Genomic DNA, 56,702 nt, shown 5'->3' with positions numbered 1-56,702 from the left:
CACGCCCGAGGAGCTCGCGCGTGAACTCGACATGACGCCGGAGAAGGTCGTCGAGGTCCAGAAGTACGGCCGCGAGCCGATCTCGCTGCACACCCCGCTCGGCGAGGACGGCGACAGCGAGTTCGGTGACCTCATCGAGGACACCGAGGCCGTCGTCCCGGCGGACGCAGTGGGCTTCACGATGCTGCAGAAGCAGCTCGAGAGCCTGCTCGACTCGCTGTCCGAGCGCGAGGCGGGCGTCATCCGCATGCGCTTCGGGCTCGGCGACGGCATGCCGAAGACCCTCGACCAGATCGGCGACACGTTCGGCGTCACCCGCGAGCGCATCCGCCAGATCGAGTCGAAGACGATGGCGAAGCTGCGCCACCCGTCGCGGTCGCAGTCCCTGCGCGACTACCTCGAGTAGGCCCCGCGTGCGTTTCGTCGTCCCGATCCTCATCGGGCGGATCCTCCGCGCCCTCGCTCGTGCGCGCGGCGGGGGATCCGCCTACCCCGGCTACATCCTCCTCAAGCTCGTTCCCGACTTCCTCCGGCACGTGTCGCGGCAGTTCCCGAACGGCATCGTGTTCGTCCTGGGTTCGAACGGCAAGTCGACGACGACCCACATGATCTCCGAGATCATGCGGGCGCACGGGCTCCGCGTGTTCACGAACCCGTCCGGGGCGAACCTGCCGCAGGGCATCGCGTCGGCGCTCCTCTCGGAGGTCGGGCTGACGGGACGCCTCAAGGCGGACATCGGCATCCTCGAGGTCGACGAGGCCTTCGCCGTGGAGCTGTCCGGCATCCTCTCGCCGTCGACGGTCACGATGCTCAACGTGCAGGTGGACCAGCTGTACCGGTTCTTCGAGACGGAGCGCGTCGCGACGATGATGCTCGACACCGCGGCGACGTCGTCGCGGAACGTCATCACGAACCACGACGACCAGTTCCTCGACGCCTACGAGGGCCGGGCCGGCCAGCGGGTCCTGCGCTTCGGCGCCGCGCCCGAGGTCGTCGCTGCGGCTCCGAACGGGCTGCAGAACGCGGACGACTTCGCCCGGGACGCGTCGGGCACGACCGCCGCGGACGCCGAGGTCGTCGAGTCCACGGGGGACGCAGCGGTGGTCCGCTTCGGTGGGGCCGACATCCCGGTGCGGCTGCCGGCCCGGGGGCTGCACTACGCGGTGGACGCCGCTGCTGCCACCGCGACCGCTTCGGCCGCCCTCGGCGAGCAGTTCCGCGCGGAAGCGGTGACCCGGGCCTTCACCGCGATGAAGCCGGCCTACGGGCGTGGTGAGCGCATCCCGATCGCGGGAGAGCACGCCGAGTTCACCATGTTCAAGAACGCCGCGAGCCTGCAGCTCAACCTCGACGCCCTGTCGACGCCGCCCGAGCAGGTGCTCATGGCGATCGACGAGGGCACGCCGGACATCTCCTGGATCTACGACATCGACTTCTCGCATCTCGACCACGTGGACGTCGTGTCGGGTGACAAGGCGTGGCAGATCGCCCTCGCCCTCGAGTTCGCCGGGGTGCGGATCGGCCGTGTGGAGCCCGATGTCGAGGCCGCGATCCGACTGATGTCCGGACTCGGGGCGACGACGTCCGGCACGAAGCACTTCATCGTCAACTACGAGATCATGATGCTGGCCCGCAAGGCCCTCGGTCATCCCGACCTGGAGAGGACGGCATGACGGCCGATCGCCTCACGATCCTGCACCTCTACCCGCGGCAGATGGGCGTCTCGGGCGACCGGGGGAACGTGACCGCCCTCGTCGCCCGCGCGGACGCCGCCGGGATCCCGACCGAGGTCGTGCGCCACGACGTCGGGGACAGCCTCCCGACGGACGCCGACGTCGTCGTGGTCGGCAACGGCCCGCTCAGCGCGATGCGCTCGCTCGGCGGGGACCCCGCCCGACTCGCACCGTTCCTCCAGGACGCCGTCGCCGCCGGCGTGCCGCTCGTGGCGGTCGGTGGCGGCTACGACCTGGCGACCCGCGAGGTCGTCCCCACCGAGGGGACGCCGGTGACCGGCCTCGGGGTGTTCGACGCCCGCGCCGTGCGCGGCGCCGAGCGCCGGGTCAACTACTTCCTGCTCGACGTGCGTGGGACCCTGCCCGGCGGAGACCAACGCGTGGCGGGGTTCGAGGACCACGCGACCCGCATCGAGAACACCGATCCCACGGCGGTGTTCGCGGACGTCGTGTCGGGCGGCGGCAACCAGGACGGCACCGGCACCGAGGGCTCGGCGACCGCCGCGGCGTTCGGCACCCACACCCAGGGGCCGCTCCTGCCACTGAACCCGCACCTGACCGATGCGGTGTTGGCCGCCGCCACCGGTCGTCTGGGTCGCGAATACGCGCCGGATCCGACGCGCACCGCCGCCGTGGACCGCTACGCTCGCGAGGCCCGCGCGGTGATCACGCGCTACGTCGACAAGGCGTTCAAACGCATCGCCTGACGCGGTCGCGAGCGGCACACCGGCAGGGTACGCGAGAGGCCGGATCCCCGATGGGGATCCGGCCTCTGTTCGTCGGACCGACCGCGGCGATCGCCGTGGCGGGGCCGGGCGCTACTTGCTCTCGTAGAGGCGGCTGGTCTCGTCGTGCCACTCGAGGGCGGTCGCGGCGAGCTTGTCCTTGAACTCGGCACCGTGGTGGGCGCAGAAGAGGAGCTCGCCGCTCGCCATCGTGGCTCGGATGTAGGCCTGCGCGCCGCAGCTGTCGCAGCGGTCGGCCGCCGTGAGCTGGTTGCTGCCGAGGTCGTCGATGGAGAGGTCCTGCACGGTCTGGGACATGGTGTGCTCCTCGTTGATCGGAGGCGGTGCCGGGGTTGGTGCGTCCATTTCAGCACGCGCTCCCTGGGATCCCCGCATTGTGGTCGCGCTGTTTCGCTGACCGCGGATTCCGTCGACGGTCACCTGCGCGTCGCGGACACCGCCGGGAGGCCCGGTCGGCCGAGCGTCGTGCGCTCACGTCCGGGGTGGTGCGCCAGGAGCGTCACCGGTCGCGGGTAGCCTCGGCAGGTGAGTTCCGACTACAACGCCCGCCATCTCTCCGTGCTCGAAGGGCTCGAGGCGGTCCGCAAGCGTCCCGGGATGTACATCGGTTCGACGGACTCACGAGGGCTCATGCACTGCCTGTGGGAGATCATCGACAACTCCGTCGACGAGGCCCTCGCGGGCCACGGCGACGAGATCACCGTGCGGCTCCACGCGGACGGCAGCGTCGAGGTCGGGGACGTCGCGCGTGGCGTGCCCGTCGACGTCGAGCCGAAGACGGGGCTGACGGGCGTCGAGGTCGTGTTCACCAAGCTCCACGCGGGCGGCAAGTTCGGGTCCGGCTCGTACGCCGCGTCCGGCGGTCTGCACGGGGTCGGGGCATCCGTCGTGAACGCGCTGTCGGAACGCCTCGACGTCGAGGTCGACCGCGGCGGCAAGACGTACGCCATGTCGTTCCACCGCGGTGAGCCCGGCGTGTTCGACGACGCTGCGGGCATCGGCCCGGACGCACCGTTCACCCCGTTCACCTCGGGCAGCGAGCTCCGAGTGATCGGCAAGGTGAAGCGCGGCGTCACCGGCACGCGCGTCCGGTACTGGGCGGACCGGCAGATCTTCACCGCCGACGCGGTGTTCCAGCTCGGTGACCTGACGAACCGGGCGCGGCAGACCGCGTTCCTCGTGCCGGGTCTCGGCATCACCATCACCGACGAACGCCCGCACGCGATCGCCGCGGCGTCCCGGCTCGCCGAGGGGCAGGGCGCCGAGCGACTCGAGGGACCGGTCGTCGAGCGGTTCCGGTTCGACGGTGGCATCAGCGAGTTCGCCGAACACCTGGCTCCGGACACGGCCGTGACGGACACGTGGCGCGTCACGGGGACGGGTACCTTCACCGAGACCGTGCCGGTGCTCAACGACGCAGGGGCGATGGTCGCGACCGAGGTCGAGCGCACCTGCGAGGTCGACGTCGCGCTGCGCTGGGGGAGCGGCTACGAGACCGTGACCCGGAGCTTCGTCAACATCATCGCGACGCCGAAGGGCGGGACGCACCAGACGGGCTTCGAGAACGGTCTGATGAAGGCGATCCGCGCGCAGGTGGACGCGAACGCCCGCAGGCTCAAGGTGGGGCAGGACAAGCTCGACAAGGACGACGTGCTCGCCGGACTCACCGCGGTGCTGACGGTGCGGCTGCCCGAGCCACAGTTCGAGGGGCAGACGAAGGAGATCCTCGGCACGCCGGCGGTCCGGCAGATCGTCGCGAACGTCGTGGCCGCCCGGATGACCGAGATCCTGACGTCGACGCAGCGGACCGAGAAGGCACAGTCGCAGGCGCTGCTCGAGAAGGTCGTCTCGGAGATGAAGTCCCGGATCTCCGCTCGCGCGCACAAGGAGACCCAGCGCCGCAAGAACGCGCTCGAGAGCTCGTCCCTGCCCACGAAGCTCGCCGACTGCCGGTCGAACGACGTCGCCGCGAGCGAACTGTTCATCGTCGAGGGCGACTCCGCGCTCGGCACCGCCAAGCTCGCCCGGAACAGCGAGTACCAGGCGCTGCTTCCGATCCGCGGCAAGATCCTCAACGTGCAGAAGGCCTCGGTGAGCGACATGCTCTCGAACGCCGAGTGCGCGTCGATCATCCAGGTGGTCGGAGCCGGATCCGGACGCTCGTTCGAGCTCGACCAGGCCCGCTACGGCAAGGTCATCGTCATGAGCGACGCCGATGTCGACGGTGCGCACATCCGCACGCTGCTGCTGACGCTGTTCTTCCGGTACATGCGCCCGATGATCGAGGCCGGCCGGGTGTTCGCCGCCGTCCCGCCGTTGCACCGCGTCGTGGTGGTGAACCGGGGCAAGCCGAACGACACGCTGTACACGTACTCCGAGCAGGAGCTGCAGGGCGTGCTCCGGAAGCTCGAGAAGTCGGGCAAGAAGTACCAGGAGCCGATCCAGCGGTACAAGGGCCTCGGCGAGATGGACGCCGACCAGCTCGCCGAGACCACGATGGACCGGGCGCACCGGACCCTCCGGCGCGTCAACGTGTCGGACGCCGAGAACGCCGCCCGGGTGTTCGAGCTGCTCATGGGCAACGACGTGGCGCCACGCAAGGAGTTCATCCTGGCCGGCCAGGGGCTCGACCGGGACCGCATCGACGCCTGACGGGCGGCCCAGGCCCAGGCCCAGGCCGCTGCGCGGCGTCGCGTCCCGGCCGCTCCGCGGGGTCGCCCTCCGGCCCCGCTCCGCGGGGTCGCCTTCCGGCCCCGCTACGCGGGGTCGGACTCCGCCCCGATGGGGACGGCGGGGCTCGCACCGATCGTGGTCACGACGGCCTCGAGCGGTGACCCGGACCCGTCGCGCTTGGACAACCAGTCGGGCAGTGTCCGGGCCGCGCCGTCCGGACCGAGCGCGTGCGGTGGAGCGACACCGGCCCACGCGACGGCGAGGCCGTCCTCGCCCTTGAGGAACGCGTGCGCCCGGACCCCCATGGTGCCGCGCCCCTTGGCAGGGAACTCGGACAGAGCGGAGACCTTGGCGCGGCCGGGGTCCGTGCCGGCGAGCGTCGCGGACGACGTGGACACGGTCGCGACGACGACGTCGGCCGCTGGGTCGACGGTCGTGAAGGCGATGACCGTGGCACCCGCGGCGAGCTGGACGCCGACGACGCCGCCCGCGGGGAGCCCCTGCGGGCGGACCACGGCGGCGGGGAACCGCAGGAGCTGCGCGTTCGAGGTCACGAACACGACGTCGTCCTGTTCGGGTCCCTGTGTGGCGCCGATCACGGCGTCGCCGTCCTTGAGGGCGATCGCCACGACGTCGGGCTTGTCCGGCCACGCGTTCGGCACGACGCGCTTGACGACGCCCTGCCGTGTGCCGATCGCGAGCGCGTTCGGTGACTCGGGGTCGAGGAGCGCGACGACGGTCTCACCCGACGGCAGGCCCAGGTAGTCGCGGACACGCACGCCGGCGTCCAGGCGGACCGAGGCCGGCGGGACGGCGGGGACGTCGACGGGCGAGAACCGCACGACGCGGCCACGGTCCGTGAGTGCGCCGACGGAGGACCGCACCGTGGTGGCGACGGTGGACCGCACGGCGTCGTGCTTCGATCGCGCCGGGGTGCGCGCGACGCGGTCGGAGCCCTCCGTCTGGTCGACGCGCACGAGCCGTCCGGTGGTGGACAGGAGCACGCGGCACGGCGCGTCCACGATCTCGAGCTCGACGGCGGCCTTGCGTCCGCCGCGCACGGGCGCGTCGGCTTCGGTGAGCAGGGTGCGGCGCGGGGTCGCGAAGCGGTCCGCGACCTCGGTGAGTTCCGTGGCCACCTGGGTCCGGAGCCGGGCGTCGGAGCCGAGCAGTTCCTCCAGGGCGGCGATGTCGGTGAGCAGCTCGTCGCGTTCCCGCTCGAGCTCCAGGCGCGAGAACTTGGTGAGGCGCCGCAGGCGCAGCTCGAGGATGTACTCGGCCTGCACCTCGGACAGGTCGAAGACCTCTTGGAGCCGCGTGCGTGCGGCCTCGGAGTCGTCCGACGTCCGGATGACCTCGATGACCTCGTCGATGTCGAGGATCGCGATGAGCAGGCCCTCGATGAGGTGGAGGCGCTCGCGACGCCGCGCGAGGCGGTAGCGGGACCGGCGGGTCACGACGTCGAGGCGGTGTGCGACGTAGACCTCGAGGAGCTCCTTGAGCCCGAGCGTCTGCGGGGTGCCGTCGACGAGGGCGACGTTGTTGATGCCGAAGCCGTCCTCGAGCGGGGTGTGCTTGTACAGCTGCTCGAGCACGGCGGACGGGTTGAACCCGGTCTTGATCCCGATGACGAGCCGGAGTCCGTGGTTCCGGTCGGTCAGGTCGGTGACGTCCGAGATCCCCGAGAGCTTCTTGGACTGGACGCCGTCCTTGATCTTCTCGATCACCCGTTCGGGACCGACGAGGTACGGCAGCTCGGTGACGACGAGCCCGGTCTTGCGCGGGGTGATGCTCTCGACGCTCACCTTGGCGCGCGTGCGGAAGGAGCCGCGGCCGGTGGCGTAGGCGTCCCGGACCCCGGCGAGGCCGACGATCGTGCCGCCCGACGGCAGGTCGGGGCCGGGCACGAACTCCATGAGCTCGTCGAGGGTCGCGTCGGGGTGACGGAGCAGGTGCTTCGCGGCCTTGACGACCTCGCCGAGGTTGTGCGGCGCCATGTTCGTGGCCATGCCGACCGCGATCCCGGACGCGCCGTTCACGAGCAGGTTCGGGAACGCCGCGGGCAGCACCTCGGGCTGCATGAGCTGGTTGTCGTAGTTCGGGACGAAGTCGACGACGTCCTCACCGAGGCCGTCGGTCATCGCCATCGACGGCTCGGCGAGTCGTGCCTCGGTGTAGCGGGCGGCGGCGGGTCCGTCGTCGAGCGAGCCGAAGTTGCCGTGGCCGTCGACGAGCGGGACGCGCATCGTGAAGTCCTGTGCCATCCGCACGAGGGCGTCGTAGATCGCGCCGTCGCCGTGCGGGTGCAGCTTGCCCATGACCTCGCCGGTCACGCGCGCGCACTTGACGTGTCCGCGGTCCGGGCGGAGGCCCATCTCCGACATCTGGTACAGGATCCGGCGTTGGACGGGCTTCAGGCCGTCACGGGCGTCGGGCAGCGCGCGGGAGTAGATGACCGAGTACGCGTACTCGAGGAACGAGCCCTGCATCTCCTCGGAGACGTCGACGTCCTCGATGCGCTCACCGTCGGGGAGGCCGACTGCGTCCGTGCGTGCCATGGGCCCTCTCTGTCGCGGCGCTGTCTGGTTGACTGGGCCGGATGACTCCGATGGTACCGACGGCGACGCAGGACACCGCGAACCTCGCCGACGTGGTGCCGGCCTGCCTGACCGCACTCGGCCACCCTGGACCGGCGCTCGCGGGGCTCGGTCGGGAGGCCCGGATCCGGCTCCGTCCCGCCCGGTCCGCGATCGTCGTGCTCGTCGACGGACTCGGTGCGAACGCCGTGCGGGCGCGCGCCGGTCACGCGCGGTTCCTCGCCGCCGAGAAGCGCCGCCTGCGGAGCGGGTTCCCCACGACGACCGCCGCCGCGCTGACGACGCTCAGCACGGGTGCGACGCCCGGGACGCACGGCGTCGTCGGGTACAGCGGGTTCGACCCGGGCTCGGGCCGCGTGGTCAACCTGCTCAGCGGCTGGGACACCGGGGTCCCCGCGGGGTGGTTGCTCGTCCCGACGCTGTTCGAGCGGGCCGTGGCCGACGGGCTCGTGGTGCGGTCGGTCGGGCCGGCGCGATACCGGACGTCGGGGTTCACCGCGAACGTCCTGGCGGGCGCGGACTACGTCGACGCCGACACCATCCCCGCCCGGGTGGACGCCGCGCTCGAGGCGGTCGCCGACGGGCCGGCCACGCTCGTCTACCTGTACGTGCCGGAGCTCGACTCGATCGCCCACAAGCGCGGCTGGCAGTCGGACCGGTGGACGAGTGCGCTCGAGGCCCTCGACGCCGAACTGGCCCGGCTCGCGGCGGCGCTCCCGGCCGATGTCGGCCTCGTCGTCACCGCGGACCACGGCGTGCTCGACGTCCCCGACGAGGCGAACGTCGCCATCGCTCCCGACCTGCTCGAACCGGTCGTCGGGTTCGCGGGGGATCCGCGCTGCCGACAGCTCACCCTGGCGCCGGGGACCGACGTCGACGCCACCGTGCGCGCGTGGCGGGAGCGCGTCGGCAAGCGCGCGTGGGTGGCGAGCCGCGACGAGGCGATCGCCGCCGGGTGGTTCGGGGCGGTCACCGACCCGGTCCGGGCGCGACTCGGCGACGTCGTGGTCGCCGCTCGCGGTCAGTGGGCGTTCAACGACGACCGCGAGGCCGGCGAACACCCCCGGCGGATGCTCGGCCAGCACGGATCGATGTCGGACGACGAGACCTACGTCCCGCTGCTCCTCGCGGGGGCGTTCGCCACCTGAGGTCGGGGTGCCGGATCAGGCCAGGTCGTCGTCCGGCCGCGTGCCGAACACGATCTCGTCCCAGCTCGGCATCGCCCGTCGGCTCCGCTTCTTCCGGTCCGGTCGGCCTCCGTCGGGCTGCTCCGCGGTGGAGCCCGACTCGTCCGCCCGGGGCGCGGACGACGGGCGGCCGCCGTCGCCCACCGGGTCGTCGACCCCGTCGGCGTCGCCGACCTCGCCGGGAGCGAGGGTGTCGAGCGGGATGTCCACGACGGTCACCGACCGGCGCTGCCGGTCGTCCCCGCGGCGGTCGTCCGAGTGGTCGCCGAACGTGGCGGCCTCGCGCTCACCGCGCCGGCGCCGCAGCGCCTCGAGCAGGTCGGCGGTCTCGTTCCCCGGGCCCCGTTCCTCGACGGCCGGCGCGCCGATGCGCGGCAGCGGTGCGCGGAGTGGCGGACGGTCGGCGGCCTCCCGGTCCGGTGCCGGACGCTGGTCGGTCTCGACCCGGAACGCGCCGGAGTCGAACCGGGTGGACGCGCTGTCCTCGGGCTCCGGATCGACGGCGCGGAGCCGAGGGGTGAGGCCCTCGTCGTCGTCCTCGCGCGACAGGCGGTGCGCGTCGCCGTTGTCGGGCGTCAGCGTCGAGGTCTTCGGGTCGAAGCGCCACTGCGCGTCGTGCTCGACCTCGTCCGCGATGTAGTGGACCTGCACCTGCCAGCCGTGCTCGACGTCCTTCCGGCTGGACCAGCGGACGTCGGTGGCGTCGCCGGCCTCGAGCCGCGCGGTGATGGCGTCGCCGAAGACCTCGGGTGCTCCCGCTTCGCCCGTGACGGAGACGCGTCGGGCGGCGTCGAGCACGAACGACCGCTCGGCCATCACCGGCCCCTCGAACCGACGGACGTCCTCGACCGCGACGCCCATGAGCTCGGCGACCTGCTCGCTGCTCAGCCCGGCGCGGATGCGCGCCTGGATCTCCTTGGGCGGGATCCGGCGGTGCGGCTCGCCCTCGGCGGGGCTCGCTTGGCGGACCTGGCCGGACAGCGAGGGGGTGACCGCGAGCCGGTACTCGCTCCCGGAGTCGGTCGCGAGGAGGATCGCGCCCGGTTCCACACCGATGACTCTCACGTCTTGCATCTGTCCGCCTTCCCGTGCATGCGTACAGTCCGGAAGTGTGCCACCCGCCCGACCCCGCGACCGGGACGTCGTGGGCGTGCCGCGCGGAAACGTCGTCGGCCTCGTGTCCGTGGCCGGCCGCTGACGCCGGTACCGAGATGGCGTGCCGACGGGCTGGAAGCGGGAATGCGCAGCCGGCACGACGGGTTGCACCGCCTGCTGGAGCACCGGATCGCACGGTTTGCGAATCATCGGTACTTGATGCAAACTGTCGCCGCCGATCCCGGCGACGACCCCTCTCAACGAGAACGGATGGGCATGGCCACCGACTACGACGCCCCTCGGAAGACCGACGACGACTCCGAGTCGATCGAGGCACTGAAGGAGCGCGTCCCCGACAAGATGTCGGGTGTCGTGGACGTCGACGACGCCGACAACCCCGGCAGCTTCGAACTCGCCGGACAGGACCTCTCCGACGTCGACCTCGACGTCGTGGTGCTGCCGCCGCAGGTGGACGAGTTCACCTGCGTCGAGTGCTTCCTCGTGAAGCACCGCTCGCAGCTCGACCACGAGACGAAGCTCGGTCCCGTCTGCATGGAGTGCGCCTCGGCGTAGTCCACACCCCGCACGTCGAACGGCGCCGGATCCCGATCGGGGTCCGGCGCCGTTCGTCGTCCTCCCGACCGGCGCCGTTCGTCGTCCTCCCGACCGGTCAGCGTCCGAGGGCCGCGACGACCTGGTCGGGGTGCCGCACGGACACCAACCAGTACGGGGTCGGGTCCTGCGCGTCGGCGACCTCGACCTTGACCACGCCGTGGACGTAGCCACGGAAGAGCGTCCAGGCGCGCGCGTCCAACGTCGGCCCGCGCTCGCGGGTCGCCGCGCTGCCGTCGTACCCCTGCACGGCGCCGACAGCGCTCCGCGGCAGGTGCGCGCGGCCCGCCCGGAACTCGTCCTCGGTCACCTCGACGATCGGTGCGAGCAGCCAGAGCATGACGAGGACCGCGAGCTCCATGCCGATCGCGACGACGACGCCGACGGTGGTGTTGATGGGCAGGAACACGAGCAGGCTGGCGGGGATCACCAGCGCGGTCGCGAGGTAGAGGGTCGGGGGAGCCCAGAGTCGTTCGCGGTACACGGTCACCCCCCTATTCGACCACGCCGTGTGCACTACCCTCGTCACGTGACCGAGCCCCTCGACGTGCCATGGACCGGGGCGGACGCCCCTCGGTTCGCCCACCCGGGAGACGCCGGAGCCGACCTCGTCTCCACCGAGGCGGTGGTGCTCGCCCCCGGTGAGCGTCGACTCGTCGGCACCGGCGTACGGATCGCCCTGCCCGACGGGTACGCCGGGTTCGTGGTGCCGCGGAGCGGTCTGGCCGCCAAGCACGGGATCACGATCGTCAACGCGCCCGGCACGATCGACGCCGGGTACCGCGGGGAGCTCAAGGTCGCCCTGCTCAACACGGACCAGCGCGAGTCGTACTCGGTGGCGGTGGGGGACCGCATCGCCCAGCTCGTCGTGATGCCCGTGCCCGCCGTGCGGTTCGTCGCCGTCGACGAGCTCCCGGACAGCGTACGCGGACACGGCGGATTCGGGTCGTCCGGGTACGGTACGGCGGTGGACGTGAGCGTGGCGGCCGCCCCCACGACGGAGGGCGCGGCGGACGGCACGCGACCCGGAACGGACGACCAGGAAGGAGCCGGCGCATGAGGATCGGCAGGGGCAAGAAGGGCACCGAGCCCGCCGAGGAGGTCGAGCTCGCCTCGACCACGCCCGAGGTGGACATCGCGGACGAGGCCGACGAGGCGCTCGACGAGGTCGTGACGGTCGAGCCGACGGCGAAGTCGGCTCCTGCTGACCGCGAGGAGAACGGGCCGCTCGACGAGACCGAGGCGAATCCCGTGCGTCCGTACGTCGACCTCGGCGGGGTGAAGATCCTGCCGCGTGAGGGCCTCCACCTCCGCCTCGAGGTCGAGGAGGGCTCGCAGCGGGTCGTCGCGGTCGGTCTCGACTTCGAGGAGTCGACGCTCCAGGTGCAGCCGTTCGCCGCGCCCCGGACGACGGGGCTCTGGCACGAGATCCGCGCGCAGATCGCCGAGCAGATCGGTCGGCAGGGTGGCGTGGCGACCGAGGTGGACGGGCCGCTCGGCCCGGAGCTCCGCGCGGACGTCCCGGTGGTCGGCGAGGACGGCGTCACCGACGGGCTGCGGACCGCGCGCTTCGTCGGGGTCGACGGGCCCCGCTGGTTCCTCCGCGGTGTGATCGCCGGCAAGGCGGCGGAGGACCCCGAGGCCGCGACCGAGATCGAGGACCTGTTCCGGAGCGTGGTCGTCGTCCGTGGGACGAGTCCCATGCCGCCCCGCGACCTCATCCCGCTCCACATGCCGAAGACGATGCCGACCGCGACGATCTGATGACGTCGGACCCGAGCGCCCCGCTCCCCGAGGACCACGCCACAGACCACGCCGACGCGCTGTCGTTGTCGGCGCAGCTGCGTGACGCGGTCGCGCGGGCCGGCATCGCGCGGGTCGCTCCGGGCGAGGCGCCATCGGGCCGGGCGCTCGTCGCGGCGGTCGGCGGGGTGCGCGGACTGGCCGAGTCGATCCTCCCGGGGTTCGCGTTCCTGATCGTGTTCGCCGTCACGCACCAGCTCGTGCCGAGTGTCGTGGTCCCCGTGCTCGTCGGGCTCGTGTTCGTCGGGCTGCGGCTCGTGCAGCGTCAGCCGCTCGTCACCGCGCTCTCCGGGATCCTCGGCGTCGCGATCTCCGCCGGCCTGTCGCTGTTCACCGGGCGCGCCGAGAGCAACTTCGTGCCGGGCATCGTCGTGAACGCGGTGTCCCTGGCCGTGTTGCTCGCCACCCTCGTGGCCCGACGGCCGCTCATCGGGATCGTCGTGGGGCTCCTGCTGCCGGAGGGCGACCACTGGCGCAGCGACCCCGTCAAGCGCCGTGTGCTCACCGTGGCGACCTGGCTCTGGGCGGGGCTGTTCGCGGTGCGGCTCGCGATCGAGGTCCCGCTCTACCTCGCCGCGCAGGTGGAGCTCCTGGCCGGCATCAAGCTCGTCACCGGGGTACCGCTCTACGCGGCGATGCTCTGGGTGACGTGGCTGCTCGTCCGCTCCGTGTTCGGGCAGGTCGCCGACGGCGGCACCGGGGACGTCGACGCCGCCGGAGGCCCCGACCGCGTGTAGCATCTGTCTCGACATCGAGACATCTCGGGCCCGCGACGGAGCGGGCCCGACCAGCAAGGGAGGCGGCACGATGGCTGCGTTGAACAGCTTCGGTTCGAAGGACGTCCTCACGGTCGGGGGTGTCGACCACGCGTTCCACCGCATCGACACCGTGCCCGGACACGAGCGACTCCCGTACAGCCTGAAGGTCCTGCTCGAGAACCTGCTCCGCACCGAGGACGGCGCGAACGTCACCGAGGCGCAGATCCGCGCGCTCGGCTCCTGGGTGCCGACCGCGGAGCCCGACACCGAGATCCAGTTCACGCCCGCGCGCGTCGTGATGCAGGACTTCACCGGCGTGCCGTGCATCGTCGACCTGGCCACCATGCGTGAGGCGATGGCGGAGATCGGCGGGGACCCGACGAAGATCAACCCCCTCGCACCGGCCGAGCTCGTCATCGACCACTCGGTGATCGCCGACCTCTTCGGACGTGCTGACGCGCTGAAGGTCAACACGGACATCGAGTACGAGCGGAACGGCGAGCGGTACCAGTTCCTCCGCTGGGGCCAGACCGCGTTCGAGGACTTCAAGGTCGTCCCGCCGGGCACCGGCATCGTCCACCAGGTGAACATCGAGTACCTCGCCCGTGTCACCTACACGCGCGAGATCGACGGCGAGCTGACGGCCTACCCGGACACCCTCGTCGGCACCGACTCGCACACCACGATGGTGAACGGGCTCGGCGTCCTCGGGTGGGGCGTCGGCGGCATCGAGGCCGAGGCGGCGATGCTCGGTCAGCCGGTGTCGATGCTCATCCCGAAGGTCGTCGGGTTCAAGCTGTCCGGTGCGATCCCGGCCGGCGTCACCGCGACCGATGTCGTCCTGACGATCACCCAGATGCTCCGGAAGCACGGCGTGGTCGGCAAGTTCGTCGAGTTCTACGGCGAGGGCGTCGCCCAGGTGCCGCTCGCGAACCGCGCGACGATCGGCAACATGAGCCCGGAGTTCGGGTCGACCGCCGCGATCTTCCCGGTCGACGACGTCACGCTCGAGTACCTGCGCCTCACCGGGCGCGAGGAGTCGCAGATCGCCCTCGTCGAGGCCTACTCCAAGGCGCAGGGCCTCTGGCACGACCCCTCGGTGGAGCCGGCGTACTCCGAGTACCTCGAGCTCGACCTCTCGACGGTCGTGCCGTCGATCTCCGGACCGAAGCGGCCCCAGGACCGCATCGAGCTCTCGGTCGCCAAGGACCAGTTCGAGGTCGACCTGGCGAACTACGCCACGACGACGCCGTCGGAAGAGGACAAGGCCGTCGCCGACTCGTTCCCCGCGTCGGACCCGGTGGCCGCCGCGCCCGGCGACGAGCACGCCGTCCAGGACGACGCGGACGCCCAGCCGTCGGAGGTCCCGCTCCACGCCGCCAGCGCGCCGAACACGGCGTCGAAGCCGGTCCGGGTGGCGCTCGACGGCGGCGACGCGTTCACGATCGACCACGGCGCGGTCGCCATCGCCGCGATCACGTCGTGCACGAACACGTCGAACCCGTCGGTCATGCTCGCGGCCGGGCTCCTCGCCCGGAACGCCGCGAAGAAGGGCCTGAAGTCGAAGCCGTGGGTCAAGACCACGCTCGCGCCCGGGTCGAAGGTCGTCACGGACTACTACGAGAAGGCCGGGCTCACCGGGTACCTCGAGGACCTCGGGTTCTACACGGTCGGCTACGGCTGCACCACGTGCATCGGCAACTCCGGCCCGCTGCCCGACGAGATCTCGCAGGCGGTGCAGGACAACGACCTCGCGGTGACCGCGGTGCTCTCCGGCAACCGGAACTTCGAGGGGCGCATCAACCCCGACGTCAAGATGAACTACCTGGCGTCCCCGCCCCTCGTGATCGCGTACGCGCTGGCCGGGTCCATGCACTTCGACTTCGACGCGGACGCGCTCGGCACCGACCAGTCGGGGGAGCCGGTGTACCTCAAGGACATCTGGCCCGACGCGGCCGAGGTGCAGGAGGTCATCGACCACTCCATCGACACCGGGATGTTCACGCACGAGTACGCCTCGGTGTTCGAGGGCGACGACCGCTGGAAGTCCCTGCCGACGCCGACCGGTGACACGTTCGAGTGGGACGCCGAGTCGACCTACGTCCGGAAGCCCCCGTACTTCGAGGGCCTGACGATCGAGACCACCCCGGTGTCGGACATCAGCGGCGCCCGGGTGCTCGCGAAGCTCGGCGACTCCGTCACGACCGACCACATCTCGCCCGCCGGGTCCATCAAGGCGGACAGCCCCGCCGGGCACTACCTGGCCGAGCACGGGGTGGACCGGAAGGACTTCAACTCGTACGGGTCGCGCCGCGGCAACCACGAGGTGATGATCCGCGGGACGTTCGCGAACATCCGGCTCAAGAACCTGTTGCTCGACGGCGTCGAGGGTGGGTACACGCGGGACTTCACGACCCCGGAGGGTGAGCAGGCCTTCATCTACGACGCGTCGCAGCACTACCAGGCGCAGGGTGTCCCGCTCGTGATCCTCGGCGGCAAGGAGTACGGATCCGGGTCCTCCCGCGACTGGGCGGCGAAGGGCACGAACCTGCTCGGCGTCCGTGCGGTGATCGCGGAGAGCTTCGAGCGCATCCACCGCTCGAACCTCATCGGCATGGGTGTCGTGCCGCTGCAGTTCCCGGCGGGCGAGACCGCGGACTCGCTCGGACTCGACGGCACCGAGGTCGTGTCGATCTCGGGGCTCGAGCAGCTCAACGACGGGACGACCCCGCGCACCGTGCACGTCACCGCGACGCCGAGTGAGCACTCGCCCGCGGGTGCCCAGCCCGTCGAGTTCGACGCGGTGGTGCGCATCGACACCCCCGGCGAGGCCGACTACTACCGCAACGGCGGCATCCTGCAGTACGTGCTCCGCTCGCTCGTCTAGGTGACCGGTGGACGGACGGGAGGGAGGGTGCCACTGGCACCGTCCCTCCCGTCCGTCCAGGTCACCATCTGCGCGACGAGCCCCGCGCCGCCCGCAACCAGACCGTTCTGCGGTGGCGCGAATACACTGAGCGTTCGCCCACGAAAGGAGCGTCCGTGAGCCTGTTGTCCGGCATCCGGTCGCCACGCGACCTCAAGCGTCTGTCCGACACCCAGATGGTCGAGCTCGCAGCGGAGATCCGCACGTTCCTCGTGGCCGAGGTGGCGAAGACGGGCGGGCACCTCGGGCCGAACCTCGGCGTGGTGGAACTCACCCTCGCCATGCACCGGGTGTTCGACTCGCCGCACGACCCCATGGTGTTCGACACCGGGCACCAGTCGTACGTCCACAAGCTCATCACGGGGCGGCAGGACTTCAGCGGCCTGCGGACACAGGGCGGTCTCGCCGGGTACCCGCAGCGATCCGAGTCCGAGCACGACATCGTCGAGTCCTCGCACGCGTCGTCGTCGCTGTCGTGGGCGGACGGCATCTCGCGGGGGTTCCAGCTCACCGGGCAGAGTGATCGCACCGTCGTGGCCGTGGTCGGTGACGGCGCGCTCACCGGCGGCATGACGTGGGAGGCCCTCAACAACATCTCGGACGACAACGACCGCCGTCTCGTCATCGTCGTCAACGACAACGGCCGCTCCTACGCGCCGACGATCGGCGGCATGGCGCGGTTCCTCAACCAGGTGCGGACGCGGCGTGAGTACCGCGAGATGTACGAGCGCACCCAACGCTTCGCGAGCCACTTCGGGCATCCCGGACGCGCCGTGTACCGGGGACTCCGGGGCGGCATGCACGGGTTCCTGTCGCGGTTCACGAACAACGAGGCGCTGTACTCGAACCTCGACATCAAGTACATCGGACCGGTCGACGGCCACGACGAGCGCGCGCTCGAAGCCGCGTTCCGGCAGGCGAAGGACTACGGGACGCCGGTCATCGTGCATGCGATCACCGAGAAGGGGCACGGCTTCGAGCCCGCGCTCCGTGACGTCGCCGACCAGTTCCACGCCGTCGGGCACATCGACCCCGAGACGGGCGAGTCGCTCGAGAGCGCGAGCGCCGGACCCGCCTGGACGGACGTGTTCGCGGAGGCACTCGCGCAGGCCGGCGACGACGACGAGCGCATCGTCGCGATCACCGCGGCGATGCTCCGGCCGACGGGACTGCACCGGTTCCAGGAGCGGCACCCGGAGCGCGTGTACGACGTGGGGATCGCCGAGCAGCACGCCGTCACCACGGCAGCGGGGCTCGCGTTCGGCGGACTGCACCCGGTCGTGGCGCTCTACGCGACGTTCGTGAACCGCGCGTTCGACCAGGTCCTCATGGACGTCGCCCTGCACCGCGCCGGCGTGACCTTCGTGCTCGACCGCGCCGGCGTCACCGGTCCGGACGGGCCGAGCCACCACGGCATGTGGGACCTCGCGATCCTGCAGGTCGTCCCGGGCATCCGCATCGCTGCGCCCCGTGACGCCAGCACCCTCCGCGAGGAGTTCCGCGAGGCCGTCGCCGTCGACGACGCCCCGACCGTCGTGCGGTTCCCGAAGGGCGCGGTCGGGCCGGACATCCCCGCGGTGCACCGCCTCGCGGACGGCGTGGACGTGCTCCGGTCGGCCTCGGACTCGTCGGACGCCGAGGACGTCCTCATCGTCGCGGTCGGGGCGATGGCACCGATCGCGCTCGACGTCGCCGCGCTCCTCGAAGCGCAGGGCATCGGCGCCACGGTGGTCGACCCGCGATGGGTCGTGCCCATCGCGACCTCGCTCGTCGACCTCGCGCGCGACCACCGGCTCGTCATCACGCTCGAGGACGGCGTCCGCGTCGGGGGCATCGGGACGCGACTGCGGCAGGACCTCCGCGCGGCGGGGGTCGACACCGCGGTGAACGAGCTCGGGCTGCCCGACGCGTTCATCGACCACGCGTCGCGGTCCCAGATCCTCGAGCAGGTCGGACTGTCGGCACAGGCGATCGCGCGCGACGTGGTCGACCAGGTCGTGGGCACGAAGCTGCCGAAGGCGAAGCCCGCCCCCGCTCGCGCGTCGTCGGGCTCGGCGCAGCGCTGACGGCGGCGGGGTCCCCGACCGCCGTCGCACCGCCGGGTGCCGGTCGCACGGGGGCATCCCGGTGTCCGAACGGGGTACCCCGGTGCGACGCGGCCGGAGCGGCGCTCAGCGGGAGGCCGGACCCACGATCCGCGGGTCGTGGAACGTGCCGCCGAACACCCGCTCGGACGCGCCGACCCGGTCGAGGTACGGGCTGATGCCGCCCGAGTGGAACGGGTACCCGGCGCCGAGGATCAGCCCGAGGTCGATGTCCTCGACGGCGGAGACGACGCCCTCGTCGAGCATGCGGTGGAGCTCGTCCGCGAGGCCGTCCTCGAAGCGTCGCTGGATCTCGGCCGCGGACGACGGCGTCGCGTCCTTCTTCGCGGGCGCGACGAGTTCCACCGCCGCCCGGTCGTACCCGGTCACGGCGCCCTTCTTGTCGCGCGTCGTGATGGCACCGTGCTCGGCGAGCCGCCGGAGCCCGTCGCCCGGCCAGTAGCGGTCGGGGAACGCCTGGTGGTGGGAGTCGAGCACGTGGGCGCCGACGGGCAGACCGACGAGTTCGAGCAGCTCGAACGGCGACATCGGGAGGCCGAGCGGTGCGGCGCCCTCGGCCACGACCTCGAACGGGGTGCCCTGCTCGACGCCGCGCATCGCCTCGCCGAGGACCCGGGCGAGCACACGGTTCACGACGAAGCCGGGGGCGTCCGCCGTGATGATCGCGGTCTTCTTCAGCGTCCGCGCGACGGCGAGTGCGGTCGAGACGGCCTCGTCCGACGTCCGCGGTGCGCGGACAACCTCGACGAGCGGCATGACCGCGACGGGGTTGAAGAAGTGGAAGCCGACGAGGCGGTCCGGGTGCTCGAGCGCGTCGGCCATGGCCTCGACCGAGAGCGACGACGTGTTCGTGGCGAGGATCGCGTCCGGGGCGACGATCTGCTCGACCCGGCGGAGGACGTCCTGTTTGACGCCGAGTTCCTCGAACACGGCCTCGATGACCCAGTCCGCGTCAGCGAACGGCTCGAGGGACACCGTGCCGGAGACGAGGCCCACGATCCGGTTGGCGTCGTCGGGCGAGATCCGTCCCTTGCCGAGCAGCGCGTCGACCTCGCTGCGGATCCGGGCCACCCCGGCATCGACGCGGCCCTGGTCGAGGTCGGTGATGACCACGGGCACACCGAGACGGCGGGCGAACAACAGCGCGAACTGCGACGCCATGAGTCCGGCACCGAGCACGCCGACCTTCGTGATCGTCCGCGGAGCGGCCTCGGGTGCGCCGACCGGATGCTTGGCGCGCTTCTGCACGAGGTCGAACGCGTACATCGACGCGGCGAACTGGTCGCCGCTGATGAGGTCCGCGAGGGCGTCGTCCTCGGCCGCGAACCGGTCGTCGAGGCTGCCGGAACGGGCGGCGGCGACGAGGTCGAGAGCGACCCGGGGCGAGCGCGGCACGGTGCCGATCCGGCCCGTGACCTGCCCTCGGGCGACCTTGACGACCGTGCCCCAGGTGGCCTTGGCGAGGGTACCCGGCTCGTTCGGGCGCTGCACCGTCACCCGACCGGACAGCACGCCGTCGGCCCAGCGCAGCGCATCGGTGAGGAACATCGCCGAGGGCACGAGCGCATCGCCGATGCCGAGTTCGACGGCGGTGGGCCCGTCCATGAGCCGGTTGTTCTTCAGCGGGTTCTCCACGATGACGCGGAGCGCGCGCTCGGGCCCGATGAGCCGCGGGAGCAGCGTCGCGCCGCCCCAGCCGGGGATGATCCCGAGGAACACCTCGGGCAGCCCGATGCCCTGCGCCGCGGACGAGAACACGCGGTAGGTGCAGTGCAGCGCGACCTCGAGTCCGCCGCCGAGGGCCATCCCGTTGACGAAGGCGAACGACGGCACGCCGAGGTCGCCGAGCCGCCGGAGGGTGTCGTGTCCGAGCCGGGCGAGCGCGTGCGCGGTCTCGCGGTCCGGCACGCGGGAGGCCTGGGAGAGGTCGGCGCCGGCGGCGAGGCAGTACTGCTTGCCCGTGATGGCCGCGGCGCGGATCGTGCCGGCGGCGGCGTCCGCGCGCACCTGGTCGAGCGCCTCGCCGAGCGCCCGGAGCGACCGCGGGCCGAGCGTGTTGGGGCGTTTGTGGTCCTTGCCGTTGTCGAGCGTGATGAGCGCCAGACGGCCTCCGGAGGGCAGCGCCACGTGCTTGACGTGGGCGTTCGTGACGACCTCGTCGGCCGCGAGCGCCTCGAGTCGGTCGAGCACGGCCTGGTCCGGTGCCGCGGTGGCGTTCGTGCCGGTCGTGGTCATGTCAGGCCGCCTTCCGTGCCGCGCTGCGCGAGAAGCCCGGGTTCTCCCAGACCACCGTGCCGCCCTGCCCGAGTCCGATGCACATCGTCGTGATCCCGTACCGGACCTCGGGGTGCTCGGCGAACTGGGCGGCGAGCTGGGTCATGAGCCGGACACCGCTCGACGCGAGGGGGTGGCCGACCGCGATGGCCCCGCCCCACGGGTTCACCTTCTCGCTGTCCTCCGGGATGCCGTAGTTGTCGAGGAACGCCAGGACCTGCACGGCGAACGCCTCGTTGATCTCGAACAGCCCGATGTCGTCGATCGACAGCCCGGCCTTCCGGAGCGCCTTGTCCGTCGCCGGGACGGGTCCGACGCCCATGACCTCGGGGTCGACGCCGGCGAACGCGAACGACACCATGCGCATCTTCGTCGGGAGTCCGTGCTGCTTCGCGCCGTCCTCCGAGGCGAGGAGGCTCATCGTGGCGCCGTCGTTGAGGCCGGCGGCGTTGCCGGCGGTGACCCGTCCGTGGGGCCGGAACGGTGTCCCCAGCGCGGCCAGGGCCTCCAGGGTGGTGCCGGGCCGCGGCGGTTCGTCGCGGTCGACGACGTCCCAGCCCGATCCGGTCGCGACCGCGACGGGGACGAGGTCCGGCTGGAGCTTCCCGGCCTCCCACGCCGCCTGGTACCGCTGCTGGGAGCGGACGGCGTAGGCGTCGGTGCGGTCCTTCGTGATCGCGGGGAACCGGTCGTGCAGTCGTTCCGCGGTGTTGCCCATGACGAGTGCGTCGCCCGCGACCATGCGCTCGGCGAGGAACCGGGGGTTCGGGTCCACCCCGAAACCCATCGGGTGCCGACCCATGTGCTCGACCCCGCCGGCGATCGCGACGTCGGCGGCGCCGAACGCGATCGCCCCGGCCAGGGTCGTCACGCTCGTCATCGCGCCGGCGCACATCCGGTCGATCGCGTAGCCGGGAACCGACTTCGGGAGGCCCGCGAGCATGCCGACCGTGCGGCCGAGCGTCAGTCCCTGGTCGCCCTGCTGCGTCGTCGCGGCGACCGCGACGTCGTCCACGGCGGCGCCGTCCAGCGACGGGTTCCGGTCGAGCAGGCCACGCATCGCGTGCGTCGCGAGGTCGTCCGCCCGGGTGTTCCAGAACACGCCCTTCTCGCCGGCGCGTCCGAACGGGGTCCGGACACCGTCCACGAAGACGACGTCTGATGCCTTGGTCACATGAGCCTCCTGATCTTCCTCGATCATCGCCGACGCTATGCCGGGCGCGACCCCGGAGCGAGTCGGTTGGCCGGTTCCTACGAGGCGGACTCGCCGCCCGGCTCGTCGGCCTGTCCGGCTGCCACAAACGCGGCGGCGATGCGGTCCGCGGTCTCCTCGATCTGCCACGGGCGGGCGTCGAGCGCGGCCAGGGCGTCGGCGACGGTCTCGGGGGTCACGGGCGAGGGGGGCTCCCACGCGAGCGTCCGGAGGGTGTCCGGAGTGAGCAGGTTCTCGACCGGGAGCGCGAGCTCCTCGGCGCGCGCCACGACCGCCGGTCGCGCCGCCTTGTACCGGCGATCGGCCGCGGGATTGCGGTCCGACCACGCACGCGGCGGCGGGAGGGACGGCTCACCCGTTCCACGCACCGACGGGAGGTCCGTGGTCGCCCGGCCCTCCTCGACGGCGGCCCACCACCGGTCGAGTTCGCTGCGGCTCGCGCGCCCGGAGAACGTCTTGACGGCACCCAGCTCGCGCTTCGACGACGGGTTCGCGGCCGCGGCGGCGATGATCGCCGAGTCCGGGATCGTGCGCCCGGGCGCGACGTCCGCCGCCTGGGCGTAGGCGTCACGCGCCTGCCAGAGCGCCCGTGCGATCGCGAGGGACCGCTGTCCGCGGAGCGTGTGCAGCCCCGAGAGCCGGCGCCAGGGCTCCGCGCGCGCGGGCTTCGGCACGCGCGTCAGGACCGCCGCGAACTCCTGTTCGGCGATGTGGGCCTTGCCGGACCGTTCGAGGCGCTCGGCCATCTCGTCGCGGAGGTCGACGAGGAGCTCGACGTCGAGGGCCGCGTACACGAGCCACGCCTGGGGGAGCGGACGTGTGGACCAGTCGGCGGCGGAGTGCTCCTTGGCGAGGTGGATCCCGAGGAGCTCCTCGACGACCGCGCCGAGGCCGACGCGGCTGAGTCCCGCGAGCCGCGCTCCGAGCTCGGTGTCGAAGATGCGCCGCGGCACGAGCCCGACCTCGCGGAGGCACGGCAGGTCCTGGCTCGCGGCGTGGAACACCCACTCCTCGTCCCCGATGACCGCTTGGAGCGCGGCGAACGCGTCGGCGTCCTCGGCCCGGATCGCGATCGGATCGAGCAGGAACACCCCGGCACCGCGGCGGTAGACCTGGATCAGGTAGGCGCGCTGGGAGTACCGGTAGCCGCTCGCGCGCTCGGCGTCGACCGCGACCGGACCGTGACCGGCGGCGATGTGCGCGACGGCCTGCCGGTACGCCGCGAGGTCCTCGATGACGCGGACGGTCGCGTGGGAGTCCTCGACGCCGGGGTCCGTTCCGTCGGGCGTCGTGCGCTGGTCAGTCACGGGCGAGCCGCCTCGGGGCGAGGAGGGTGACGCCGTCCGACGACGGTGGGAGTCCGGCGAGCATCGCGACGATGTCCTCCCAGGCCCGCACGTGCGCCGTGAGGTCGTCATCGGTCGGGCTCCACGAGGCACGGAGCTCGAGCTGGGCGCCGTCGCCCTGGGCGCTCAGCTCGCCGTAGCCGCGCGAGATGATCTTGGTCGCCGTGCCGGAGGCGTGGTCGTACGCGGCACCGTGCGCCGCGAGGGCGTCGACGAGCCAGCTCCACGTGACGTCGGCGACGAACTCGTCCACCCCGATCTCGGGCTCGAGGGGCGCCTGGGCGAACGTGACGACGCGGAACGGGCCGTACCAGCCCTCGGGCTCCGCCGGGTCGTACATGGCGATGAACCGACCGGTGCCGAGGTCGGAGTCGACCCCGTGGGCGATCCCCGAGACGTCGGCGGCCAGCGCGAGGGAGTGCGGCGCCACCCGGCTCGGCGACGGGATCTCGGTCACGGTCGTCTCCGACCGGGTCGAGCCCTGGGCCACGAACGTCCGCAGGCGCGCGAACGCCTCGGGTTCCGCGGTCGGTGCAGGGGTATCGGACACCTCTGCAGACTAGGCTCCGGAGCCGGGACCGGGAGGGGCGGCACGCCGTCCGTCGGTCTGCTCGGCAGGGAGGACGCGTGCGATGAGCGGAACGGCGTCGTCGGCGCGCCTCGCGAGGAGTGTCCTCACGGTCGGTCGCGGCGCCGGCACGGTCACCCTCGGACGCACCGTGACCTACGCGGCGACGGCCGCCCGGACCTGCCGCTGCACCCGGCCGAGCATGCCGACCATGCCGCGGATCCGCAGCGGGCTCACGGCCTCGCTGAGTCCGAGCGTCAGCGGGTAGTCCGCCGGCACCGCCAGGACCTCGTCCGAGGTCAGTCCGCTGAGTCCCTGCGCGAGGATCGACGCGAAGCCGCGGGTGGTCGGGGCCTCGCGCGGAGCCGTGGCGTGCATCGTGACCACGCCGTCGTCGACCGTGACGAAGATGAACACGGGGGACTGGCACTCCTCGACGCGCTCGAGCAGATCCGGGTGCTCGGCGTACTCCTGCGGCAGCGCCGGGAGTTCGTCCGAGAACTCGAGCAGCAGCTGCAGGCGGTCCTGGAGCCCCAGCGCGAGGAAGTCGTCGCGGATCGTGGCGAGCGACGCGGGCAGCGTGTCGGTCATCGGGTCCGTCCCGCCGGGATGTCGCCCGGCTCGGTGCCCGTCGCGATCGGCACGCGCACCGCGCTGCCCCACTCGGTCCACGAGCCGTCGTAGTTCTTGACGTCCTGGATCCCGAGCAGGTGCGTGAGCACGAACCAGGTGTGGCTCGACCGCTCGCCGATGCGGCAGTAGGCGATCACGGCGTCGTCGTCGCCGATGCCCGCACCGTCGCGGTACACGGCGTCCAGCTCGGCTCGAGGACGGAACGTGCCGTCCGGCGCCGCCGCGGTCGCCCACGGGATGTTCGTGGCGGTCGGGATGTGGCCGGCGCGCAGCGCGCCCTCCTCCGGGTAGTCCGGCGCCGTGGTGCGCTCACCCGAGTACTCGGCGGGGCTCCGGACGTCGATCAGGGGCTCGCCGAGGTGCGCGAGGACGTCCTCCTTGAAGGCGCGGACGGCGCTGTCCCGCCGCTCGACCACGGGGTACTCGACCGGCGTCACCTCGGTCCGGTCCGTCGTCATGGGGCGGCCCTCGGCCACCCACTTCGCCCGCCCGCCGTCGAGCAGACGGACGTCCTCGTGCCCGAAGAGGGTGAAGACCCACAACGCGTACGCGGCCCACCAGTTGTTCTTGTCACCGTGGATGACGACCGTCGTGTCGCGCGCGATCCCCTTGCCGCCGACCAGGCGCGCGAACGCCTCGCCGTCGATGTAGTCGCGCTGCACCGGGTCGTTCAGGTCGGTGTGCCAGTCGATCTTGACGCTGCCGGGGATGTGGCCGGTCTCGTACAGGAGCACGTCCTCGTCGGACTCGACGACGACGAGGTCGTGCTGACCGGGTTCCGCGGCCGTCAGCCGTTCGGCGAGCCACGCGGTCGACACGAGTCGCTCGGGGTGGGCGTACGCGGCGAACTGCTCGGACGGGTCGACCGGGGCGGTCATGGGTACCTCCTGGGCCCCTCGGGGCCGGTTCGGATCGTGCGGGTGGACATCGGACGCGGATAGCATCGACGGGCGGCGCCCGGACAACGCTACGCGTCCGCACCGTCCGTGGTCGATCAACGTGACGACGGGTGACGCTGTTCCCGATCCCTCGACGGAAGGTCCGACCAGCATGCCGAACGACGCCGTCGGGACCCTGCCGCGTCTGGCGGACCGGGACCCCGTCGTCACGCCGGAGCAGATGGCCGCGGCGCTCGTCCCGCCGCCGCAGTTCGCCGACGCGTCGTTCGCCTCGTACCGACCCGACCCCGACTTCCCGTCGCAGGCCGAGGTCTGCGATGCCGTCGAGCGGTTCGTCGCCGACCGGCCCGTGTCCGCCCGCCGCGGACTGTTCGGCCGTCGGCGTCCCGCACCCGAGCCGACGACGTCGGGCGTGTACCTCGACGGCGGCTTCGGTGTCGGCAAGACCCACCTGCTGGCGGCGGCGTACCACGCGGAGACCGGCCGCCGGACGTTCGGGACGTTCATCGAGTACACGGCACTCGTCGGTGCGCTCGGGTTCCAGGGCACCGTGGACCTGCTCACGGGCACGGCGCTCGTGTGCATCGACGAGTTCGAGCTCGACGACCCGGGCGACACCATGATGATGACCCGGCTGATCCGGGAACTCGCCCAGCGCGGTACCCGCATCGCGGCGACGTCGAACACCCCGCCCGGGGCCCTGGGCGAGGGCCGGTTCGCGGCGCAGGACTTCCTCCGGGAGATCCAGGCGATGGCGGACCGGTTCACCACGCTCCGCATCGACGGGCTCGACTTCCGCCGCCGCTCCACCGACGAGACCGCCGCGACCGTCGACGACGTCGCCGCGGTCCTCCGCGCCCTGCCGGGAGGCCAGGCGCGCGTCACCGAGGACCGGTTCGCCGACCTCGTCGCGCACCTCGGGACGGTGCACCCCTCGCGGTACGTCGCGATGGTCGAGGGGCTCGACGCGGCCGGCCTCGTCGACGTCGTGCCGTTCACCGACCAGACCGACGCGCTCCGGTGGGTCGCGCTCGTGGACCGCCTGTACGACGCCCAGGTGCGGCTCGTGGCGTCCGGCACTCCGCTCGACCAGGTGTTCCCGGAGTCCATGCTCTCGGGTGGGTACCGCAAGAAGTACCTCCGTGCCGCGTCGCGCGTGGTCGCGCTGACGCGCGCCTGAACGCCGCTCCGGCGCGTCGGCTGCGCGTCGGCACCTGTTCGGGGGAGGTCCTCGGCTGCTGTCGAGCGCCGCGCCAGCCTGCCGAAACACAACGTTCACACGGCGGCGCGTCGTGTTACATCCGTGAAACACGCCGTGCTCCGGAGTGAAACCTCTCGTCGCCACACTGGTCCCACCCGAGGCGGGCCCGTCAGACGCGGACAGCGCCGCCGACGCGGTCCACAGCAACAGAGAGGTGAACAGATGCTCAACCAAGGTCAAACGGCCTTCATCTTGATCATGGCGGCGCTGGTGTTGTTCATGACGCCGGGCCTCGCGTTCTTCTACGGCGGCCTGGTCAAGGCGAAGAGCGTCATCAGCATGATGATGATGTCCTTCGGCGCGATCGGTCTCGTGAGCGTCCTGTGGGTGCTGTACGGCTACGCGATCTCGTTCGCGAACACCGGCCCCGGCACCCACGTCGTCGGCAAGGTCGGGTTCTTCAGCATCGACCTCAACCAGCTCGGTCTCGGCCAGGCGTTCGAGCAGTCGCAGGCATCGACGCTCCACGCCACGTACCCCGACCTCGCGTTCGTCGGGTTCCAGGCCACGTTCGCGATCATCACGGTCGCGCTCATCTCCGGCGCCATCGCCGACCGCGCCAAGTTCGGCGCCTGGATGATCTTCTCCGGCATCTGGGTGACCCTCGTCTACTTCCCGGTCGCCAGCTGGGTGTTCAACCTCAAGTCCGGCATGTTCGCCACGTGGGGTGTCATCGACTTCGCGGGTGGCACGGCGGTCCACATCGACGCCGGTGCCGCGGGCCTCGCCCTCGCGATCGTGCTCGGCCGCCGCGTCGGGTTCGCCAAGGGCGCCCACAAGCCGCACAACCCCCCGTTCGTCCTGCTCGGCGCCGGCATCCTCTGGTTCGGCTGGTTCGGGTTCAACGCCGGGTCCGAGGGCGCCGCGGACGGCATCGCCTCGCTCGCGTGGATCAACACGCTCGCCGCACCCGCCGCCGCCGTGCTCGGCTGGCTCATGATCGAGAAGATCCGCGACGGCAAGGCCACCTCGGTCGGCGCGGCGTCGGGCGCCGTCACCGGTCTCGTCGCGATCACGCCCGCCTGTGCCGCGCTGACGCCCGGCTGGGGCGTCGTCCTCGGGTTCGTCTCGGGCATCATCTGCTGCTTCGCGATCGACTGGAAGTACCGCCTCGGCTTCGACGACTCGCTCGACGTCGTCGGCGTCCACCTGGTCGGCGGCATCGTCGGCACGCTGTGGCTCGGGTTCTTCGCGAACACCACCGGGCTCATCTACTCCGGCTCGTTCGTGCAGCTCGGCAAGCAGGCCACCGCGGCCGGCGTCGTGCTCGTCTACTCGTTCGTCCTCGCCTTCGTGATCGGCTGGATCGTCGAGAAGACCATCGGGTTCCGCGTCCGCGCCGAGGACGAGGTCGCCGGCATCGACACCGCCGTCCACGGCGAGGAGGGCTACGTGCTCTACGAGGAGGCCGACCGCACCCCGGTCTCCGTCCGCTGACCCACGCGACACGCACGACGCCCCCGGCTCCGCGCCGGGGGCGTCGTCGTGTCCGGTGGCAGACTGACGCGGTGACCACGACGACACCGCCCACGCTCGCCAACTTCCGTGAGGTCGGCGGACCCGGGTTCCAGGCGGGGCGGACCCGCACCGTCTACCGCTCGAACACCGAGGACGTGCCGGCCACCGCCTACCCCGTCGTGCTCGAGACGGTCGTGGACCTGCGCCGCGGCGACGAGGTCGCCGCGCTCGCGCACCCGCTCCGCGCGGCCGCGGGCTACCGGAACGTGCCGCTGTTCGACCCCGCGGCCGGTGAGGAGTCGGCCCCGGACGCCCTCGAGCTCCGCGACCAGTACGTGGACTGGCTCGTGCGGCACCGAGCGACGATGCTCCTCGTGTTCCGCGCCCTGGCCGAGACCGAGGGCGACGTGCTGGTCTGTTGCTCCGCGGGCAAGGACCGCACCGGCGTCGTCAGCGCGTTGCTCGCCCGGCTCTGGGGTGCGGACCTCGACCGCATCGGCGCGGACTACGCCGCGACCGGGGCGGCGCTGGCGGGCCGTTTCGCCCGCGAACGCGCCGAGGCTGCCGACGCCGAGCACTTCGACCGGAACGCCCGATCGGAGGCCGCCACGGCCGTCGCGGTCGTCGAGCACGTGGAGGAGCGGTTCCTGTCCGTCCGCGGCTACCTGCGCTGGCTCGGGCTGAGCGACCGCGAGGTCGACCGGCTCTGACCTCGGGTCCCGGCCACCGGCCCCCGGCCCGGGAACCGCGAGATCGCGGACGATGCCGCCCTGTCGTGTGTCAGAGCGGCATCTCGTGCGACCTCGATCGTCCCGGGTCCCGGGGTCAGGGCATCACGGCAGGTCGGCGCCGTCCGCGCGGTCGCCGCCCGGTGCCTCCTGGTCGTCCTGCTGGGTGCCCGAGGACGCGTCGCCGGCCGCATCGGCCGCGCCGACCATCGCGTCGCCGCCGCGCGCGTCGTCACCGAGTGCGGCCAGGGCGCTCTGCTCCTGCTCGCCCCGGTCCTCCCGGTCGAGGCCGGACGAGCCGTCCTCGGCGCGACCCATCTGCTCCGGGTGCTGGTCCATGTGCCGGTCGCCCGACTCGGATGCCTCGTGCTGCAGGCTCGCACCCACGCTCGCGGCACCCTCGTTCATCCCGCCGTGGTCGTTCACCATGTCGTCGTCCTCTCCGAGTTCCCGGCCACCGGATGGGTGACCGGCGCGTCCGTCGTCACCAGGCGTAATCCTCCGGGGACGTCTTGTGCCCCGGGAAGATCTCGTCGAGGCGGTCGAGCGCCGCCTGGTCGAGGTGGATGTCCACGGATGCCACCGCCGACTCGAGCTGCTGCATCGTCCGCGGGCCGGTGATCGGCGCGGTCACGCCCGGCTGGTGGAGCAGCCACGCGAGCGCGAGCTCGCCCGGCGCGTGGCCGATCTCCTTCGCGAACGCCTCGTACTGCTCGATCGCGGGTCGGTTCGCCTCGAGGGCCTCCTTCGCGCGACCCTCGAGCCGGCGGGAGCCCTCCTCGGTCTTCTCGATGACGCCACCGAGCAGACCGCCCTGGAGCGGCGACCACGGGATCATGCCGAGGCCGTACGCGCGCGCGGCGGGCAGGGTCTCGCGCTCGACGTCGCGGACGAGCAGGTTGTAGATCGACTGCTCACTGACGAGGCCGACGAAGTTCCGGCGCGCGGCGGCCTCCTGCGCCTGGGCGATGTGCCACCCGGCGAAGTTGCTCGACCCGGCGTACAGGACCTTGCCCTGCTGGACGGCGACCTCCATCGCCTGCCAGATCTCCTCCCAGGGCGTCTCCCGGTCGATGTGGTGGAACTGGTACAGGTCGACGTGGTCCGTCTGCAGCCGGCGGAGCGAGTCGTCGAGCTGACGACGGATCGCCAGGGCCGAGAGCTTCGACTCGTTCGGCCAGTCGCCCATGTCGCCGTACAGCTTGGTCGCGATGACCGTGCGTTCGCGGCGGCCGCCGCCCTGCGCGAACCAGCGGCCGACGATCTGCTCGGTGACGCCCTCGCCCTTCTGCCAGCCGTACACGTTGGCGGTGTCGAAGAAGTTGACGCCGAGGTCGTGGGCGCGGTCCATGATCGCGAACGAGTCCTCCTCGCTCGTCTGTGGTCCGAAGTTCATGGTGCCGAGCACGGCGCGGGAGACGGACAGGCCGGTGCGTCCGAGGTGTGTGTATTCCATGCCTCCGGGTCTACGCCTCCCGCTGAGCGCGGGTCCAGGAGCAGCGGACCAGCCTGGGTGCCGTGCGTCCGCCACGCATCGCCAACGGACGCCGACGGAGCAACGACAGGAGAGGACCACATGAGCGACCAGCAGCAGCCCCCGCAGCAGCAGGACACCCCCGGCAGTGAAGCCGAGCTCGGCCCCAAGGCGGACCACGGCGAGCAGTCGTACAAGGGCTCGGGCAAGATGACCGGCAAGCGTGCCGTCATCACGGGCGGCGACAGCGGCATCGGCAAGGCCGTGGCCATCGCGTTCGCCCGCGAGGGCGCCGACGTGCTCATCAGCTACCTCCCGGACGAGGAGGAGGACGCCCAGGACACGAAGCACTGGATCGAGGACGCCGGCCGGAAGGCCGTCCTGTTCCCCGGTGACCTGTCCGACCCGGCGTACTGCCGCTCCGTGATCGCGACGGCGGTCGAGGAGTTCGGCGGGCTCGACGTACTCGTCAACAACGCCGCGTTCCAGATGACGCACGAGACGCTCGAGGAGATCCCCGACGAGGAGTGGGACCACACCATCGCCACGAACCTCAGCGCCTACTTCCACCTCGCGAAGGCCGCCCTGCCGCACATGGAGGCGGGCGCGTCGATCATCGGCACGAGCTCGGTCAACTCGGACAACCCCGTGCCGACGCTCCTGCCCTACGACGTGACGAAGGCCGGCATCGCGAACTTCTCGGCTGCGCTCGCGCAGCTCGTCGGGTCGCGCGGCATCCGCGTGAACAGCGTCGCGCCAGGGCCGATCTGGACGCCGCTCATCCCGTCGACGATGCCCGAGGAGCAGGTCGAGTCGTTCGGGTCGCAGGCGCCGCTCGGTCGCGCCGGCCAGCCCGCGGAACTCGCCCCGGTGTACGTGCTCCTGGCCAGTGACGACGGCAGCTACGTCTCCGGTGCCCGCATCGCCGTCACCGGCGGCACGCCGATCCTCTGATCCGCGGCCACGGGACGGACGGGAGGCGCGACACCGGACCGGTGCCGCGCCTCCCGTCCGACACCCGGCCGTGTGGGGTACGACTGGACCAGCGAGAGGAGACACCATGCCCGCGAAGGACGAGATCCCGAGCACCCTGCAGCGCTCGGATGAGCACGCGCAGGAGATCTACGCGAAGACGCTCGACTCGGCGAACGAGACCTACGGCCCCGGGGAGCGCGCCCACCGGACCGCGTTCGCCGCCGTCAAGCACGAGTACGAGAAGATCGGCGACCACTGGGAGCGCAAGGCGGAGAACGGTCCGTCCGACTCCGGTGCAGCCGGGAGTCGTGACGACGGTGAGACCCAGCAGGGCGTCGACGCGAACGCGTCCAAGCAGCACCTCATGGACGTGGCGAAGCGGCTCGACGTCAGCGGGCGATCGTCGATGACCAAGGACGAACTCGTCGACGCGATCAAGAAGGCCAACGCGAAGGCGACGCGCGACGCCCGCTCGTGAACGTGCACGAGGGCCCCAAGACGGGGTCGGGTTCGTTGTCGTGCGCACTGCACGGTCGCCCGGCGCGCGTCGACTAGCGTCGATCCGGTGAACGACGCGAACACGCCCGGCAGCCGCATCATCGGCCTCGGGCACCACCAGCCCGCCCGGATCATGACGAACGACGACCTCGCGGCGATCGTCGACACGAACGACGAGTGGATCCGGACCCGAACCGGGATCCGCACGCGGCACATCGCGTCCGAGACCGACACCGTCACGAGCATGGCGATCGAGGCCGGCCGTGCCGCCATCGCCGACGCGGGCATCGACCCCGCCGAGATCGACCAGGTGTTCGTCGCGTCGACCTCCGCCACCGACCGCGCGCCGTACACGGCCGGACGCGTCGCCGTCGCGCTCGGACTCACTGCCGGCCCGGCGCCCATCGACATCAACACCGCGTGCTCCGGCTTCGAGTACGCGCTCGCCCTCGCCGACCAGTCCATCCGGCTCGGCAGCGCCACGACCTCGCTCGTGATCGCGTCCGAGAAGATCTCCGGCCTCGTCGACTGGACCGACCGGTCGACGTGCGTCCTCATCGGCGACGCAGCCGGCGCCGCCGTCGTCCAACGCAGCGACACCGCCGAGATCGGCCCGGTGTCCTGGGGGAGCGTCCCGCACCTGCTCGAGGCCGTGCTCGTCGACGGGGACCCGCAACGGTTCTCGCAGGAAGGCCGCTCGATCTACCGCTGGGCGATCACCGAGGCGGAGGGGCACGCGCGCCGCGTCGTCGAGAAGGCCGGGATGACGATGGACGAGATCCAGGTGCTCGCGTTCCACCAGGCGAACCTCCGGATCATCGAGCCGCTCGCCAAGGCGCTCGGGGGCGACACGAAGTTCGTGATCACCGACGTGCAGGAGTCCGGGAACACCTCGGCCGCGAGCGTGCCGCTCGGGTTGTCGAAGGCGTGGGCGGCCGGGGAACTGCCCGAGGGCGTGCCCGCGCTGCTGTTCGGGTTCGGCGGGGGCTTCGCGCACGCCGGACAGGTCGTCCGGACGCCGGTCCGGCGGGGCTGAGTCCACCGTCGGCGCGGCCGTGACGCGCCCGGCCCGCTCGCTACGACGCGGGCGTGTCCGTGCCCGTGTCCGGGTCGGCCCAGAGGTCGTCCGTGTCGGCCGGACGACGCCAGGGCAGGGCGCGCTGCCGGCGCCGCGAGGTCCCGGCCTCGACGCCCGGGGCGACGTCGCGCCCGCGTCGAGCCCGCTCGGGGCGCGGCGACACCGGGAGCGGGAAGTGTGCCGGCGGCGGGCCAAACGCCGTCCGCGAGCCGTCGATCACCTTGCGGCCGAGCGCGTGGTTCCCGACGCCGCCGATGACCGCACCGATCCCGAACGGCACCGCGCGGCCGAGCACGCTCGCCCCCTGCCGCGCCAGGAAGCGCTTGACGAACGAGTCACGGAGCCGCCCGCCGATGCCGCTGACGACCGAGCGGGGCAGGCTCGACGTGACGAGTTCGCCCCAGAACGCCGTCCGCGTCGGGCCACCCCCGGCCTGGGCCGCGAGCTGCTTGACGAGCGAGGTTCCGGGCGCGCCGAGGATCATCGCCATCACGAGCGTCCGCGCTCGTTCGGGGTCGGTCACCGCGATGCCGTGCACCTCGGTGACCGACTGGGCGAACAGGGCGCTCGCCTCGAGGAACGCCGCCGTCTCCGCGCCCGTGAGGCCGAGGCTCGTCGCGAACCCGACCCCGGGGATCACCGCGCTCGCTCCGACCGCGGCGCCGCCCGTCGACACCGCGGTGAGGTACTGGCGCTCGAGGATCGCGATGACCTCGGCCGGTGTGGCGTCCGGGCGGCGCCGACGGATCCGGTCGACGTGTGCGACCACCACCGGGCGTTGCACGCTGAGCACGCGGTCGAGCGTCGCCGACCAGCGAGTGGACGCCAGGCCGCTCGGGCCGGGTACGTCGGTCTGCGCCTCGACCGAGGTGTTGTCGGTCGGGACCGTGACGGGAAGGGGGACGATGGCGTTTCGATCGCCCGGGGTGCCTCGTTTGGCCATTCGTGCACCCTACGCTCGGCGGTTTCGCGGGTGCCGGGGCCGGTGCGTTCCGCCCGCCCTGCCTGCGCGCTTCTTCCGCTTCAGACTGCGCGTCGGGGCGGCGATGGGGCGTCGGGGTAAGCCCGCGCGAGGGAGCGTCGGCAGCTCGGCCCGCGGGCGGCGTCGGCGTCGTGGACGCGTGCTGGCGGCGTGGACGCCGGTCGTGCGCTCCGGGGATCCGTGAACGGGGCCCGCACCGACCGTGCGCGCCCGGAGGTTGCCGGTCCGGCGGGAACGAGGTGGGCCTCCCGGTCGGTGGCGGCACCGGCGGCCGTCGGCGGCGCGACCAGAGCGGGCGTGACGAGTCGACGGCATGCAGCGATGCTCGTGGAGCTCCGGGCGCGCCCACGCACCGGGAGCACTGGACTGGGGACGGGCCTCCTGGTGGATCACCTGGGGAGGAGTGTCGTCACCGTCGGAAGCGGTCGTGGTGCGTCACCTGGTGACGGTCCCGCTGTCGTCCGTCATCGACGATGTCGTCGCATGCGCGGGAACCAGATGCACGCGTCTTCGGCGACGTCGTGCGTGTCGGACGACCGCTGACCTGTCGGGAAACCAGCGGGAGCGGCGGGGCGGCGTCAGCGGCGCGCGAGCACCGCTCGGAGGGGGTGGTCCTGCCCCTCGAGGATGAGCTGCGCGCCGATGCCGGTCCGGGCGTTGACGATGACCGGCGCGAGCAGGTTCACCGTCGTGCCGCTCTCGGCGGGGTTCGCGACGACGAGGAGCATCGCCTCGCGCGCGTCGCGGAGGTCGAGGAGCGCGGTCTGCTCCTCGGTGATGACGGGCGCGTAGTCGGGCAGGTGCACGGCGGCGTCGAGGACGAACAGGCGTGGGTCATCGGTGCCGGCAGCGGTGGTGCCGTGCCCGGCGAGGGCGAAGAGCCCCTCGGCACCGGTGACCTCTTGCAGGGTGAACGACGTGAGGGGTTCGAGACCGAACGGTGGAACGGTGAACGTCAGCGGGATGTTCATGAGAGGTAGTCCATCAGGGTCGGCTGCAGCGTCTTCGCGGTGACGGCGAGGGCTGCCTGGTAGTTGGTCTGCTGGAGCTGCAGGTCGAGGATCGCCTTGGCGACGTCCTTGTCCTCGATCTGGGAGCGCTGTCCCTCGAGGTCGGTGGACTGGGACGCGAGCGTCGACTGCGCGGCGATGACCGAGGAGTGTCGGGTGCCGACGTCGCCCTGGACGCCCCGGACGGTGGCGATGCGGCTGTCGACCTGACTGATCCGCGCGCTGACGTCGGCACCGGACTGCAGGTCGCTGCTGATGTCGTCGATGAGGCTGAACACCGAGTCACTCCCGGTCCCGAAGACGGCGCTGCCGTCGGTGTCGACGCGCACGGTCGTCCCCGACGCGATCCGGCGCTGCACGCCGACGTCGGTGCCGTCGGTCGACCCGTTGTAGGTGAAGTCGCTGCCGTACGCGGCGGACGCGTCCGTGTTGCCGGCGAAGACGGCCCGACCGCCGTACTGCGTGTTGGCGTCCTGGAGCAGGTCCTGCTTGAGTCCCTGGAGCTCGGTGACGATCGCGTTCCGGTCGGTGTCGTTCATGGTGCCGCTGTTGGATCCCTGCACGGTGAGGTCCCGGACCTTGTTCATGACCGAGTACACGCTCGCGAGCGCGGAGTCGGTCGTGGCCAGCCACCCGGCGCCGTCGTCGGCGTTGCGGGAGTACTGCGCGTTCTGGGCCTGGGCGCTCCGCACGGTGATCGACTTGCCGGTACCGCTGGGGTCGTCCGACGGGACGGTGATGTTCTTCAGGCTCGACGCCTGGTCCTGCAGCTGCGCGAGCCGCGCGGCACCGGTCTGGAGACGCTGTTGCGCCGCCGCCATGGACATCTGGGTCGTGACACGAGTGAGCATGACGATCAGCTGATCCCGACGACGCCGACGTGGTTGATGAGGGTGTCGAGCATCTGGTCGACCGCGGTGAGCACGCGCGCGGCCCCCTGGTAGGCGTGCTGGTAGGTGAGCAGGTTCACGTTCTCCTCGTCGAGGTCGACGCCGGCCCCGGACTGCTGCTGCGTCTTGGCGCTCGTCGCGGCGAGTCCGGTGAGGGTGGTCTGGGTCGCGGCCGTCCTCGACGTCGTGCCGATGCCGGTGACGACATCCGACCAGGTCCGGTCGGGGGCGTCCGCGGCGGAGCCGATCTGGCCGATGGTGTCCGCGATGCTGCCGCTGTACGAGCCGTCCGCGGTCCGGACGGCGATGCCGGCGGCGTCGGTCGGGACGACGGTGAGGCCCTGCGCGGCCGGGACACCGGCCGCGATCGCGAAGAAGTCCGTGCCGGTGGCACCCGCGGGGGTGTACCCGGTCTCGTACACGGCGTTCACCTGCGTGGCGAGCGCGGTCGCGACACGGTCGTACCCCGCGGAGGCCTCGGCGAGGGCGCCCCCGGTGCCGTCGGCGTTCGCGGGCGCGAGGACGCTGAGCGTGCCGGCGATGCTGCCGCCGTCCAGTGTGACGGCCGAGCCGGACCCGCCGACCCACGACAGGGTCACCGGGGAGGCGGCGGCGCCGCGCAGCGTGTCGGAGCCGGTGACGGCCACGGCGTGGGCGGACGTGCCGTCGACGATGGCGTTCCCGCCCATGACCACGTCGACCGTGCCGTCGCCGTTGTCCCGCACCGTGGCGCCGGACAGGGACGCCATCTGTTCGGTGAGCACGTCGCGTTGGTCCATCAACTCGTTCGTCGAGCCGCCCCCTGCGGCGGTGGTGCGGATGCGGTCGTTGAGCGCCGCGACCTGGGTCGCCGCGGTGTTGAGCTGCCCGACCGCGTCGCCGACGTCGGACCGCGCGGAGGCCCACTGCGCGTCGATCGCCTGGGATCCGGTCCGCAGCGTGCTCGCCACCTGCGTGGCCGAGCTGAGCACGACGCCGCCGGACGCCGTGTCCCCGGGGTTGTTCTGGAGGTCCGACCAGGCCGACCACATCGTGTCCAGCTGGCTGGACAGTCCGTTCGCCCCGGGTTCGTTCAACGACGTCTCGAGGTCGGACAGTGCGGACGAGCGAGCCGACGCGTACCCGGAGGCGGACGCGGAAGCACGGACCTGCGTGTCGAGCGTCATGGTCGCGAGTCGGGCGATGCCGTCGACGGAGACGCCCTGGCCGGCGGTCGCGACCGTACCGGTGAGGAGCCCGGTCGCGGCGACCGGCGGGATGGACGTCTGCGTGATCCGCTGCCGGGTGTACCCGGTCGTCCCCGCGTTCGCGATGTTCTGACCCACGACGTCGAGTCCGGCACGGGCGGCGGAGAGCCCGGAGTAGGCGGTTGCGAGCGATCCGAAGGTGCTGACCATGACTACAGGCTCCCGTCGAAGAAGTGCGCTCCGGCGGCGCCGGCGTCGGCGGAACCGCGGCCGTCGTACGTCGCGACCTCGCCGACCGCACCGGCCAGCGTCTCCTGCGTGGCGCGCGCCGCCGCTCGGAGGAACCGCTCGTTCTCGTCCCGCAGCGCGGCGACCTGCGCGGTCAGCTCGATCATCGCGCGGAGGTGCGCAGCGAGGATCTCGCCCCACGGCCCCTCCGGCGCGGCGGCCGACACGATCTCGCGGAGGGGTGCGTCGATCGGCGCGCCGAGCTGCTCGGCGACGGCGGCGCTCTCGACGCTGCGCTCGAGGCCGACGGCGCGCAGCCGCTCGAGGACCTGTTCGACCTCACGGCTCGCGTGGTCGACCCACCGCGAGCGTCCGGCGGTCAGGAGCAGCTGCTCCTCCTCGAGCTTGAAGGTGAGGAGCTCGAGGAGCTCGCGTTCCCGCCACAGCACGGCGGACAGTTCGTTCATGCCCAAGGTCTCCTCCCGGTGATCGGCTCGCTGCGTCGACGGGGACTATCGGTCCGCGCGGACGCCGTCGTTAGGAGTCACGGCAAGAGCGAGCTGGGCGTGCGCTAGCCGAACCCTCAGGGAGGCACCAGTGGCAGTGCGCCTCCACTTCGGGGGGACGCGGTCCGACTTGTCCCCCGAAATGACGACACCTGCCACCCAGGAAACCCCCGGACTGGGGCCGGTGGAGGTCTCCTGTCCCCCTCAGCTCGTCGATAGGTTCATGACTGCACCGCGGGCGACCGCACCGATCATCGAGGGGGAGACACCGGATGGACCGCACGGCACGCAACGCACTCGTGGTGGAGAACCTCCCGCTGGTGGGGTACCTCGTCGCCGAGGTCTGCGCCCGTGCGACCCACCTGTCGCGCGACGACATGGCCTCCGTCGGTGCCCTGGCGCTCGTCACCGCCGCAGACGCGTACGACCCCTCGCTCGGGGTGCCGTTCGGCGCGTACGCCCGCACGCGCATCACCGGGGCGTTCGCCGACGACATGCGCGCCGGCGACTGGGCCAGCCGTGGGACGCGCAAGCGCATCAAGGAGACCCTCGCCGTGCAGGACACCCTGACGGCGCAGCTCGGACGCGCGGTGTCGGTCCAGGAGCTCGCGGACGCCATGGGGGTCGACCGCCAGTCCGCGGCGGACGCCCTCGCCGACGCGGGCCGGACGGTCACCACGATCGACGAGACCGTGCACGACTCGCTCGTGGCCGAGGTCCCGCTGCCCGGTGACGACCTCCTCGCCACCGAGCGCACCCGCTACCTCCGCGCCGCCGTCGCCGCTCTGCCGGAGCGCATGCGGTTCATCGTCGAGGCCGTGTACTTCGGCGACCGCACCGTCACCGAGGTCGCCGAGGAGCTCGGGATCACCCACTCGGCGGTGTCGCAGCAGCGGTCCGAGGCGATGCGCCTGCTCCACGACGGCCTGACCGCCCACTACGGCGACAGCGACGACGTCGTCGTCGAGCCGCGCTCCCGCACGACGGCCGCGCGACGCAGCGCCTACCTCGCACGGGTCGCCTCGAACGCGGCGGTCGGCATGGCCCGCGCCGTGATCGAACCCCTCGCCGGAACTGCCGCCGCGGCGAGCTGAGAACGTCGGGAGCACGGCACCGCGGAAATCGGTCCGCACCGTCTCCTAACGGCTCCGGCCGCACGGCCGAGAGTCCTCGATGCCAGCCCATGGACGGGCCGGCGCACCACACCCACGTTTCACGGAGGAAATCACCATGGGTATGTCCATCAACACCAACCTCTCGGCACTCGACACGTACCGGAACCTCAACGCGACCCAGAACGACCTGTCGAACTCGCTCGAGAAGCTCTCGAGCGGTCTGCGGATCAACAAGGCCGCCGACGACGCCGCCGGTCTGTCGATCTCCGAGGGCCTGAAGTCGCAGGTCGGTGGCCTCACGGTCGCGGCCCGCAACGCCCAGGACGGCATCTCCGTCGTGCAGACCGCTGAAGGTGGCCTCACCGAGGTCCACTCGATCCTCCAGCGCATGCGTGACCTCGCCGTGCAGGCCGGCAACGACTCGAACAACGCCGACTCGCGCACCGCGATCACGACCGAGGTCTCGTCGCTCCAGTCGGAGCTCAGCCGCATCGCCTCGTCCACGAACTTCAACGGCACGTCGCTGCTCAACAGCAACAGCACGCTGAAGTTCCAGGTCGGCGCGAACGGTGACGCCAACAGCCAGATCTCGGTCGACCTGTCCGGCGCCAACGTGAACAAGGTCGTCGACGCGCTCGGCGCGACGCAGTCCGACGGCACCGCGTTCACGATCGCCGCGGGCACGAACCTCGACACCGCGTTCAAGGGCGCGACGCTCTCGTTCGAGTCCGGAGCCGGTTCGACCTCGGACCTGTCGATCACGACCGGCGCCCTGCAGGGCTCCGGCACGGGCGGCTCGTTCACCTCGATCGACGACGTCGTGTCGGCGCTGAACGGCGACGCCACGTTCTCGAAGAACTTCACCGCCACCGCGGTGAAGGACGCGAACGGCGCGACCACGGGCTTCAACGTCCGTGCGGACGACGGCAGCGCCGTCAGCACGACCAGCCCGCTCACCGCGGACGCCACCGCCACGACGCCGACCCTGGTCGGTGCCGCCGGTTCGTCCACGACGGGCCTGCAGTTCGACACCGCGGACCACGCCCAGGCGGCGATCCGTGCCATCGACGCGCAGATCACGGCCGTGTCGACCGCCCGCTCGAACCTCGGTGCCGTCCAGAACCGCTTCGATCACGCCATCAACGTGACGAACGTGGCGAAGGAGAACCTCACCGCGGCGCAGTCGCGGATCACCGACGTCGACATGGCGGAGGAGATGGTCAACTACACGCGCGACAACATCCTGAGCCAGGCCGGCACGGCGATGCTCGCGCAGGCGAACCAGAGCACGCAGGGCGTCCTCTCGCTGCTCAAGTAACACCCCTGGCGGCCGCCGCCGTACGGATCCGTTCGGGTGATCCGTGCGGCGGCGTCGCTGCCGTCGAACGACCGGAAGGAGCCCCACGGTGTCCACCACCTCCGCCTTGACGACCACCTCGACGTCGGCATCGGGCACGCTCGGCATCGACGGCCTCGCCAGTGGCCTCGACACCACGAGCATCATCAACTCGCTCATGTCGATCGAGCAGCTGCCGCAGTCGCTGCTCCAGGACAAGGTCACGTCGACGAGCGCGTTCATCTCGTCGCTGCAGACGATCAACGGACTGTTCGCGACGATGGCGACGAAGGCCACGGCCGCCGCCACGAGCACCTCCCTCAACCTCCTCACCGCGTCGAGCTCGTCCTCCGCGGTCACCGCGAGCGTGTCGAGCACCGCGGCCGCCGGCAGCGTCAGCTTCACGGTCGGGAGCACCGCCGCCACGCAGGTCGGTGTCACCGCCGCGATGACGACGTGGTCGAGCAGCGCGCCGACGCTCACACTCGTCTCCGCGAGCGGTGCGAAGACCGAGATCAGCCCCGCCTCCGGCTCGCTCGACGACGTCGTCAGCGCGATCAACAAGGCGGGCGCCGGTGTCACCGCGACGAAGGTCGCCGCGGGCACGACGGCCGACGGCACGAAGCAGTACCGGCTCCAGCTCACCGCCACGGCCTCGGGGTCGGCGGGCGCGTTCAGCCTCTACCGCGGCTCGGGCAGCGACGTCGACACGGGGACCGCGACGAACGTCCTCACCGAGTCCGGCGCCGCGGTGGTGCAGCAGGCGTCCGACGCCTCGGTCACGCTGTGGGCGGGGACCGCGGCCGCGCAGACGATCACGAGCTCGACGAACACGTTCACCGACCTCGTGCCCGGACTCACCGTGAACGTGTCGGCGGTGTCCGCGTCGCCGGTCACGATCAACGTCGCCCAGGACACGACGAAGGCCACCGCCGTCGCGTCCGGTCTCGTCGACGCGCTCAACGCGATCACGAGCTACTACTCCTCGAACACGAGCGTGTCGACGACGACGAGCGCCACCGACGGCTCGCAGTCCACGACCGCGGGCGTGCTCCTCGGCGACGCGACGACGCGGGACGCCGTGCAGCAGATCACGAGCGCGATGTCGACCCCGGTGAACGGGCAGTCCCCGTCCTCGATCGGCATCGAGATCACGAAGGACGGCGACTTCACCTTCGACTCGGACGCGTTCCAGGCCGCGCTCGCGACGGACCCCGCCGGCACGCAGAAGATCCTCTCGGGCCTGGCGCAGAACGTCGCGAACGTCGCGAACGGCGCGTCCGACAAGTACAGCGGTTCGATCACGACCGCGATCACGGGGCAGCAGTCCGTGGTCACGGACCTCAACCAGCAGATCAGCGACTGGGACACGCGGCTCGCGGACCGCCGTGCGACGTTGCAGGAGGAGTACACGAACCTCGAGACGAACCTGTCCACCCTGAAGTCGCAGTCGACCTGGCTCACGAGCCAGATCTCGTCGCTGCCCTCGTACTCGTCGTCGAGCAAGTGACCCGATGAACGCCTTCGACCTCGCCTCCGCCGCCGCGTTCCGTCGCGCCGCCGCCGAGGGCACCGCCGCTGACGACCGTCGCCGCGCGCAGTACGCGACCCAGTCGGTGCTGTCCGCGACCCCGGCCCAGCTCGTCACGATGCTCTACGACCGGCTGCTCCTCGACCTGCACCGCGCCGAGCAGGCGCAGACCACCGCCGACTGGTCGACCGCTCGGGAGCAGCTCATGCACGCGCAGGCGATCGTGGGGGAGCTGTCCACGTCGCTCCGCATCGACGTGTGGGACGGCGGGGAGGGGCTGCTCGCCATCTACAACTACGCGTCGACCGCGCTGATCACCGCGAACGTGCACCACGACGTCGACGCGACACGGCAGTGCATCCGTCTGCTCGAGCCGCTCCGTGCCGCGTGGCACGACGCCGCAGCGGCGTTGCCCGCGTCGGCGACGGCGACCGGGACCGGGGGAGCACTCGGTGTCGCCTGAGTGGTCGACGCTCGGCGAGCAGTCCGGTCAGGATCGCGGCGACGCAGTGACCGTGGACGCGCACTCGGCGTGGGACCGCGTCCTCACCGACCTCGAGGTCGCGGTCGCCCGCGCCGACGCCGTCGGCGTCGCGGTCCCGGCGTGGACCCCGCCAACCGGGCTGGGACGGATCCCGCGCGAGCTCGTGGGTCGGGCCTCCCGGCTGCTCGCAGCGCAGCGGGACGCCGTCGCGCGCGTCGACGCGGCCAGGAGGGACGTCGCCGCGCACCTGGGCGCGCTGCGGTCCGTCGCGTCGTCGCGGGCGCCGGAACCGGCTCGGTACCTCGACGTCACGGGCTGACCGACCCCCGTTCGGGGCGACCGCTTACGTGGGCCGGGCGGTGCGCCGATAGCCCCTCTCGAGCACGGATCGCTCGTCCTCGGCCACGGATCGGCCTCCGCCACCGGCGACCCCGCACGGTCGCCGTCCTCGTGGAACGGCTGGTCATGCTCGACTCCGTGTCGACCTCGGCGCTGCAGAGCGCGCTCGACGGTCTCTCGCTCCGGCAGAAGGTGATCGCGAACAACATCGCGAACATCAACACGCCGAACTACCACGCCGAGAAGGTGCAGTTCGAGGACGCGCTCGCCCAGTCCGTCGCGGACGGGAACGGCAGCACGACGCCGACCATCGCGCGGAGCCTCGAGCCGACGAACACGAACGGCAACAACGTCGACCTCGACGAGGAGACGCTGTCGAACGTCGACACGACCCTGCGGTACCAGTTCGCGTCACAGGCGATGAACGCGGAGCTCACGGCGGTCCGCGCGGCGATGCGGACCGACTCGTGACCACCTTCGACGCGATCGGCATCGCGAGCACCGGCCTCACGGTGCACCGGAAGTGGCTCGACGCGATCTCGGACAACATCGCGAACGTCAACACGGTCAAGTCCATGGACGACTCGGCGTTCCAGGCCCGGTACGTCGAGGTCCAGGAAGGCGACGGCGTCTCCGGCGCCTACGTCAAGGGCGCCGCGTTCGGCAGCGCCGCCGGCCGCGTGACCTACGACCCGGACAACCCGCTCGCGAACAAGGAGGGGTACGTCCGGATGCCGGACATCGACCTCGGGACGCAGATGGCGGACCTCATCATGGCCCAGCGCGGCTACCAGGCGAACGCCGCCGTGGTCGACCGTGCCAAGACCGCCTACGAGGCGGCACTCCAGATCGGGAAGAACTGATGCCCATCGACGCCGTCAACGGGGTCACCACGAACGCGCTCTCCGGCGTGTTCGGCACCTCGCAGGCCACCACGCCCGCCACCACCGCCGAGCCCACGACCGGCACCGACGGGTCGTTCGCCACGAGTCTCGGCAACGCGGTGGACGGCCTCCAGTCGCTCGAGAGCCAATCGAACACGCTCGCCGTCAAGGCCGTGACCGGGAACCTCGACGACATCCACGACGCGACCATCGCCGCCACCCGCGCGCAGGTGACGCTCGAACTCGTCTCCGCCGTGCGGAACAAGGGCGTCGACGCCTTCAACGAGATCATGAGGATGCAGGCCTGATGCCGCTCGCACTCCGCAACGCGTTCGCGCGGCTCGGCGCGACCCTCAAGGGCTTCAGTGTGGCGCAGCGCACCATCGCGGTCATCGGGATCGCGGCCGTCGTGCTCGGCGCGATCGCCCTGACGAGCTGGCTCTCGAAGCCCTCGTACGCGCCGCTGTTCACCGGCCTCGCCGCCACCGACGCCAGCTCGATCACCGACCAGCTGACGACGGACAACGTGCCGTACCAGCTCACCGACGGCGGGGCGACGATCCTCGTGCCCCAGGGCGACGTGTACCAGGAACGCCTCAAGGCGGCCTCGAACGGGCTGCCGTCGTCGAACGAGGGTGGGTACGCACTGCTCGACAAGATGGGCGTCACGGCGTCGGAGTTCCAGCAGAACGTCACGTACAAGCGCGCGATCGAGGGCGAGCTCGCCAAGACGATCAGCGCCATGGACGGCGTGCAGACGGCGTCCGTGCAGCTCGCGATCCCCGAGAAGAGCGTGTTCGTCTCGGAGACCAAGGACCCGACCGCGTCGGTGTTCGTCGAGCCGAAGGCGGGCCAGACGCTGAGCACCGAGCAGGTCCAGGCGATCGTCCACCTGACGAGTGCCGCCGTCGAGGGCATGCAGCCGACCGACGTCTCGGTCGTCGACGCGAAGGGCGACGTGCTCTCGGCCGTCGGCACCGGCACCACCGGCGGGTCCGACGACCAGGCGAGCGACTACGACACGCGCGTCGGCCAGCAGGTCCAGGCACTGCTCGACAAGGTGGTCGGCGCCGGCAACTCCTCGGTCGTCGTCGCGGCGACCATGGACCCGAACTCCGGGACGCGCACCACCGAGTCGTTCGCCCAGCCCACGAGCGGCCCCGTCGCGCTCAACGAGTCCAGCTCGACCGAGAGCTACGACGGCTCCGGCGCCGACGGATCGGGAGCGACCGGTGTCCTCGGCCCGGACAACATCGCCGTGCCGAGCGGCAGTTCGACGAGCGGCACGAGCGGATCGAGTGGGTCCAGCGGCTCGGGCAACGGTTACACGAACGAGTCGTCGACCAAGGACAACGCCGTCGACAAGACGACCGAGACCACCACGATCCCGGCCGGTGCGCTCAACCGGCAGACGATCTCGGTCGCGCTCAACAGCAAGGCCGCCAAGGGCGTCAACCTGCAGAGCATCGACGACCTCGTGGCCAACGCCGCCGGTGTCGACCAGACCCGCGGCGACCAGGTGAAGGTCGCGGTCGTCGACTTCAACAACGACGCGGCCAAGCAGGCCGCCGCCGCGCTCAAGGCCGCCGACGCCCAGGCCGCCGCGACCGCGATGTGGTCCACCATCCGCACCGCGGCCATCGTGGGCGGTGTCGTGCTCGCGATCGTCGCCGTGCTCGTCATGATGGCCCGCCGGGGTCGGCGCGCCGAACGCGAGGACGTCGACCTCGGCGAGCTCGACGCGTTCTCCGACGCGTACGAGCTGCCGATCGCGCTCGACGGTGCCGACCCGCGTGCGTCGCTCGCCGCGGCGGACGCACCGACCATCGCGCTGCCGACGCTCGGTGAGGCGCCCACCGGAGACGCCCCGACCGAGGTGCTCTCGAGCGAGGACGTCACGGCGGAGCGCCGGCGGGCGGACATCGCCGCCCTCGCCGAGCGTGATCCCGAGAAGACCGCCGACCTGCTCCGCGGGCTGCTCGACGACAGGACCTCCGTGTGAGCACCCCGCTGACGACCCCGAGCAGCGGGGCCCCGACGGCCGGGACGCAACAGCTCACCGGCGCGCAGAAGGTCGCGGTCATCCTCATGCAGATGGACACGGCCAGCGCCGCGAAGGTCATGAAGCAGTTCTCGGAGCTCGAAGCCGAGGAGATCACGGCCGAGATCGTCCGGATGCGCCGCGTCGACCAGACGGTGGCGGACCGCGCGATCGCCGAGTTCCACCGCATCAGCACGACCGGCCGGGTCACCCGCCGCGGGGGCAAGGACGCCGCGCTCGGACTGCTCGAGGCGTCGTTCGGCTCCGAGCGGGCCGCGGGTGTCATGGAACGCCTGGCGTCCACGATGGCCGGGGCGTCGTTCGAGTTCCTCGACGAGGCCGAGCCCGGGCAGGTCGTCACGCTGCTCGACGGCGAGTTGCCGCAGACGATCGCGCTCGTGCTCGCGCACCTCAGCGCCGGGCAGGCGTCCGCGGTGCTCGCCGGCATCGACGAGGCCGCGCGGACCGACGTCGCGCAGGCGTTCGCGACCATGGGCACGGCGACCCCGGAGGCCGTCGGGATCGTGGCCGCCACGCTCCGCGGTCGCGCCGGCGCCGTCGTCGCTCCCCGCGAGAGCGTCGAGGTCGTCGGCGGCATCGCGCCCCTGGTCGAGATCATCAACCGGTCGGACGTGTCGACCGAACGGGCCCTGCTCGACAGCCTCGAGTCGCGCGACCCGGAGCTCGCCGAGGACATCCGGTCGCGCATGCTCACGTTCGCCGACATCGTCAAGCTCGAGGCGCGGGACATCCAGCAGGTGCTCCGCGGCATCGACTCGAAGGTGCTCGCGACGGCGATGAAGGGCGCGCAGCAGGCGGTCGTCGAGACCATCCGCGCGAACGTGTCCGAGCGCAACCGTGACCTGCTCGACGACGAGGTGCAGTCGATGGGGCCGGTCCGCATGTCGCAGGTCGAGGAAGCACGTGCCGAGGTGGTCCGTTCGATCCGCGAGCTCGAGGCCCAGGGCGTCATCACGGTGCACCGCGCCGAGGAGGACGACTTCGTTGAGTGACGTCGACACGAGCGCTGCCACGTTCACCCGGATCGCCTACCCCTCGATCGCGGCCCCGGCCGAGGAGCGTCGGAAGGCGCAGGCCGACGTGCGCGGTCACGCCGCGGGCTACGCGGCGGGCCTGCGCGCCGCCGAGGCCGAGGCGTCGGTGCGGCGGGCTGAGCTCGAGGCCGAGCACGTGGCCCGCACCGCAGCGCTCGAGGCGCGGACGGCCGCCGCCGTGGCCGCGCTCGAGACCGCGACGCGCGCGCTCGTGGCACGCGTGGTCCCGGTGCTGCACGAGGCCGAGGAGACCGTGGTCACCACCGCCGTCGAGCTCGCCGAAGCCGTCGTCGGACACGAGATCCGGGCCTCCCGGGCGGTGCCCAGCGACGGCCGGGAGGCGCAGCACCCGTCCGGCGCGCTCGCGACCGTCCGACGCGTGCTCGCGTCCCTCGACACCGACGTCGCGCTGGCGGTGCGCCTCAGCCCGGCGGACGCCGCCGCCGTCGCCGGGGCCGCTCTGCCGGTCCCCGTCGTCGCGGACCCGGCGTTGCGCGACGGCGACGCCGTGGTCGACCTGCCCTCCGGGATCCTCGACGCGCGCATCACCACGGCGTTCGCCCGCGTGCGTGCCGCGCTCGACCTCGCGCCGGACGACGGGACCGCCTCGTGAGCGTGGGAACGCCGCCGCGGATCCGTCCGGCGGCCCTCGACCGCGCCGTCGCGGCGGCACGTCCGCAGCGGGTCGGCGTCGTCACGAGCGCCGTCGGACTCGGACTCACGATCGCGGGGCTCGACTGCGCGATCGGCGAGGTCGTCGCCGTCGGCCGGGACGGCGAACCACCGGTCGCCGTCGAGGTCGTGGCCACCGACGCGAGCGGCATCCGCTGCATGCCGCTCGGCCGACTCACCGGCGTGACCGCGGGCACCCCGGCACGGCCGACCGGGCGTCCCGTGCTCGTGCCCACCGGTACCGGTCTGTTCGGGCGTGTGCTCGACGGGCTCGGGCGGCCGATCGACGGTGCCGGGCCGCTCGACGCCGACGACCTGGTTCCCCTCGACCACGACACGCCCTCCGCCATGCACCGCGCACGGATCGCGACCCCGCTCCAGCTCGGTGTCCGCGTGCTCGACACCCTCACCACCGTCGGCCGAGGGCAGCGCCTGGGGCTGTTCGCCGGCTCGGGTGTCGGAAAGTCGTCCCTGCTGTCGATGATCGCGCGGGGGAGCGACGCGGCCGTGAGCGTCATCGCCCTCGTCGGTGAACGCGGTCGCGAGGTCCGGGAGTTCCTCGAGGACGACCTCGGGCCAGCCGGGCTCGCGCGTTCGGTCGTCGTCGTCGCCACGTCCGACGAGCCGGCGCTCATGCGGCTCCGGGCGGCGTTCCTGGCGACCCGCATCGCCGAGTCGTTCCGCGACGCCGGACAGGACGTCGTCCTCATGATGGACTCGCTCACCCGCGTCGCGATGGCGCAGCGGGAGATCGGCCTGTCCGTGGGCGAGCCGCCCGCGACCCGCGGGTACCCGCCGTCGACCTTCTCGCTCCTCGCAGGCCTGCTCGAGCGTGCCGGAACGGACCGCGTCGGCAGCGTCACCGGCCTGTACACGGTGCTCGTCGACGGCGACGACCACAACGAGCCGATCGCCGACGCGGCGCGGAGCATCCTCGACGGGCACGTCGTGCTCGACCGGCGCCTGGCGGTCACGGGACACTTCCCGTCCGTCGACCCCCTCGGGTCGGTGTCCCGCGTCGCCGGCAAGGTGACGCCGGCGGACCGCCGCGCCCTCGCCACCACGCTCCGATCGGTCATGGCCGCGCGGAAGGCCGCGCAGGACCTGCTCGACGTCGGGGCGTACCAGCGGGGGAGCAACCCCCTCGTCGACGCCGCGGTGGACCACCAGGGCGCGATCGACGCGTTCCTCCGGCAGGGCATGGACGAGCGCGCCGAGGCCGAGGACTCCTGGCGACGGCTCGCCGCCCTCGTCGCGCGGTTCGGGGGCGTCTGATGCCCCGCCGCTTCGCCCTGGCCGGACTGCTCCGCCTCCGGCACGCGCAACAGGACCAGGCCGCCGCCGAGCTGGCTGCCGCCAACGAGCGGCTCCGCGACGCCGCCGACGCACGGATGGCCGCCCGCCGCACGCTCGACGACCCGCAGGCCGAGGTCACCGACGCCGCGGTGCTCAGCGCGGTCGCCGCCGCCCGCGCCGCGACCCGCGGGATGCTCGAGGAGCTCGCGGGGGTCGAGGCCACCCGCCGTGCCGCCGCCGACCGGGCCCGCAGCGCCCACCACGACGCACGCCGTGCCGCGATCGGACTCGAGAAGCTCGAGCAACGGCACGCCGAGCGCGTCGCCGAGGAGGACCTGCGCGCCGAACAGCTCGTCCTCGACGAGATCGCCGCCCGCACGGCACGACCCACGCCGCCGGAGACCGAGCGTCCCGCGGCCCCGACCGACCCCACCGGAGGTGCCCGATGACCGTCGACGCGGTGTTCGCCCGGATCCAGGAGATCCAGTCCCAGATCGCCACCCTGCGCGGCGGTGTCGACGCGAGCGCGACCGCCACGAGTTCCACCGATGCCTCGACCGCGTTCGCGGACGCCCTGAGCGCCGCGAGCGACCCGACGACGGCGACCGGCGCCAGTGCCACCGCTGCTCCGGCCACCACCGACGCTGCCGCGCCGACGTCGACGGATGCCGAGGCCGGCACGCTGGCGACGGGGTCCGGGGCCACGGGAACCGAGGTCGTGGCGGACGCGGAGAAATACCTCGGCGTGCCGTACGTGTTCGGTGGCACCACCCGGTCCGGTATGGACTGCTCGGGACTCGTCCAGACGGTGTTCAAGGACCTCGGCGTCCACATGCCCCGCGTCGTGCCGGACCAGGCGAAGATGGGCGTCGCCGTGCCCTCGCTGGCCCAGGCGCAGCCCGGGGACCTCATCATCCCGAAGGGCGAGGGCCACGTCGTCATCTACGTCGGCAACGGGAAGGTGCTCCACGCGCCGCACCCCGGCAAGGACGTCCGCATCGTCGACAACTGGCTGAAGGACAGCGACATCGCGACGATCCGACGCATCGTGCCGTCGACCGCCACGTCCTCGCCCCCGGCCGCGGCCGCCTCCGCCTCCGCCTCCGACGCCTCCGCGTTGGCGTCCGCCCGGTCCCTCCTGGCGTCGCTGTCGTCCGCGACGGGAGCGGGCTCGAGCGCGTCGTCGCTCGACGCGCTGGCGTCGCTCGGGGGGCTGTCCTCACTCGGCGGCCTGTCCTCACTGTCCTCGCTGTCCTCGCTGTCCTCGCTCGGGGGCCTGTCGTCGCTCTCGTCGCTCGGCGGCACCGCGGGGACCTCGTCGGCCGACCTCCAGACAGCGGCGCTCATGTCGCTGCTCGGCGGCGGGAGCATCGCATGACCGTGCTCGCCACGCCCGCGGCACCGCCGCCCGCGGCGCCACGGTCCGGTACGGGACGTCCGACCTCGCCCACCGGCTCCGGGGACTTCGACGCGACCCTGGCCTCCGTCGCCACCGACAGCGATCGGGACGGCCGGTCCGACGACCGGCTGGACCAGGAGGCCGGCGTCCGACCCGATCACCGGCCCGCTCCGTCGACCGGGAGGCCCGGGAGCAGCCACGACGACCCCGCCGCACGACCACGGGGTCACCACGACGGCGCCGACCGCCAGGCGGAACGAGCCCGGTCGGCATCGACGCCCGCGAACGGGACGGACGCGGGCGACCAGTCCGGCGCCGACGTCGGGGACGGGCTCGTGGACGTCGCCGGTGCCGCGGCGCTCGCGAGCCTGGCTGCTGCCGTCACCGGGGCGTCCTCGACGACCGCCGGTGCGCCTTCTGCCGTGGCCGACACCGGAGCCGCGTCCGGCTCGGCCGGCGCCGTCCCGACGGGCGCGGGTGCTGCGCTCGACGTCCCCGGTGCCACGACCGCCACGGCCACCACCGTCGCCGGGGGCGCCGTGCCCACGGGCGTCGGTCTCGGCGCGGACCCGACCACCGGCCGCCGCGCGGCGCTCGGGTCCGGTGCCTCCGGCCCGACATCCGCCGTGCCGGCGACGCTCACCCCGATGGGGGGACTGCCCGGGCTCGCCGCCGCCCCGGTGCCCGACTCCGTTCCGGGGAACACCGCGGCCGACGCGACGTCCGACCCGAGCACGACCGCAGGCGTCCCCGGCACGCTCGCCGGAGGCACCACGGCCCCGGGCGGCGCCTCAGTCACGTCGACGTCGCCGGTCGGAGTCGACACCGTCGGCCGCAGCCGGCTCGGCCGGAGTGCCACCGGCACCGGCGCCGGCGCCGACGCCTCCCGATCCGGCTCCGTCGAGACCAGGACCTCCGAAGCCACCACCGACGGGGTCGGCATCGCCGGGCGCGCCACCGACGCCTCGAGCACCGGAGCGAGCGTCACCGGACCCGCCACGACCGGCACCGCGACGAGCGGCACCGCGACGAGCGGCGCCGCGACGAGCGGACCCCTGCCGAGCGCGGCGGCGGCCAGCGGGGCGATCACCGTCCCGCCGTCGACGGCGACCGAGCGACCCGCGGTCCGCATGGCGTCCGCGGACGCCGCACCGTCCCTCCCGACCCGCACCGCGGGACCGGCTCCGGCCGGTCCGGCGCGCACGACGACCGGACCCGCGGCCGTCGACCAGCGTGCGCCGGACGCGGCCCCGTCCCTCCCGTTCGCCGTACCCGCGGTGGCCCCGGGAGCCGGACCGGCCGGTCCCGCGGTGTCGGCGACCGCCGCGGCGCCGTCGCCGACCCCCGCGCCGTTGGCGCAGCAGCTCGCGCGACCGCTGTTCACGCTCGCGGCAGCGCCACACGGCGAGCACGTCGTGACCGTCACGGTGAGCCCGGAGACGCTCGGATCGGTGACCGTCCGCGCGCACGTGTCCGCCGACGGGATGCGCGTCGAGCTGTTCGCCGCGTCGGACGCGGGCCGGGACGCGGTGCGGTCGATCATGCCCGAGCTCCGACGTGACCTCGGGCAGACCGGGGTGGCGACGACACTCGACCTCTCCGGGCAGAACCAGCCGTCGGACACGGGCGGCGGCGACCGGCGACCCTCGACCGCCCCGACGCCCGCGTCGGGCGGTCCGCTCGGGCCCACCGGCGCCACGGCGGCGTCCGCTGACGCTGCTGCGGCCCCCGGACGGACGGCCACTCCGACCACCGGGCTCGACGTCCTCGCCTGACGGCGCTGACGAGACCCGAACGACGACCGATAGTCACCGAGAACGAACGAAGGACCGCACATGGCACTCGACGGCATCACCGGCACCGTGGACACGGCCGCCCAGGCATCAGCGCTCGCGGCGAACCCGACGACGACCTCGTCGACGATGGACTCGCAGATGTTCCTCAAGCTGCTCGTCACGCAGCTGCAGAACCAGGACCCGTCGAGCCCGATGGACACGAACGCCATGATCAGCCAGCAGACGCAGATGGCGATGATGGAGCAGATGACGAACCAGACGTCGACCGCGAACGAGAACTTCTCGCTCCAGATGCGGATCGCCGCCGCCAACCTCGTCGGCAAGCAGGTCTCCTACACCGACGCGACGACCGGCACCGACGTGACCGGCACCGCCACCGCCGTCTCGTACGCCGGGAGCGTCCCGCAGGTGACCGTCAACGGGAAGGAGGTCGCTCTGGACAGCGTCTCCGGCGTCACGACCACGACCAGCAGCGGGTCCTGAGGGCCCCGCACCTCCCCGGGCCCTGCCCGCACGACCACCCCGGCCAGGACGGCCGGTCGGACCACCACCGCACAGCACGGACGCGCCGCGGAGACCACCACTTCCGTCACCGACGGCGAGCCAGCCGGCCCGTCGCCCTCCGAAAGGACGCACCATGCTCCGCTCGCTGTACTCCGGGATCTCCGGACTCCGCTCCCACCAGGAGATGCTCGACGTCACGGGCAACAACATCGCCAACGTCAACACGGCCGGCTTCAAGTCGTCGACGACCGTGTTCCAGGACACCCTGTCGCAGATGACCCAGGGTGCGGGCTCCCCGCAGTCCGGCCTCGGCGGCACGAACCCGGCCCAGATCGGCCTCGGCGTGCAGGTCGCCGGCGTCTCGACGAACTTCGCGCAGGGCTCGGCCGAGGCGACCGGCAAGGCCACCGACCTCATGATCTCCGGCGACGGGTTCTTCGTCACGCGTCAGGGGAACGACACCGTCTACACGCGGGCCGGCTCGTTCGACTTCGACGCCCAGGGCCGCCTGACCACCCCGGACGGCAAGATCGTCCAGGGCTACTCGGCCACCAACGGCGTCGTCGACGACGGCGGCCAACTGACCGACATCACCCTGCCGCTCACCGCTGCCGCGCCGGCGGCCGCCACGACCTCGGCGACGGTCGACGGCAACCTGCCGTCCGACACCGCCGTCGGGCAGACGATCACCCGCGACAGCGACGTGTACGACGCGTACGGCACCAAGCACACCATGTCGCTCGCCTACACGAAGACCGCGGCAGGCTGGAACGTCACCGGCACCGACGGCGAGGGCAATGCCGCCTCCGGCACGATCACGTTCGGCGCGGACGGCAAGATCACGAGCGGCGGCACGCTGAAGGTCGGTGGCATCACCGCCGACATGACGCAGCTCACGGGGTTCGCGACGCTCTCGACCGCCTCCATCAGCAGCCAGAACGGCCACGAGGCCGGGACACTGAAGGGCTTCTCCATCTCGCAGGACGGCACCCTCGTCGGACAGTTCTCGAACGGGTCCACGCTGGCCGTCGGTCGGATCGCCCTGGCGTCGTTCGCCAACCCGGGCGGCCTCGAGAAGGTCGGCGCGTCGGGCTACCGCGCGTCGGCGAACTCCGGCGCTCCGCAGGTCGGCATTCCCGGCTCGGGCGCGCTCGGTTCCCTCGCGTCGGGCACCCTCGAGATGTCGAACGTCGACCTGTCGCAGGAGTTCACGAACCTCATCGTCGCGCAGCGTGGGTTCCAGGCGAACGCCCGCATCATCACGACGTCCGACTCCGTGCTCGAGGAGCTGACGAACCTCAAGCGCTGACGCGCACGCCGCGCGGCCGGGAGGCCCGGCGGACGTCCGGTTCACCGGTCACGTCCGCCGGGCCTCCCGGCATGTGCGCGGTCACCGGCGCGCCGCTGCCCCTCGGGTGCTGGGAATTCGAAGCACCTACGATGGACGGATGCCCGCCGACGAAGCCCGACCCCTGCTCGACCCTGTCGAACTCGACGCGTACTTCGCGCTCATCGAGGTGAGCAGTCTGCTGCGCCACACGGTCGAGCAGCAGCTGCGTGAGGCCGGCGACCTCAGCTACGTGCAGTTCCAGCTCCTCGCCACGCTGGGCGACGCCCCGGACGGCAGCCGCCGGATGACCGAGCTCGCGGACGGCGTCGTCTACAGCCGGAGCGGCCTCACCTACCAGGTGGGCCTGCTCGAGCGGGCCGGCCTCGTCTCGCGGAGCACGTCCGCCGAGGACGAGCGCGGCGTCACCGTGACGGTCACCGACGCGGGTCGCGCCGTGCTCGCCCGCGTGTTCCCGGGCCACGTCGCGGTCCTCCGCGAGCTGTTCCTCGAGCCGCTCGGCCACGACGACATCGTGGCGCTGTCCCGCGTCCTCGCCCGCGTCCGCGACCACATGCGCACCATCCCGCCCCGTTCCGCCAGGCCGCGGCGCACCCGTGCCGCACGGCGCGACACGCCGAGCGGCGACTGACCGGAACGGATCGTGAACCCGATCGCCCGGTCCGTGCAATACCTGGTGTGAGCACCGACAGCGACATCATCCGGCGGACCCTGGAACGGCCCGCCGAGTTCGCGCAGCTGTACGACCGGCACGCCCCGGCGATCCACCGGTTCGCAGCGCGCCGCGCCGGACCCGACGTGGCCGAGGACCTGGTGTCCGAGACCTTCACCGTCGCGTTCGAGCGCCGGACCGCGTACGACCTCGACCGCGCGGACGCCCTGCCCTGGCTGTACGGCATCGTCACGACGCTGCTGAAACGGCACCGTCGGATCGAGGCGCGGCTCTGGGCGAGCGCACGGGCCGACCCGACCGCGCTCGTCACCGAGCACGACCACGAGGCGCTCGAGGCCGAACTCGCGGTCCGCCGACTGCGCTCCGCGATCCAGCGGATGCCCGCCCGCGACCGCGACGTGCTGCTGCTCTACGCCTGGGCCGACCTCGACTACGAGGGCGTCGCCCTGGCGCTGGACGTTCCCGTCGGGACCGTCCGCTCACGACTCAACCGAGCACGCCGCACGCTGCGTGCCGCTGCAGGCCGCGACGCGGCACAGGAGGTGGAACATGGACGAGTTGACACTGCTCCGGTCCGTTCGTGACGACGTGGAACCGGTCCAGCCGGAGACGTTGGCACGCGGCCGGGAGGCCCTGCTCGCGCACATCGAGCGGGGCACGCCCACACGGGGTCCGGTCCGACGTGGATCCGGTCGGCGCGGCCGCCGTGTCGGGTGGATCGGCGCCGGTTCCGTCGTCGCCGCGGGCGTCGCGGCGGCCCTCGTCGTCGGCAACGTCATCGGCGTGACGGGCACCGGACCGCACGGGAGCGCCGCGCCGGCAGCGGCGGAGGTCCTCACCCACGCCGCCGCCTCGACGACCGCCACGACGGACCCGGTCGTGCACCCCGGTCAGTACCTCGAGGTCGCGACGCGGGCCGTCTACGCATCCGGGTTCGAGGACGACCACGGCTCCGGCACCTACCTGTCGTCCCAGGACGGCCAGTTGTACGTCCCCGCCGACACGGCCGGTGACTGGGTCTGGGTCCGCGAACCGGAGCGGGTGGTGCAGACGTTCGGGCCCGACTCCGAGCGCGCCGCGCGCGTGTCCGACAAGGCGAAGGGGGAGTACCTGCGCGCAGCCGGTGGTGGGTTCTACGGGAGCCCGGCCGTGGTGTCGCCGTCGGACCTCGCGGCCCTTCCACGGGACCCCGCCGCGCTGCTCCGGCACGCCTACGACGCCACGAAGGGCCAGGACGACCCGGACCTCGCCGCGTTCGGGTGGATCGCCGACACGCTCCGCAGTGGACTCGCACCGGCGGACCTCCGCGCAGCCCTGTACAAGGCGGCCGCGGGCATCCCCGGGGTCGTCCTGACCGACCGCCAGGCCAACCTCGAGGGGCGGACCGGCGTCGCGATCGGCTACGCACAGGGCAACGGCGACCAGCAGGAGCTCATCATCGATCCGTCCACGGGCCTGCTCATCGGCGAACGCGAGGTCGTCACGGGCGGGGCAGCTGCCTCCTGGAAGGTGCCCGACGGCACCCCCATCGGCTGGACCGCGGTGACCACGAGCGTCGTCGACGCCGCACCGGCCGGGAGCGCCCGGTGAGCGCCGCACCGCAGGTCGAGACCGTCGGCGTGGACACCGTGCCGCTCCTGGTGATCCCGACGCCGAGGACCCGCTGGGTCGACGTCACCTGGGCACTCGAGCGCGAGGCCGCGAACGGACGATGACGGCCCGTGCCGGGGAGCGGCACCGCCCGACCACCGGGCGTACGCTCCCCGGCATGACCGCCGCCGACCCCGCGATGCCGACCCTCGTCGCCACCGTCCTCGACTCGCCGCGCCCCCTGGAGCTCGCCCGCTTCTCCGGCGCCCTGACGGGTTGGACGGTGTTCGAGGACGACGACAGCTGGGCCCGGGTCCGTCCTGACGACGGCCCGGGCCTCTCGGTGCAGCTCGAGCCCGAGTACGTCCCGCCGACCTGGCCCGGCCGAGCGGACGCCCCCGGCATGCAGCTCCACCTCGACTTCCTGGTCGAGGACCTGCCGGCCGCGGTCGCGCGGGCCGAGGGGCTCGGTGCACGGCAAGCCGCGTGGCAGCCGACCGAGGACGTCCGGGTGATGCTCGACCCCGACGGCCACCCGTTCTGCCTGTTCCTGCCGGGGGCTTGAGCGTTCCCGTCACCGTCGGACCGGCTCCGTCCCTCCGGACCGTGCGGCTCGGCGGATGGCATCCACCACGTCGAGGTTCGCGACGATGTCGTCGCCGCGTCCGTACGTCGCGCTCGGATCGGCGGGACCGGCACCGACACGACGGACGAAGGCGTCGAGCTGGTGGTCGAAGCTCGTGCCGCCGGCGACCGTCGTCATCGTCGGAGCGCCGTGCCGGGGGATGACACGGAGGCTGTTTCCGTGGTGCGGCACGATCGGTCCCGTCACCGTGACCTCGGCCTCCGCGAGTTGGAGCGTGAGGGACACCGGATCGTCCTGGTCGAACGAGCAGTGGATGCTGGCGGTGGTGCCCGTGGAGAAGCGCAGCGTCGCGATCGTGTCCGAGTCCGCGCCGCTCGGGTTCCGCCGCTGACGGGCGGTCACCTCGCTCGGCTCCGCGTCGAACAGGAGTCGCGACCAGTGCACGGCGTACACGCCGTTGTGGAGGAGGGCACCGCCTCCGAGCGCGGCGACGTGCAGGATCGACTGCGGATCGTACGGGCGGGTGCCGTTGACCGACGAGCTGATCGACGAGAGCGGCCCGTGCCGGCCGTCGCCGACCAGCGCCCGGAGTGCGTCGAAGAGCGGGTGG

General features: G+C 72.2%; 57 protein-coding genes (2 of these 57 running past the window's edge). 39 read left to right on the top strand and 18 right to left on the bottom strand.

What is annotated here, in order from left to right:
* The 3 genes in view from DEI86_RS00585 to DEI86_RS00575 are tightly spaced (at most 7 nt apart) and all read left to right on the top strand, a layout consistent with a single transcriptional unit that may run on beyond the window.
* Positions 1-406, top strand: partial view of an RNA polymerase sigma factor gene (locus tag DEI86_RS00585; protein WP_111048544.1) — the 3' end only. 914 nt of this gene lie to the left of the window's left edge; 406 of the gene's 1,320 nt are visible here — the last part of the coding sequence; its start codon lies beyond the left edge, outside the window; the stop codon is at positions 404-406.
* Positions 407-413: 7 nt separating this feature from the next.
* On the top strand, positions 414-1,673 hold the full coding sequence (locus tag DEI86_RS00580; protein WP_111008796.1) for a MurT ligase domain-containing protein: 1,260 nt from the start codon (positions 414-416) through the stop codon (positions 1,671-1,673).
* On the top strand, positions 1,670-2,440 hold the full coding sequence (locus tag DEI86_RS00575) for a type 1 glutamine amidotransferase (protein ID WP_111048543.1): 771 nt from the start codon (positions 1,670-1,672) through the stop codon (positions 2,438-2,440). The genes DEI86_RS00580 and DEI86_RS00575 overlap by 4 nt, the downstream gene beginning before the upstream one ends.
* A gap of 111 nt (positions 2,441-2,551) precedes the next feature.
* On the opposite strand, the gene DEI86_RS00570 is transcribed toward DEI86_RS00575, so the two are convergent.
* Positions 2,552-2,776: a hypothetical protein gene (locus DEI86_RS00570; protein ID WP_111008798.1), complete on the bottom strand. Its 225-nt coding sequence runs from the start codon at positions 2,774-2,776 to the stop codon at positions 2,552-2,554.
* Positions 2,777-3,004: 228 nt separating this feature from the next.
* On the opposite strand from DEI86_RS00570, the gene DEI86_RS00565 reads away from it, so the two are divergent.
* Positions 3,005-5,131, top strand: a complete 2,127-nt coding sequence (locus DEI86_RS00565; protein WP_111008799.1) for a type IIA DNA topoisomerase subunit B — start codon at positions 3,005-3,007, stop codon at positions 5,129-5,131.
* Positions 5,132-5,235: 104 nt separating this feature from the next.
* Here DEI86_RS00565 and DEI86_RS00560 read toward each other — a convergent pair whose 3' ends face one another.
* Positions 5,236-7,710, bottom strand: coding sequence for a DNA topoisomerase (ATP-hydrolyzing) subunit A (locus DEI86_RS00560; RefSeq protein WP_111048542.1), 2,475 nt, complete (start codon positions 7,708-7,710; stop codon positions 5,236-5,238).
* A 41-nt stretch (positions 7,711-7,751) separates the two neighbouring features.
* On the opposite strand from DEI86_RS00560, the gene DEI86_RS00555 reads away from it, so the two are divergent.
* Positions 7,752-8,897, top strand: coding sequence for an alkaline phosphatase family protein (locus DEI86_RS00555; RefSeq protein WP_220038476.1), 1,146 nt, complete (start codon positions 7,752-7,754; stop codon positions 8,895-8,897).
* Between the two features lie 15 nt (positions 8,898-8,912).
* Here the strand turns inward: DEI86_RS00555 and sepH are convergent, their stop codons facing one another.
* Positions 8,913-10,010 (bottom strand): septation protein SepH, encoded by a 1,098-nt coding sequence (gene sepH, locus DEI86_RS00550; RefSeq protein ID WP_111012500.1) that lies wholly within the window; start codon positions 10,008-10,010, stop codon positions 8,913-8,915.
* Positions 10,011-10,307: 297 nt separating this feature from the next.
* Here sepH and DEI86_RS00545 point away from each other — a divergent pair, with 297 nt between their 5' ends.
* Positions 10,308-10,604, top strand: a complete 297-nt coding sequence (locus DEI86_RS00545) for a DUF4193 domain-containing protein (RefSeq protein WP_111008960.1) — start codon at positions 10,308-10,310, stop codon at positions 10,602-10,604.
* Positions 10,605-10,701: 97 nt separating this feature from the next.
* Here DEI86_RS00545 and DEI86_RS00540 read toward each other — a convergent pair whose 3' ends face one another.
* Positions 10,702-11,133: a DUF3093 domain-containing protein gene (locus DEI86_RS00540; RefSeq protein WP_111008803.1), complete on the bottom strand. Its 432-nt coding sequence runs from the start codon at positions 11,131-11,133 to the stop codon at positions 10,702-10,704.
* Between the two features lie 39 nt (positions 11,134-11,172).
* Between DEI86_RS00540 and dut the strand changes: the two genes are divergently transcribed.
* The 5 genes from dut (at position 11,173) to dxs (ending at position 18,196) form a co-directional block, all read left to right on the top strand.
* A complete protein-coding gene (dut, locus tag DEI86_RS00535; protein WP_111008804.1) occupies positions 11,173-11,703 on the top strand; it encodes a dUTP diphosphatase in 531 nt (176 codons plus the stop codon).
* Complete coding sequence (locus DEI86_RS00530; protein WP_111008805.1) at positions 11,700-12,407, top strand: DUF3710 domain-containing protein; 708 nt, start codon at positions 11,700-11,702, stop codon at positions 12,405-12,407. Before dut ends, DEI86_RS00530 begins: the two co-directional genes overlap by 4 nt.
* Positions 12,407-13,183, top strand: coding sequence for a DUF3159 domain-containing protein (locus tag DEI86_RS00525; protein WP_111048539.1), 777 nt, complete (start codon positions 12,407-12,409; stop codon positions 13,181-13,183). Before DEI86_RS00530 ends, DEI86_RS00525 begins: the two co-directional genes overlap by 1 nt.
* Positions 13,184-13,253: 70 nt before the next feature.
* Positions 13,254-16,091: an aconitate hydratase gene (locus DEI86_RS00520; RefSeq protein ID WP_111048538.1), complete on the top strand. Its 2,838-nt coding sequence runs from the start codon at positions 13,254-13,256 to the stop codon at positions 16,089-16,091.
* 155 nt (positions 16,092-16,246) lie between these two features.
* On the top strand, positions 16,247-18,196 hold the full coding sequence (gene dxs / locus DEI86_RS00515) for a 1-deoxy-D-xylulose-5-phosphate synthase (protein ID WP_111048537.1): 1,950 nt from the start codon (positions 16,247-16,249) through the stop codon (positions 18,194-18,196).
* Between the two features lie 105 nt (positions 18,197-18,301).
* Here the strand turns inward: dxs and DEI86_RS00510 are convergent, their stop codons facing one another.
* The 6 genes from DEI86_RS00510 to DEI86_RS00485 form a co-directional block, all read right to left on the bottom strand.
* Positions 18,302-20,470: a 3-hydroxyacyl-CoA dehydrogenase NAD-binding domain-containing protein gene (locus DEI86_RS00510; RefSeq protein ID WP_111048536.1), complete on the bottom strand. Its 2,169-nt coding sequence runs from the start codon at positions 20,468-20,470 to the stop codon at positions 18,302-18,304.
* Position 20,471: 1 nt separating this feature from the next.
* Entirely contained in the window at positions 20,472-21,683 is a 1,212-nt protein-coding gene (locus DEI86_RS00505) for a thiolase family protein (protein WP_111008810.1), read from the bottom strand.
* Between the two features lie 77 nt (positions 21,684-21,760).
* Positions 21,761-23,029, bottom strand: a complete 1,269-nt coding sequence (locus tag DEI86_RS00500) for an HRDC domain-containing protein (RefSeq protein ID WP_375342157.1) — start codon at positions 23,027-23,029, stop codon at positions 21,761-21,763.
* A complete protein-coding gene (locus DEI86_RS00495) occupies positions 23,022-23,618 on the bottom strand; it encodes a DUF3000 domain-containing protein (RefSeq protein WP_146242859.1) in 597 nt (198 codons plus the stop codon). The genes DEI86_RS00500 and DEI86_RS00495 overlap by 8 nt, the downstream gene beginning before the upstream one ends.
* A 174-nt stretch (positions 23,619-23,792) precedes the next feature.
* The gene (locus tag DEI86_RS00490) at positions 23,793-24,227 is read right to left on the bottom strand and encodes a SufE family protein (RefSeq protein ID WP_111008812.1); all 435 of its coding nucleotides are present in this window, start codon (positions 24,225-24,227) and stop codon (positions 23,793-23,795) included.
* Positions 24,224-25,147 carry a sulfurtransferase gene (locus DEI86_RS00485; RefSeq protein WP_111012495.1) on the bottom strand — a complete coding sequence of 308 codons (924 nt, stop codon included), beginning with the start codon at positions 25,145-25,147 and terminating at the stop codon, positions 24,224-24,226. Before DEI86_RS00485 ends, DEI86_RS00490 begins: the two co-directional genes overlap by 4 nt.
* 172 nt (positions 25,148-25,319) lie before the next feature.
* Here DEI86_RS00485 and zapE point away from each other — a divergent pair, with 172 nt between their 5' ends.
* From zapE to DEI86_RS00470, 3 genes are all read left to right on the top strand, one after another.
* A complete protein-coding gene (gene zapE, locus DEI86_RS00480; RefSeq protein WP_111048534.1) occupies positions 25,320-26,348 on the top strand; it encodes a cell division protein ZapE in 1,029 nt (342 codons plus the stop codon).
* 243 nt (positions 26,349-26,591) lie between these two features.
* Positions 26,592-27,866 (top strand): ammonium transporter, encoded by a 1,275-nt coding sequence (locus DEI86_RS00475; protein WP_111012494.1) that lies wholly within the window; start codon positions 26,592-26,594, stop codon positions 27,864-27,866.
* A 71-nt stretch (positions 27,867-27,937) separates the two neighbouring features.
* Positions 27,938-28,597: a tyrosine-protein phosphatase gene (locus DEI86_RS00470; protein ID WP_181439663.1), complete on the top strand. Its 660-nt coding sequence runs from the start codon at positions 27,938-27,940 to the stop codon at positions 28,595-28,597.
* Positions 28,598-28,720: 123 nt separating this feature from the next.
* Here the strand turns inward: DEI86_RS00470 and DEI86_RS00465 are convergent, their stop codons facing one another.
* Both DEI86_RS00465 and DEI86_RS00460 read right to left on the bottom strand, forming a co-directional pair.
* A complete protein-coding gene (locus DEI86_RS00465) occupies positions 28,721-29,044 on the bottom strand; it encodes a hypothetical protein (protein ID WP_111048532.1) in 324 nt (107 codons plus the stop codon).
* A gap of 55 nt (positions 29,045-29,099) precedes the next feature.
* Positions 29,100-30,071, bottom strand: coding sequence for an aldo/keto reductase (locus DEI86_RS00460; RefSeq protein ID WP_111012491.1), 972 nt, complete (start codon positions 30,069-30,071; stop codon positions 29,100-29,102).
* Positions 30,072-30,191: 120 nt separating this feature from the next.
* Here DEI86_RS00460 and DEI86_RS00455 point away from each other — a divergent pair, with 120 nt between their 5' ends.
* From DEI86_RS00455 to DEI86_RS00445, 3 genes are all read left to right on the top strand, one after another.
* Positions 30,192-31,043: an SDR family oxidoreductase gene (locus DEI86_RS00455; RefSeq protein WP_111008819.1), complete on the top strand. Its 852-nt coding sequence runs from the start codon at positions 30,192-30,194 to the stop codon at positions 31,041-31,043.
* A 106-nt stretch (positions 31,044-31,149) separates the two neighbouring features.
* Positions 31,150-31,542, top strand: coding sequence for a ChaB family protein (locus DEI86_RS00450; RefSeq protein WP_111008820.1), 393 nt, complete (start codon positions 31,150-31,152; stop codon positions 31,540-31,542).
* Positions 31,543-31,629: 87 nt separating this feature from the next.
* The gene (locus DEI86_RS00445) at positions 31,630-32,598 is read left to right on the top strand and encodes a beta-ketoacyl-ACP synthase 3 (RefSeq protein WP_111036406.1); all 969 of its coding nucleotides are present in this window, start codon (positions 31,630-31,632) and stop codon (positions 32,596-32,598) included.
* Between the two features lie 40 nt (positions 32,599-32,638).
* On the opposite strand, the gene DEI86_RS00440 is transcribed toward DEI86_RS00445, so the two are convergent.
* From DEI86_RS00440 to DEI86_RS00420, 5 genes are all read right to left on the bottom strand, one after another.
* Complete coding sequence (locus tag DEI86_RS00440) at positions 32,639-33,583, bottom strand: hypothetical protein (RefSeq protein ID WP_181434639.1); 945 nt, start codon at positions 33,581-33,583, stop codon at positions 32,639-32,641.
* A gap of 617 nt (positions 33,584-34,200) precedes the next feature.
* On the bottom strand, positions 34,201-34,593 hold the full coding sequence (locus tag DEI86_RS00435) for a flagellar assembly protein FliW (protein ID WP_111048531.1): 393 nt from the start codon (positions 34,591-34,593) through the stop codon (positions 34,201-34,203).
* Positions 34,590-35,483 carry a flagellar hook-associated protein FlgL gene (flgL, locus tag DEI86_RS00430; protein WP_111048530.1) on the bottom strand — a complete coding sequence of 298 codons (894 nt, stop codon included), beginning with the start codon at positions 35,481-35,483 and terminating at the stop codon, positions 34,590-34,592. Before flgL ends, DEI86_RS00435 begins: the two co-directional genes overlap by 4 nt.
* A gap of 5 nt (positions 35,484-35,488) precedes the next feature.
* A complete protein-coding gene (gene flgK, locus DEI86_RS00425) occupies positions 35,489-36,919 on the bottom strand; it encodes a flagellar hook-associated protein FlgK (RefSeq protein ID WP_111048529.1) in 1,431 nt (476 codons plus the stop codon).
* Between the two features lie 2 nt (positions 36,920-36,921).
* A complete protein-coding gene (locus tag DEI86_RS00420; RefSeq protein ID WP_111048528.1) occupies positions 36,922-37,410 on the bottom strand; it encodes a flagellar protein FlgN in 489 nt (162 codons plus the stop codon).
* A 305-nt stretch (positions 37,411-37,715) separates the two neighbouring features.
* On the opposite strand from DEI86_RS00420, the gene DEI86_RS00415 reads away from it, so the two are divergent.
* The 22 genes from DEI86_RS00415 (at position 37,716) to DEI86_RS00315 (ending at position 56,071) form a co-directional block, all read left to right on the top strand.
* Positions 37,716-38,537 carry a sigma-70 family RNA polymerase sigma factor gene (locus tag DEI86_RS00415; protein WP_111048527.1) on the top strand — a complete coding sequence of 274 codons (822 nt, stop codon included), beginning with the start codon at positions 37,716-37,718 and terminating at the stop codon, positions 38,535-38,537.
* A 136-nt stretch (positions 38,538-38,673) separates the two neighbouring features.
* Positions 38,674-39,876, top strand: coding sequence for a flagellin (locus tag DEI86_RS00410; protein WP_111036411.1), 1,203 nt, complete (start codon positions 38,674-38,676; stop codon positions 39,874-39,876).
* An 88-nt stretch (positions 39,877-39,964) separates the two neighbouring features.
* Complete coding sequence (gene fliD, locus DEI86_RS00405; protein ID WP_258376424.1) at positions 39,965-41,404, top strand: flagellar filament capping protein FliD; 1,440 nt, start codon at positions 39,965-39,967, stop codon at positions 41,402-41,404.
* Between the two features lie 4 nt (positions 41,405-41,408).
* Positions 41,409-41,888, top strand: a complete 480-nt coding sequence (gene fliS / locus DEI86_RS00400; RefSeq protein ID WP_111008828.1) for a flagellar export chaperone FliS — start codon at positions 41,409-41,411, stop codon at positions 41,886-41,888.
* Positions 41,889-41,934: 46 nt separating this feature from the next.
* Positions 41,935-42,228: a hypothetical protein gene (locus DEI86_RS00395; protein WP_146244839.1), complete on the top strand. Its 294-nt coding sequence runs from the start codon at positions 41,935-41,937 to the stop codon at positions 42,226-42,228.
* 146 nt (positions 42,229-42,374) lie between these two features.
* Positions 42,375-42,719: a flagellar basal body protein gene (locus DEI86_RS00390; RefSeq protein WP_111012833.1), complete on the top strand. Its 345-nt coding sequence runs from the start codon at positions 42,375-42,377 to the stop codon at positions 42,717-42,719.
* Entirely contained in the window at positions 42,716-43,111 is a 396-nt protein-coding gene (locus DEI86_RS00385) for a flagellar basal body rod protein FlgC (protein WP_111048525.1), read from the top strand. Before DEI86_RS00390 ends, DEI86_RS00385 begins: the two co-directional genes overlap by 4 nt.
* Complete coding sequence (gene fliE, locus DEI86_RS00380; protein ID WP_111012485.1) at positions 43,111-43,440, top strand: flagellar hook-basal body complex protein FliE; 330 nt, start codon at positions 43,111-43,113, stop codon at positions 43,438-43,440. Before DEI86_RS00385 ends, fliE begins: the two co-directional genes overlap by 1 nt.
* Positions 43,440-45,134, top strand: a complete 1,695-nt coding sequence (gene fliF / locus DEI86_RS00375; protein ID WP_111048524.1) for a flagellar basal-body MS-ring/collar protein FliF — start codon at positions 43,440-43,442, stop codon at positions 45,132-45,134. The genes fliE and fliF overlap by 1 nt, the downstream gene beginning before the upstream one ends.
* Positions 45,131-46,186, top strand: a complete 1,056-nt coding sequence (gene fliG, locus DEI86_RS00370; protein ID WP_258368435.1) for a flagellar motor switch protein FliG — start codon at positions 45,131-45,133, stop codon at positions 46,184-46,186. The genes fliF and fliG overlap by 4 nt, the downstream gene beginning before the upstream one ends.
* Complete coding sequence (locus DEI86_RS00365; RefSeq protein ID WP_181435142.1) at positions 46,179-46,841, top strand: FliH/SctL family protein; 663 nt, start codon at positions 46,179-46,181, stop codon at positions 46,839-46,841. The genes fliG and DEI86_RS00365 overlap by 8 nt, the downstream gene beginning before the upstream one ends.
* Positions 46,842-46,843: 2 nt before the next feature.
* A complete protein-coding gene (locus DEI86_RS00360) occupies positions 46,844-48,175 on the top strand; it encodes a FliI/YscN family ATPase (RefSeq protein ID WP_111048522.1) in 1,332 nt (443 codons plus the stop codon).
* Positions 48,175-48,645, top strand: a complete 471-nt coding sequence (locus DEI86_RS00355) for a hypothetical protein (protein ID WP_111008835.1) — start codon at positions 48,175-48,177, stop codon at positions 48,643-48,645. Before DEI86_RS00360 ends, DEI86_RS00355 begins: the two co-directional genes overlap by 1 nt.
* Positions 48,642-49,574, top strand: a complete 933-nt coding sequence (locus DEI86_RS00350; protein ID WP_111012483.1) for a C40 family peptidase — start codon at positions 48,642-48,644, stop codon at positions 49,572-49,574. The genes DEI86_RS00355 and DEI86_RS00350 overlap by 4 nt, the downstream gene beginning before the upstream one ends.
* A complete protein-coding gene (locus tag DEI86_RS00345) occupies positions 49,571-51,370 on the top strand; it encodes a flagellar hook-length control protein FliK (protein ID WP_111048521.1) in 1,800 nt (599 codons plus the stop codon). Before DEI86_RS00350 ends, DEI86_RS00345 begins: the two co-directional genes overlap by 4 nt.
* 60 nt (positions 51,371-51,430) lie before the next feature.
* Positions 51,431-51,874, top strand: coding sequence for a flagellar hook capping FlgD N-terminal domain-containing protein (locus DEI86_RS00340; protein ID WP_111008838.1), 444 nt, complete (start codon positions 51,431-51,433; stop codon positions 51,872-51,874).
* Positions 51,875-52,028: 154 nt separating this feature from the next.
* The gene (locus DEI86_RS00335; RefSeq protein WP_111012480.1) at positions 52,029-53,204 is read left to right on the top strand and encodes a flagellar hook protein FlgE; all 1,176 of its coding nucleotides are present in this window, start codon (positions 52,029-52,031) and stop codon (positions 53,202-53,204) included.
* Positions 53,205-53,343: 139 nt separating this feature from the next.
* Positions 53,344-53,874, top strand: coding sequence for a MarR family winged helix-turn-helix transcriptional regulator (locus DEI86_RS00330; RefSeq protein ID WP_111048520.1), 531 nt, complete (start codon positions 53,344-53,346; stop codon positions 53,872-53,874).
* A gap of 47 nt (positions 53,875-53,921) precedes the next feature.
* Entirely contained in the window at positions 53,922-54,500 is a 579-nt protein-coding gene (locus DEI86_RS00325; RefSeq protein ID WP_258368437.1) for an RNA polymerase sigma factor, read from the top strand.
* A complete protein-coding gene (locus DEI86_RS00320; RefSeq protein ID WP_111048519.1) occupies positions 54,466-55,506 on the top strand; it encodes a CU044_5270 family protein in 1,041 nt (346 codons plus the stop codon). The genes DEI86_RS00325 and DEI86_RS00320 overlap by 35 nt, the downstream gene beginning before the upstream one ends.
* Positions 55,503-55,631, top strand: a complete 129-nt coding sequence (locus DEI86_RS16765) for a hypothetical protein (RefSeq protein ID WP_258368438.1) — start codon at positions 55,503-55,505, stop codon at positions 55,629-55,631. Before DEI86_RS00320 ends, DEI86_RS16765 begins: the two co-directional genes overlap by 4 nt.
* A 53-nt stretch (positions 55,632-55,684) precedes the next feature.
* Positions 55,685-56,071 (top strand): VOC family protein, encoded by a 387-nt coding sequence (locus DEI86_RS00315; RefSeq protein ID WP_258370057.1) that lies wholly within the window; start codon positions 55,685-55,687, stop codon positions 56,069-56,071.
* Positions 56,072-56,080: 9 nt separating this feature from the next.
* On the opposite strand, the gene DEI86_RS00310 is transcribed toward DEI86_RS00315, so the two are convergent.
* Positions 56,081-56,702, bottom strand: partial view of a Gfo/Idh/MocA family protein gene (locus tag DEI86_RS00310; RefSeq protein ID WP_181439662.1) — the 3' portion only. The gene runs 380 nt beyond the window's last position; 622 of the gene's 1,002 nt are visible here — the last part of the coding sequence; its start codon lies beyond the right edge, outside the window — the gene reads right to left on this strand; the stop codon is at positions 56,081-56,083.

This window comes from Curtobacterium sp. MCBD17_028 (genome assembly GCF_003234875.1).
Lineage (GTDB): Bacteria > Actinomycetota > Actinomycetes > Actinomycetales > Microbacteriaceae > Curtobacterium.
This window is presented reverse-complemented; position numbering and strand designations above follow the sequence as displayed.

What these genes read in the sequence shown, in the direction of transcription:
- DEI86_RS00575 (WP_111048543.1), top strand. Translation starts at nt 1,670, where the DNA reads ATGACGGCCGATCGCCTCACGATCCTGCACCTCTACCCGCGGCAGATG.
- DEI86_RS00570 (WP_111008798.1), bottom strand. Translation starts at nt 2,776, where the DNA reads ATGTCCCAGACCGTGCAGGACCTCTCCATCGACGACCTCGGCAGCAAC.
- DEI86_RS00560 (WP_111048542.1), bottom strand. Translation starts at nt 7,710, where the DNA reads ATGGCACGCACGGACGCAGTCGGCCTCCCCGACGGTGAGCGCATCGAG.
- DEI86_RS00555 (WP_220038476.1), top strand. Translation starts at nt 7,752, where the DNA reads ATGACTCCGATGGTACCGACGGCGACGCAGGACACCGCGAACCTCGCC.
- sepH (WP_111012500.1), bottom strand. Translation starts at nt 10,010, where the DNA reads ATGCAAGACGTGAGAGTCATCGGTGTGGAACCGGGCGCGATCCTCCTC.
- DEI86_RS00545 (WP_111008960.1), top strand. Translation starts at nt 10,308, where the DNA reads ATGGCCACCGACTACGACGCCCCTCGGAAGACCGACGACGACTCCGAG.
- DEI86_RS00530 (WP_111008805.1), top strand. Translation starts at nt 11,700, where the DNA reads ATGAGGATCGGCAGGGGCAAGAAGGGCACCGAGCCCGCCGAGGAGGTC.
- DEI86_RS00525 (WP_111048539.1), top strand. Translation starts at nt 12,407, where the DNA reads ATGACGTCGGACCCGAGCGCCCCGCTCCCCGAGGACCACGCCACAGAC.
- DEI86_RS00520 (WP_111048538.1), top strand. Translation starts at nt 13,254, where the DNA reads ATGGCTGCGTTGAACAGCTTCGGTTCGAAGGACGTCCTCACGGTCGGG.
- DEI86_RS00510 (WP_111048536.1), bottom strand. Translation starts at nt 20,470, where the DNA reads ATGACCACGACCGGCACGAACGCCACCGCGGCACCGGACCAGGCCGTG.
- DEI86_RS00490 (WP_111008812.1), bottom strand. Translation starts at nt 24,227, where the DNA reads ATGACCGACACGCTGCCCGCGTCGCTCGCCACGATCCGCGACGACTTC.
- DEI86_RS00485 (WP_111012495.1), bottom strand. Translation starts at nt 25,147, where the DNA reads ATGACCGCCCCGGTCGACCCGTCCGAGCAGTTCGCCGCGTACGCCCAC.
- zapE (WP_111048534.1), top strand. Translation starts at nt 25,320, where the DNA reads ATGCCGAACGACGCCGTCGGGACCCTGCCGCGTCTGGCGGACCGGGAC.
- DEI86_RS00475 (WP_111012494.1), top strand. Translation starts at nt 26,592, where the DNA reads ATGCTCAACCAAGGTCAAACGGCCTTCATCTTGATCATGGCGGCGCTG.
- DEI86_RS00465 (WP_111048532.1), bottom strand. Translation starts at nt 29,044, where the DNA reads ATGGTGAACGACCACGGCGGGATGAACGAGGGTGCCGCGAGCGTGGGT.
- DEI86_RS00460 (WP_111012491.1), bottom strand. Translation starts at nt 30,071, where the DNA reads ATGGAATACACACACCTCGGACGCACCGGCCTGTCCGTCTCCCGCGCC.
- DEI86_RS00455 (WP_111008819.1), top strand. Translation starts at nt 30,192, where the DNA reads ATGAGCGACCAGCAGCAGCCCCCGCAGCAGCAGGACACCCCCGGCAGT.
- DEI86_RS00450 (WP_111008820.1), top strand. Translation starts at nt 31,150, where the DNA reads ATGCCCGCGAAGGACGAGATCCCGAGCACCCTGCAGCGCTCGGATGAG.
- DEI86_RS00440 (WP_181434639.1), bottom strand. Translation starts at nt 33,583, where the DNA reads ATGGCCAAACGAGGCACCCCGGGCGATCGAAACGCCATCGTCCCCCTT.
- DEI86_RS00435 (WP_111048531.1), bottom strand. Translation starts at nt 34,593, where the DNA reads ATGAACATCCCGCTGACGTTCACCGTTCCACCGTTCGGTCTCGAACCC.
- flgL (WP_111048530.1), bottom strand. Translation starts at nt 35,483, where the DNA reads ATGCTCACTCGTGTCACGACCCAGATGTCCATGGCGGCGGCGCAACAG.
- flgK (WP_111048529.1), bottom strand. Translation starts at nt 36,919, where the DNA reads ATGGTCAGCACCTTCGGATCGCTCGCAACCGCCTACTCCGGGCTCTCC.
- DEI86_RS00415 (WP_111048527.1), top strand. Translation starts at nt 37,716, where the DNA reads ATGGACCGCACGGCACGCAACGCACTCGTGGTGGAGAACCTCCCGCTG.
- DEI86_RS00410 (WP_111036411.1), top strand. Translation starts at nt 38,674, where the DNA reads ATGGGTATGTCCATCAACACCAACCTCTCGGCACTCGACACGTACCGG.
- fliS (WP_111008828.1), top strand. Translation starts at nt 41,409, where the DNA reads ATGAACGCCTTCGACCTCGCCTCCGCCGCCGCGTTCCGTCGCGCCGCC.
- DEI86_RS00390 (WP_111012833.1), top strand. Translation starts at nt 42,375, where the DNA reads ATGCTCGACTCCGTGTCGACCTCGGCGCTGCAGAGCGCGCTCGACGGT.
- fliE (WP_111012485.1), top strand. Translation starts at nt 43,111, where the DNA reads ATGCCCATCGACGCCGTCAACGGGGTCACCACGAACGCGCTCTCCGGC.
- fliF (WP_111048524.1), top strand. Translation starts at nt 43,440, where the DNA reads ATGCCGCTCGCACTCCGCAACGCGTTCGCGCGGCTCGGCGCGACCCTC.
- DEI86_RS00355 (WP_111008835.1), top strand. Translation starts at nt 48,175, where the DNA reads ATGCCCCGCCGCTTCGCCCTGGCCGGACTGCTCCGCCTCCGGCACGCG.
- DEI86_RS00350 (WP_111012483.1), top strand. Translation starts at nt 48,642, where the DNA reads ATGACCGTCGACGCGGTGTTCGCCCGGATCCAGGAGATCCAGTCCCAG.
- DEI86_RS00345 (WP_111048521.1), top strand. Translation starts at nt 49,571, where the DNA reads ATGACCGTGCTCGCCACGCCCGCGGCACCGCCGCCCGCGGCGCCACGG.
- DEI86_RS00340 (WP_111008838.1), top strand. Translation starts at nt 51,431, where the DNA reads ATGGCACTCGACGGCATCACCGGCACCGTGGACACGGCCGCCCAGGCA.
- DEI86_RS00335 (WP_111012480.1), top strand. Translation starts at nt 52,029, where the DNA reads ATGCTCCGCTCGCTGTACTCCGGGATCTCCGGACTCCGCTCCCACCAG.
- DEI86_RS00330 (WP_111048520.1), top strand. Translation starts at nt 53,344, where the DNA reads ATGCCCGCCGACGAAGCCCGACCCCTGCTCGACCCTGTCGAACTCGAC.
- DEI86_RS00320 (WP_111048519.1), top strand. Translation starts at nt 54,466, where the DNA reads ATGGACGAGTTGACACTGCTCCGGTCCGTTCGTGACGACGTGGAACCG.
- DEI86_RS00315 (WP_258370057.1), top strand. Translation starts at nt 55,685, where the DNA reads ATGACCGCCGCCGACCCCGCGATGCCGACCCTCGTCGCCACCGTCCTC.